The sequence below is a fragment of the Sphingobacterium sp. 18053 genome (assembly GCF_902706145.1).
In the GTDB taxonomy this organism is placed as follows: Bacteria; Bacteroidota; Bacteroidia; order Sphingobacteriales; family Sphingobacteriaceae; genus Sphingobacterium; species Sphingobacterium paramultivorum.
This window is the reverse complement of record NZ_CACSJW010000006.1, coordinates 57672-115342: the sequence shown is the minus strand read 5'-3', so window position 1 is coordinate 115342 and position 57671 is coordinate 57672. Positions and strand designations below refer to the sequence as shown.

Sequence of the window (57671 nt, the reverse complement as noted above, 5' to 3'; positions counted from 1 at the left end):
CTCAATGAAAAACTATCTTTTTGTTCCCAGTTAGCACGTATAGTAAATACTTTATTTAGATATATAACAGGTTCCGGAAAGGTTTTCTTTTCAACATCTCCAGTATCCCAGAGTCCATTATCGTTGTCGTCGCGAATTACACGTATGCTATACTTTCCTCCTGGATACTGTTTGTATACGACGGCCGGATTGTTCATGTTTATTTTGTCGACGCGATAGACTTTATCTTTTTTCTCATTGATTAACTCTACCAGATATGTTGTATTGCTATCTAGATCTGTAAAATCAAATGTCAGATCTCCATAGTTTTCACTATCGTCATAGGTCAAATCCAGCTTTTTCTCTTTATTTTGCTCGCCAAAATAGCCTGTTATGGCGCCTTCCGTAAACTCAATTTGGTACTTTTTATCTTTTCTCCAATTATATCGAATATGGTAGATATTGGTATTCGCTGTATCAACGGCAAGTTGGTAATTGGTTCGGATCAATGAGTCTTCTTTGAATTTCAACTTGGTTTTATCTATATTCTTGATCGGTGTGAATGCAGATACCTGAAGGTGTGTAATCCGATCGACTCGCCCATTATTTGGGGTAAAAATTGGCTCAATTGTCTGCTCTATTTTTACATTCCCTTTTCTAATTAGAATGGTGTCCAATGGTCTTTCATTTTCTGTCAGAACTAGCTTTAGGGAGTCTATTTTTAAATTTGGAATAAACAAAGTAGCGGAGTCCGATGTATTTGAAAAACGTACTATTTTATCTTTGTTGTTTACTTCATCATTTAGGATATTGAGTTTGGGTTTGTCCACTCGCCTATTAAAAATAAGAAGTATACTTCCATTTTTTTCAAATTTCTTCTCTTGCGTTCTAAACTTTTTTGGGGTTCCTTTGAATATCTCCAAATTGATATTGTTTAAGTCTCGCTCTAGTACGATAGAGTCTTTTAGGAAACCTATTTCTTCATCAGCGCCATTATAGATCCTATCATTGTTCTTTTCTTGAAGTGCGTAAATGCGATAGGTTCCTTCTCTTAAATTGTTTAGTTTGTAATTACCTGCAGTATCCGTTGTCGTAAATATATTCGCTTTCTTCTTGCCGAAAATAGAGTCTTGGCTAATGGGGATCAATAAGACTTTAACATCTTTTTGGACCTCTTTAGTTATAGCACTTTTTACATTACCTGATATACTGAGCGAATCTATTTTATCTCCTGTTGCGAATACGTAAGCATAATTGACCAATGCATTTCCTGCGTTATAATCGACTAGTCCTTTACCGAAATATATGCTGTAAGTAGTATTTTTTTCTAGAGAATCAGGTAAGGTAATTTCTAGATTTTTTTTCTTGACCTTGAATTCTGGGTTACTACCCATGTCGGGCGTAATACTGAATTCTTTTTGTTGATTTGCCAGTTTGATATACTCGTCGAAAGTGATTACTATTTTTTTTGCTGTAAAATTCTTCGAAAAATTCGTAGGACTTTCCAATAGTATTTTCGGGGGAATGGAATCTTTTGGCCCCCCCGTAGGCTGTTGTATGCTCGCACATTGTATAGACAAGCCAATAAGCATAATAAACATGCTTAAAATAAGTAATCTTGTTTTTAAGCTACTTTTTAGCCTTTTTGAACCACTTTTATTTTCTTTTAAAGAAGTTGTCATAAAAAATAGAATATTGTCTTAAATCGCTTATTTTAAGCTATGTGATGTTTTGTGTGTAAATATTTGTTTACCAGGTATTTAGCTCATGTGAACCATCAATACGGTGATATCAGAGGGTGAAACACCCGAGATTCTTGAAGCCTGCCCCAGTGTACGTGGTTTTACCTTTGATAGCTTTTGTCTTGCCTCAATGGACAATGACGTTAGCAAGCTGTAGTCGAAATCAGGGTTTATTTCTCTATCTTCCATCTTCTTCATGCGATTAACTATTTCCATTTCTTTATCGAAATAGCTTTCATATTTGAGATTGATCTCTGCTTGTTCGATGGTATCGTTATCAAATTGGGATACATAGTGTGCAAAGCCTTCATCTCCTTTCAGAATATCTTGGATACCGACTTGTGGTCTCGCAAGTACATTACTCAATCTTGTTTTCTGAGGAAGTGCACTCGAGCCAACTTCCGCTAACACCGTATTCATCTTTTCAACATTGGTTGAATTTTGTTTTAGATACTCTATTATTTTATTTGAGTTATCAATTTTGTCTTGTACTTTTTTGAGTCTTTCTTCTCCTACTAATCCCAATTTGTAAGCTAAGGGGGTTAGGCGAATATCAGCATTGTCCTGGCGTAAAAGTAGACGATGTTCGGCTCTTGATGTAAACATACGGTACGGTTCTTCAGTTCCTTTTGTTACCAGATCATCTACCAATACACCTATATAAGATTCGGATCTTTTTAGAATAACTTCCTTATCATCGTTGATGCGTTGATGAGCATTTATCCCGGCTAGGAAACCTTGAGCGGCGGCCTCTTCATAGCCAGTAGTCCCATTGATTTGTCCCGCAAAAAATAGATGTTTCACCAATTGGGTTTCTAGGGTAAGATCCAATTGCATTGGTGGAAAGTAGTCGTATTCTATGGCATAACCTGGTCGGTACATCTTCGCATTTTCAAAACCTGGGATTAATTGCAAAGCTTTCAATTGTACATCTTCCGGCAATGAGGTAGAGAATCCGTTGACATAGATTTCTACTGTTTTAAAACCTTCTGGCTCCACGAATATCTGATGCCTTTCACGCTCGGCGAAGCGATTGATTTTATCTTCTATTGAGGGGCAATAGCGTGGTCCCAATCCTTTGATACGTCCAGTAAACATGGGTGATTTTTCAAACCCAGTACGAAGCATTTCGTGAACTTTATCATTTGTGTAGGTAATCCAGCAACAGCGTTGTTCAGTAGGTATTTCTACATCTGTATAAGAAAACCGCCCTCTTTTTTCGTCGCCCCACTGTTCTTCCATCAATGCATAGTTGAGGCTTCTCCCATCTATACGGGGTGGTGTCCCTGTCTTCATTCTTCCTGATTCGAAGCCAAGGGAAACAAGTTGTTCGGTTAAACCTGTGGCTGCCTTCTCTCCTGTTCTGCCGCCTCCAAATTTCTTGTCGCCAATGTGAATTACACCATTTAGAAAAGTTCCATTAGTTAGTACGACAGCGTCCGATTCTATTTCTATTCCCATCGAAGTGATGACACCGCAAGCTCTTCCATTTTTAACAATAACTTCTTTTACGGTATCTTGCCACATATCTAAATTTGGAAGAGACTCTAATTGTAACCTCCATTCTTCCGCAAACCGCATTCGGTCATTTTGTGTACGTGGGCTCCACATAGCTGGACCTTTCGATAGATTAAGCATTCGAAATTGAATGGTTGATTTATCTGCTATGATACCGGTATATCCACCCATAGCATCTATTTCTCTTACAATTTGTCCTTTTGCGACTCCACCGATTGCGGGGTTGCAACTCATTTGTGCTATTACCCCCATATTCATTGTGATGAGTAAAGTGGACGAACCTAAGTTGGCTGCTGCTGCCGCCGCCTCACATCCGGCATGACCTGCACCAACTACAATTACATTATATTTTTTAAACATTTTTCTGTTCTTGTTCCACGTGAAACGTGGCGTTTTTATTTCTTTGTAAATTTACGTTTTCTTTGTGTTCCACGTGAAACCAATGGTGAAATTTTACATAAAATCAGCAAGATATAACCATCTTTCGGATTTGTCGTCTATCTGTGTTTGGATAGATTGAATTTCTTCCGCTAAGGAAGAAAGCTTTAGATGGTCTGTTTCCTGGTTTAGTTTCTCCGTTTTTAACGTTACTTGTGTTTCCAGTTTTTCTATTTCTTCTTCTAGTTTAGTATATTCCAATTGTTCCTTGTATGAGAGTTTTTTCTTTTCCTCTTTTACAATTGGCTTTACCTGTTCTTGGGTTATTCTTTTTTGTTTTTCTTTTTCTAATTTTTGGATTTCGTCTTGTTCAAGTTTAAAGTCGGCATAATTTCCATTGTATATCTGTACACTCCCCTTTCCTTCAAAAATAAAAAGCTGATCGGTTAATTTATCTAATAAATACCTGTCGTGTGATACCAATATTAGTACCCCTTTGTAGTTATCAAGAAAATCTTCCAGCACGTTTAAAGTATCAATGTCCAGATCATTGGATGGCTCATCCAGGATTAGGAAATTTGGATTCTTCATTAAAACACGCATAAGTTGAAGTCTTTTTTTCTCTCCTCCACTTAATTTGTTAACGAAACCAAATTGTTTTTCAGGAGGAAATAAAAAATGGGTTAGCAGCTGTGAAGCTGTGATTACTTCCCCATTTGCCATTTCAATATAGTCTGCTATATTTTTTACAACATCTAATACTCGATCGTTTTCGTTTACTTCCAATCCTCCCTGTTTATAATAGCCATATACTGTGGTTTCCCCTACCGATATCGATCCTGAATCAGGTTTTTCTTCTCCCGTGATTAAATTAAGAAAGGTTGATTTTCCAGTGCCATTTTTTCCAGCTAGACCAATACGATCACCTTTTTTAAATGTGTATGAAAAATTATGTATGATTTCTTTCGTTCCATAACGTTTGGCAACATGTTCTAGTTCGAGTATTTTTGAGCCCTGTCTGCTTACTTTTACACTGAGGTGTACCGAGTCATTTCCTTTAATTGCTTTAGATTTTTCTTCTAAGTCATAGTATGCTTCTATACGTGATTTGGATTTGGTGCCACGTGCCTGTGGTTGACGACGCATCCACTCCAATTCACGACGAAGTAGATTTCTGCTTTTCTCTACCATAACCGCATCAATAGTTTCGCGTTCGGATTTCTTCTCTAGAAAATAGGAATAGTTACCTTTATAGCTAAAGAGATTGCCTCTATCCAGCTCTCGAATCTCAGTACATATATTATCTAAGAAGTAGCGATCGTGCGTTACTAAAAGAACGGTTTTGCTACCTGTTGTTAATAGTTTTTCAAGCCATTCAATTGTTTCTATATCCAAGTGGTTGGTGGGTTCATCTAATATATAAATGTCCGGTTCGTCTATCAAAAGTTTGGCTAGCGCAAGGCGTTTTCGTTGGCCTCCTGATAGACTTTTAATATCTTGATGGAAATCCATAATGTTTAAACGATTAAGAATCGTCTTAATATTATGCTCATACTCCCAGGCATTCAATGAACTTATTTTTTCTGAAAGATCTTCTAATTTTTTCTGATCGATATCAGTCTCCAATAGCAGTTCCTCGTACTCTCGGATAAGACGTTGTTGATCGTTGTCTGTACTATAAATAAAATCATTGATTGATTTTAATCCTGTGAAATCAGGATCCTGTTCTAAAAAACCAATTTTTATACCTTTTTCTTTTACAACTTTTCCTGAGGTTGGTAAGATTCGCTCTGCTAAAATGGCGAGTAAGGTTGATTTACCTGTGCCATTGATTCCGACCAAGGCCACACGATCTCCCTTCTGGAGGCCGAAATGTAAATCTTTAAAAAGCCATCGATCATGGAAGGAATGGCTTACTTGTTCTGTAGCTAAAATACTCACGTTATATCACCCTAAATTATATTCAGTCAATTTACACGTCAAAACACTGCCAAGAGGTTTCTTCTTTTGGTAGCGCATATCGTGTTGATAATCAATATTTTAAATATTTATTATTGATTATCAGTTATTTATATATTGAATCAATAATCGTTTTGATTGCTGACTAATTTAATCTATCGGGTGGCATACGATCAAATGCTAGCATTTGCCATCGGGTAAAATGATAATACCCCGAGGTTAGCATGTTCATTTGGAATGCTCGCAAAAATAAAGAAATAGTTTCTTATTCGATGCGAAAAAAGCTTCGTTATTTGATTAATTGGCAATAATGATACTGCCTTGATAAAATTAATTCAATGCGTAATCAGCTATCAGATTGAAACGTGGTATTTCAACTTGAAAGCTGCCGTTGTCCAGTGTTCGGATCATATTGTAATATCCTTCCATGAATCCGAATTCGCTATTGAGATTGCAACCTGAGGTATACTGATGAGTCTGGCCAGGTTCTATAATAGGCTGTTCGCCTACTACCCCTTCTCCAGATACCTCCCTATAGTCTCCTTTTGCGTCAAAGATTTTCCAATAGCGACTTATCAATTGAACCGTGTAATCGCTGAGATTTTCTATGCTGATATGATAAGCAAACATGAAATGTTCACGGTCCGGATTCGAATACTCTGATTGATAGATCGTTTCAACCGAGATTTTTACGCCTTCTGTAATTTGTGTGATCATTTGAATGATGTTTATTGTTGCAATGAATATTTACGCTAAAATACTAATAATGAGTTTAAAAATCTAAATTATAATCATTTTAAAAGGTTAAATAATGCTAAGTTTAAAATTAGTATAGCCAAATGGACCTTAATTAGTAGGTTTGTATTATGGCAAATGGTATCTTATATTTAATTCCTGTTCCTTTGAGTGATGACGCAGCTTTCCAATCGTTTACTTCATATTTAGTGGAAACAATCAATTCATTGGACGAGTATATTGTAGAAAATGAAAAAACGGCTCGTAAGTTTTTAAAACTTGCAGGTTTAAAGATTCCGCAGAGCGAACTAAAAATTCATGATTATGGAAAACATGTGCGGGACAAGGGAAATATAAATGATTTTTTTGGAGGCTTGAAACAGGGCAAAAATGTTGGTTTAATGTCTGAGGCAGGATGTCCTGGTGTTGCTGACCCCGGAGCTTCTATTGTGGCACGGGCACATCAATTGGGTATTAAGGTCGTTCCTCTTGTTGGTCCAAGCTCTATTCTACTGGCGCTTATGGCTTCTGGATTTAGCGGACAGAAATTTGCTTTTCATGGGTATTTGCCTATCGATAAAATTGATCGTGCTAAGGAAATTAAAAATCTCGAACAACAATCAGCACGCGAACGGCAGACTCAGATTTTTATTGAAACTCCATTTAGAAATAATCAACTTTTGGCTGATCTACTAAAAATATGTAAACCTTCCAGCTTACTCAGTGTTGCGTCAAATGTAACAGCGGCCGATGAAAATATCCAAAGTTTGACGGTTGGTGAGTGGAGAAAACGAACGTATGATTATCATAAAAAGCCTACTATTTTTTTACTTTATGCATGATGTCTTTATAAGCTCCCCCCTACCCTATCTTCATTGATGATGTTTAGTTGAGAAGCTAAAAGCGGTTTTTATTCGATTGAATCATGTTTTATTAAAGTAAGTGAGTGGTCACATCTAGTTTTTTAATAAGAATTTAAACCGGCTTATCTATACATTTTCTGAACAGATTTTGTTAAGTGTCGAGGATGATTAAATGTATAACAAAATGAATAACTGCAGATTACTATTTATTATATTTTTCTTTTCATTAGTTGGATTCGGTAAAGATGTTTCTGCGCAGCCTTCTACGTATGTGATCGTCCATGGAGCTTGGGGTGGCGCTTGGCAGTTTAAAAATACTGCGGTTGAGTTAGCGAAAAAGGGAAATGTAGTTTACCGCCCTACACTAACAGGTCTGGGCGAGCGTTATCATTTAGCAGATACTTCTATTCGATTGCAAACTCATGTCAATGATGTTGTGAATACGATCCTATTTGAGGATCTTCATGATATTATACTGGTGGGACATAGTTATGGTGGTATGGTAATTACAGCTGTGGCCGATAGTCTTCCGGATAGAATACGTAAATTGGTTTACTTGGATGCTATACTTCCGGAGGATCAGCAATCGGTAATAAACTTAATGGGGAAATCTACTGCAGCAAATGGACTGTTAAAATTAGAAAAGGATGGTTATATTTTTCCTTTCTGGGTGAAGGATGTTAAGAAGCTTCCTAGAGATGTCCCCCACCCGCTAAAAACAATGACAGATAAGATTAATTTAAAAAATCCGAAACGGCTTAAGATCCCAAGTACATACATTTTGACTTATACGGATGGTACAGCAATTGAGGAGGACGATTTTTACCCGTTTTATAAGAAAGCTAAAACCATGGGTTTTAAAACAATCGAATTTGTTGGAGATCATAATCCACAAATAAAAAGGTTGAAAGAATTAGTAAATTTGTTGGAACAGGAATAATAAATAAGCAATAAATAGTTCAATGACGCAAGAGGAATTAATAAAAGAGTTAAGTAAGCCTGAAGTAATTTATACCGCTATGGGTATTGTGGCTATACGTATTATTGTATGGCTTTTATTTGCAAATACAATTCGAAAGACCTTAAAATTGGTCGCCAAAGAAAATAGATTAATGACGCCTAACCAATCCTGGTTAGCTGCCATTCCGCTAGTTAATATTTATTGGAATTTTCAGGTTGCTTCGCGTCTAAGGGATTCTTTGATCAATGAATTTTATGATCGGAAAATAGCTGTGGAAGAAAACCCTACGTTTAGGAAAGGATCGCTATATGCATGGATTTACTTGGCCACGAATATTCCTCTCCCACTTTCCATTTCCGGTGTACTGATCATTATGCATTTTGTGACCTTGGCTAATTATTGGTTTGAAATTAACGCGAATAGAAGAATTTTGGAAGAACATAATAAATTTAGAGAAAAGGAGGTAATTGTAGACCATGAAAATTAAAGAAGTCATTGATTATTTGGAGCAATTGGCTCCTTTAGATTTGCAGGAGTCTTATGATAATGCTGGGCTTATTGTGGGCGACGCCAATAGAGAGATTACAAAAGTGCTCATTTCTTTAGACTGCACAGAAGCTGTTGTAAAAGAGGCCATTGATAAAGGATGTAATTTAATTATTTCGCATCATCCTATTGTGTTCAGGGGCCTAAAAAAATTTAATGGAAAAAATTATGTGGAGCGTACGGTTATTAAAGCAATTGAACATAAAGTTGCATTATATGCCATTCATACAAATCTCGACAATGTTACCGGTGGAGTGAACACGAAAATTGCCGATAAATTGGGATTAGAAAATCAGGCTATACTGCAATCTAAAACAGATGTATTGCGAAAAATGGTCGTTTTTGTACCGAGGAGTCATGTTGAAGATGTCCGACAGGCATTGTTTGATGCGGGTGCAGGTAAAATCGGAAAACACTATGATCAATGTAGTTTTAATACGGCAGGTTATGGTAGTTTTAGACCTTTAAAAGGGGCCGATCCTACCATTGGAGAGATTGATGTTCAAGAGCGTGTAGAGGAAACACGAATTGAGGTTATCTACCTGAAATCTAGTGAAAGGAAGTTACTTTTAGCACTCTATGAAGCTCATCCCTATGAGGAAGTAGCTTATGATTTGTTTGATATCCAAAATACGGCTACCGAAATTGGTGCTGGAATGATTGGAAATTTGGCTGAACCAATGGCTGAATTGGAATTTTTAGCTTATCTTAAGGACAAACTGAGGTTGAATGTCATTCGTCATACAGCCTTATTAGATAAAAAAGTTAGTCGTGTAGCTGTATGTGGTGGCTCGGGTGGATTTTTACTCGGTGCAGCCAAACGTTCTGGTGCTGATTTTTTTGTTACAGCAGACTACAAATATCATGAATTTTTTGATGCTGAAGGTGAAATCGTGATTGCAGATACGGGACATTTTGAGAGCGAACAATTTACGCAAGAATTATTGTACGACATTATTACGAAAAAATTTCCTAACTTTGCAACCTTAACAACAGAAATAGATACAAATCCTATAAAATACTACAGTTGATGGAACAAACCGTAGAACAAAAATTGAAAGCATTATGGCTGTTACAAGCCGTACATACTAAAATAGACAAAATTCGCCAAGTTCGTGGTGAATTGCCTATGGAAGTTGCAGATCTTGAAGATGAGATTGCGGGTTTAGAAACTCGTATTGAGAAGATCAGAATAGACTTAGACGATTTAGAAGATTCTATCGTTAAGCGTAAAAACATGATTAAGGATGCTCAGGCTGCTATCAAAAAATATGAGACGCAGTTAAATGAGGTAAAGAATAATCGTGAGTATGACGCTATTTCGAAAGAAATTGAAATCCAAGGTCTTGAGATTCAGGTTTGTGAGAAACGAATCAAAGAAGCAGAATTTGAGATTCGCAACAAAACGGAAAACTACGATACTACTGTAGGAAATCTTGAGTATAGCAAAAGCGAGCTTGAGGGTAAAAAGAAAGAATTGGAAACAATTACTTCTGAAACTCAAAAGGAAGAAGATGCATTATTAGCAAAAGCCGCTGAGGCTGAGGCTAATATTGAAGAGCGTTTGGTAAAAGTATACTACCGTTTACGTAATTCGTTCAAAAACGGGCTTGCTGTAGTCTCGATTGATCGTGATAGCTGTTCAGGATGCCACAATAAAATTCCGGCACAAATGCAATCGGAAATTCGTCAACGCAAAAAAATCATTATCTGTGAACATTGCGGACGCGTTTTGGTTGATGAAGGAATCGTATTGGAAATCGAACAAGAATACGGTTTTTAATCGTTGAGAGATAAAAGATGGCCCTGCTGACAAGCAGGGCTTTTTTTTTGTCATTTTTTTTATGCAACTTTGTTGATATACTGACTAGGTCCATTTTGCAAAATCGTAATTTTGTAGGTGGTAAAATTTTAACCTTTAAATGTTTATGAATAAAACTCATTTCAAGTTAATTGCAGCCTTTTTGCTGGGAACAACTTTTCTACAAGCAAAAGCGCAAGAAACCTTATTGCTTCGAAATCCCAGTGTAAGCGCTAGTAATATCGCTTTTGTGTATGGTGGAGATATTTGGATTGCAGACAAAAATGGCGCTAATCCAAGGCGGCTTACTACAAATCCTGGCGTAGAGCAGAATCCGATGTTTTCTCCTGACGGTAAGAAAGTGGCATTTACGGGGAATTATGATGGAAATACGGATGTATACGTGATTCCAATAACAGGTGGTGAGCCTAAACGTATTACTTATCATCCCTCGTCGGATGTATTGCGCGGATGGCTCAATAATGATGAAGTATATTATACTACATCTCGTGATTTCACCTATGCTTTAAGTCCACGATTATACAGTTCCAATATTCAAATGTCAGGAATGGACAAGGCGCTCATTATGCCTGAGGCTACTCAGGGAAGCCCTTCTGCCGATGGCCGTTACTGGGCTTACATCAAGAATACTGACCCTACTGAAAGAGATCGAGTAGCCTTTAAACGTTACCGGGGTGGTGGCATGCCAACCATTTGGATTTTTGATACCAAAACAAAAGAAATCGAGGCTATTCCGAACGTTAAAAGTAATGATGTTAAACCATTATGGTTGGGAACGAAGGTTTATTTCCTATCTGACCGCGATAAAATTGTCAATATTTTTAGCTACGACACCAAAACCAAAAAGGTTGAAAAACTAACAGATTTCAAAGATTATGATGTGCGTTCCTTGAATGGGAATGGTAACGACTTGATTTTTGAATATGCTGGAGTATTGAATACACTGAATCTAAACGGAAATAAAATTACTCCTTTGCACATCACTGTGAATACAGATGTCATGTATAAAAGGCCGTATTATAAAGACATCAAGGACGATATACGTTATGCTACTCTATCGCCAACGGGCCAACGGGCACTATTAGAAGCACGGGGAGAGATCTTTACGGTACCAAAGGAAAAAGGAGAAGCTCGAAATTTATCTAATTCACCAGGTTCGCATGAACGTTTTCCAGATTGGTCTCCTAATGGCAAATGGGTTTCATATATTTCAGATAAAAATGGATCCTATCAGTTGGTACTGATGGATCAGTTCGGAAAAGATCAGCCATTATACTTTAATTTAGGGGAAACCAATTTCTATTTTGAACCCACTTGGTCGCCAGATTCAAAGAAGCTTTTTTACAATGATTCGCATCTTAATCTGTATTATATTGATATTGCTTCCAAGGCTGTTGTCAAAGTTGCCGATGACAAATTAAGTGGTCAAACCGGGCGTGTATCCAATCATTTCCAACCAAGTTGGTCTCCAGATTCAAAATGGATTTCCTTTATACGTACACTGGAAAACGGGGCACCTGCTGTGTTCATGTATAACTTAGATACAAAGAAAACTCAGCAAATTACGGATGGTATGAGCTCTGCCCGCAGTACTGCATTTTCGCAAGATGGTAAATATTTATTTTTCACGGCGAGTACAAATACAGGTTTAACAAATTCTGGTTTACATATGTCCGCTGTACAGCGTAATGTAGATTATGCAGTCTATGCTTTTATCCTGTCGAGCAAAACACCATCATTCTTTAAAAACGATAGTGATGATGAGCAAATCCGTGAAGATAAACCTGATAAAAAGGAAGAGGGAGAGAATAATAAAAAGGAACGTGTAAAAGAGAATGATAAAAAAGCTCCTAAAAAGGATAAGAAGGAAGAGTCAGTTGCAAGCAAGCCGGTTGACAAATCTATTCAGGTAGATTTCGATCGTATAGAGAATCGAATTGTTGCCCTCCCTTTGCCAGCCGGTCCTTACTGGAATTTAAATGGTCTGGTTCCAAATCAATTGACTTATCAACGTGGTGGAACAATCGGTGCATATGATTTTAAGGATCTTGAAAACAAAACCTTAGTAGAGAATGCACGTAGCTTTGTTATTAGTGCAGATGGTAAAAAGATGTTATATCAAACGGGAAATGGATTCAATATTGTAACAGCTGGGCAAAAAGTAGCCTCTCCTACTGCGGGGGAAGTCAAATTGGGTGGAATTCAGCAACTGGTGGACCCTGCGGCGGAATGGAAACAGGTGTTCAATGAAGTATGGTCGATGCAAAAAGACTATTTCTATGTAGAAAATATGCACGGTGCAGACTGGAAGGCGATGAAAGCCAAATATGAAAAATTCCTACCTTTTGTAAACCATCGTTCTGATCTTGGTTATTTATTGAACGAAATGATGGGAGAAATGGTTGTAGGACACAATTATATCTATCCTGGAGATCAACCTTCCACGCCATCAGTTTCAGTTGGTGTGTTGGGAGCAGATTATACGCTAAAGAATGGTTATTATCAGATCGCCAAATTGTTTACGCGTCTTGAATGGAATCCATCGTTCAAAGCCCCATTGGCTGAACCGGGATTAAACATAAAAGAGGGAGACTATATTGTTGCCGTGAATGGTACTGAATTGACTGAGGATAAGGATATCTATAGTTTATTTGACAATACTGTTGGTAAACAAGTTACGTTGAAGGTCAATTCAAAACCATCGCTGGTTGGCGCACGTGAAGTAATCGTTAAACCGATCTCGTTTAGCGATGAAATGAACTTGCGTAGCATGGAATGGGTCGAAAGAAACCGTAAAAAAGTAAATGAATTGAGCAATGGGCAAATAGCTTATGTGTACATGCCGAATACCGGTCCTGAGGGGTATACTTATTTCAATCGGTATTACTTCGCTCAGATGGATAAAAAGGCTCTTCTAATGGACGAAAGGAATAACGGTGGTGGCTGGGTTGCCGATTATGTGATCGACCTCTTATCTCGCGAGTTAATCGCTGGCTGGGGAATTCGTGATGGAAAAGGATTTACTACACCGGGAAATGGTATTTATGGACCAAAGGCCATGATTATTAATGAAAATGCAGGCTCAGGTGGCGATATGATGCCTTATATGTTTCGTTTTAAAGGGCTTGGCAAACTGGTCGGTCGTACGACAATGGGGATTTTGGTTGGCATAAGTGGTTATCCTCCTTTGTTGGATGGAGGCCGTATTACTTCTCCAAACTTTGGCGTATATGACCTCAAAGGAAATTGGATTATTGAAAATGAGGGTGTTGCTCCTGATGTATTTATCGAACAATTGCCTAAAGATCTTTTGGAAGGTCGAGATCCACAGCTTGAGAGAACGGTGAAGATATTGTTGGAAGAAATGAAAACATATCCGTATAAAAATCTGCAGAAACCTGCTGATCCAATTCGAGTGAATTAAGATAGTCTACATAAAAAAGGCTTTGGATTTTTCCAAAGCCTTTTTTTTGATCATATATGCTGTGTCAAATGTATTCATATTCGGGATGATCGAATACCTCTGTTGGAGTTTTTACTGTATTTGGATGATATCGCCTTTTGCCATTCGGCTAGTACAAACTAGACGGCAGAATTTGAATGAATGCGACAATTTTAATAAATCTTGCTTTTATTGCTATCTTTAACTGATATTTAATAGCTATGTTTCCTGAACAAACACCCCATCCGTTTCAATCTTTGTTACGATTGATCTTAATGGTTATCGGTTTTACCATTCTTTCGCAGATTATTGCTATTCTGATTATTGCAAGTTATTATACATACACTAGGCAGGTCTTCTCATTGGAATCCTTAATGAATGGATCGGCCAATGAGATGCGCTTTATGTTGTTAATGAGCAGCTTGGGATCTTTTGTTGTACCAGCTTATCTGATGAATACACGCGAAGGATATGGCATTACTTATTTTAAACTGAAAAAATGGCCTAACGGAATGCAATTTGGCTATATATTTTTGGCAATGCTTTCTTTTATGCCTTTGATGAGTCTGATCGGTCACTGGAATGAATCCTTACAATTGCCCGATAGTATGCAATCGTTGCAGCGTTGGATGGAGCGTAGCGAAAAGGAATCGGGTGATTTAATTAAGGGCATAATTATGGAGTCGAGTATATCCGGCTTTTTGTACAATATTGTTGTACTGGCCTTAATTCCGGCCATAGGTGAAGAATTGCTGTTTCGTGGTATTTTGCAAAAAATAATAGGAAGATGGTTGAGCAATCAGCATGTGGTTATATGGCTCGTTGCTATTATCTTCAGTGCGATACACCTGCAATTTTTTGGTTTTGTTCCCCGAATGTTATTGGGCGCTTTTTTTGGCTATCTTTATGTATGGAGCAAGAACATCATATTGCCCATCTTTGGGCACTTTGTCAACAATGCCGGAGCCACAATTGGAGCATTTTATTACGTAAGACAGGGAAAGAGTTATGATGAACTCAATGCATTTGAGTTACAATCTTGGTGGATATATCTTGTAGGCTTCATTTTTACTCTTATTTTTGTATTCTTATTTTATCGATCAACGCAAAAAGAAAACAATGGAGAACGATTGGAAAAAAATTAAAACATATACAAATGCTATTCAAGCCGAGATAGTCAAACAAATGTTGGAAGAGAATGGAATTCCCGCTGTCGCGTTGAATAAACAAGATTCTTCTTATCTGTTTGGAAAAATTGAAATTTATGTCAGCGAAGGATCTATCGAAGCAGCCGAAAGGTTAATTGAGGAATCGGAAGGGGATTTTAGTTTATGAAAACAAGAGCAATAACCGGAGTAATCTTTGTGGCTGTCATGATAGCGGCCACCCTTTTGGGAGCTTATGTTTATTCCATTTTTTTTACCTTGCTAAGTACATGGTGTCTTTATGAATTCTACGGAATAGTTTCATCCGAAGAACGTTCCCCAAATAAAGTGATTGGTATCGCCCTGGCCTTGGTACTGTTTGTTTTGGGATCCTTAATTTCGATGGATCTGCTTGCGGTAAAATTTTTAGCACTAATTATTCCGTTTATAAGTGCGACTTATATTATTTCACTTTTTCAGAAGAGAACTTTTCCTTTTAATGATATTGCCTATACTTTTTTGGGAATAGCGTATGTTACATTGCCTTTTTTCCTATTTTCCAAATTAGGGTTTATGCAAGGTACTTTTAACTATGTGATGCCTTTAGGTTTTTTGATCTTATTGTGGACAAACGATACCGGGGCATATCTCGCTGGACGAAGCTTCGGAAAACGTAAACTATTCGAACGGATCTCACCAAAGAAAACATGGGAAGGTTTTTTCGGTGGATTGATTTTGGCAATTGTTGCTGCAGTGAATCTAGAGAAGTATTTTGGTTATCTACCGCTCTGGCAATGGGTAAGTATAGCGGCAATTATCAGTATTGTGGGAACATTAGGTGACTTAGTTGAGTCGATGTTAAAGCGTAGTTTGCACGTAAAGGATTCCGGAAATATATTGCCTGGACATGGTGGTTTTTTAGATAGATTTGATGGGTTGTTATTAGCGGCACCTATGGTCTATGTTTTCTTAATTTTAATCAATTGATTGTATTATGAGTCACATTCAAAAATCTACATTTGATTTTTTAACGGAATTGAAAGCCAATAATTCTCGGGAATGGTTTGCCGATAACAGAGCTAAATATGAAGCTGCATTGGCTGATGTGAGAAGTTTTTTGACAGATTTAATTGCCGCTTTGAGCGAGTTTGACCCTAAAATCAATACTTCCATACAGGCAAGTAAATGTTTGTTTCGTATTTACCGTGATACACGCTTTTCAAATGATAAGACACCTTATAAAAGTTGGTTTGGGGCAGGAATTTCAGTTGATGGAAGAAAGTTGCAGGGACCAGAGTACTATATTCATATTGGAGCAGAAAATTCATTTATTGCCTGTGGATATTGGCGTCCAGAAAAGCAACATTTAGAGGCAATAAGACAAGAAATTGATTACAGCGGTAATAAATTGGATGAAATTTTAAAAAAAACTGTATTGACAGGCGGTAATATTGCACTTTTCAAAGAAGATTTACTGAAGCGTGCGCCTGCTGGCTATAGTGAGGATAATCCTTTTATTGACTTTATCAAATTGAAAAGTTTTGTGTTGGATAGATCTTTAACTATAAAGGAGTTATCTGCAAAAAATGCACTAGATAATATCGTGGCTTCCTATAAAAGTATGCTTCCTTTTAAAGAGTTTTTACAAGAAGCCATCGATACGGAATAATTATTCGGGTAAGCTGATTTTGCCCATGCAGACAGCGGGCGAATCTTTAATTTGCGCTACATTGGATTTGTTACCTACCAAAGTCTCATTTGCTAATAGAGCAAAGAGGACGGCCTCTTTTGCATCTGGATTGATACCTAATGTTGCGAAACTTTCAACGTTACTGGTAGGTAAGCTCCTTTTGATGTAATCAAACAGCAATGGATTGTGTAGCCCACCGCCACTTATGTATACCGCCACATCAGATAGTCCTTCTGACTGCTTCCGAATGCCGTTGACCATCGCATGAGCCGCAAAGCGATTGAGGGTTGCCATAACATTCTCATGTGGAATATGAGTTGTTTTCGAACGATCTTGTGCCCTTTCGAGATAAGCGAGATTAAATAGTTCTGGCCCGGTGGTTTTTGGAAAGGGCAGTGTTAGAAATTCTTCTGTTAATAATTGATTCAATAGCGCATCATTTACCTGTCCCTTTTTGGCCATATAGGCATCTCTATCCATCTCCTGATTAAAATTAGCCTTCATGTATTGGTTCATCATTGTATTGCCTGGACCGAGATCTGTTGCATAGGCTTTCAATTTTGTTTGATGGCTTGGGATAAATGTGAAATTAGAAATACCGCCAATATTCAGTAAGAATCGATTCTCTGTCGCATGCGAGAAAAGTAGATAGTCGCCATACGCCGCCAAAGGTGCCCCTTCTCCTCCCGCAGCAACATGTTTCTGTCTAAAGTCAGACAGGGTTATGATGCCGGTATTTACGGCAATATGATCTCCATCGCCGATCTGTAAGGTACTATTGGGCCAGTTGCGGTCTTTGGTCAATGATTGGGGTGCATGGTATACGGTTTGCCCATGGCTGGCTATACAATCAATCTCGCTGCTTGGTATATTCCATTGTTGTAATGCTGTATTGATTAATTTGGCATGTGTGACTCCAATATAAGCATTGAGTCCGGAAAATAACTGTTGGTCGATATTTCGTTTTGCAAAGACTTCACGGACTCGTGCTCTGAAATCATCCTCATAATCCATTGTAGCAAAATTCTCTAGCTGTATTTTTGTTGTTTTACCTGCATTTTCTATGCGGCATACTGCAATATCAAGACCATCCAAAGAAGTTCCGGACATCAGGCCAATAATACGACGTTCTTTCTTTTGTGAAATTTGGTAAAGTCTTTCGATTTGAGGATTCATAGCTTAAAAATAAACACAAAAATGTTATGATGAATATCATTTTTGACAATTAAAGATATTTTGTAACTTCACGGCATTAAAAATCAAAAAATTAAATACAATGAATTTTCCAGCAGAATTGAAATACACCAAAGATCACGAATGGATTCGTGTTGAAGGTGATGAAGCAGTTGTAGGGATTACCGATTTCGCTCAACGTGAATTGGGTGACATCGTTTTTGTTGACATAAACACTGTAGGTGAGGAAGTTGCCGCTAATGAAGTTTTCGGTACAATTGAAGCTGTAAAAACAGTTTCTGATCTATTTTTACCTGTATCAGCTACGATTTTATCGGTTAATGAAGCTATTGATGCATCTCCTGAATTGGTCAATTCTGATCCTTATGGTGAAGGTTGGATTGTTCGTATTAAATTGAACAACGCTGCTGATGTAGATGCTTTGTTATCTGCTGATCAGTACAAAGAAGAGATCAACGCATAAATTTGATATATAAGAAATAAAATAGGGGCCCTTTGGCCCCTATTTTATTTCTCGTTCCAGTCGTTTATTGACTTTTTAATGTGGTCGTTATTTTTGCTTCAGGCATATCCACGGCACTTGTCATTTCTGTTATCTTGGTAAGGCAGGTCTTTTTATCCAAGACATAAAAACCCTGTACGTTGCCTACCTGATTTGCATCCGGGCCGAACATTTTTCCTTCAACATTTACTTTGTAGCCTAACTCATTTGCTTCTATTAAAGTCATTTTGCTTTCCACCGAAATGCCGGAATCATCTGATTCCGTTTTGGATGTCCATGAATCACCTATTTTAATTGGCTGTTCAGGTAATACTGTACTTATATTTTCGAACATACTTTTATCAAACGGGATGTTAATACCCTCAGGTAACTTGATATCAGAAGATTTGCCAAGTTGATCAACATTAAAGCTAATGCTATTTTCTAGCAATTTGCCTAAGGTAGCATGCATCTGTTTGGAAAACTCATTGGCCTCGGGGTCTTTCGAGTCGTAGGACATGTCCATTCCCGCCATATTCATTTTCATGTTTATTCCGGTATATCTAAGGTCAAACGCGAAGATATTGTCTTTTTTCGTTGTATTGGTGATATCAAAGCCCATATTAAGGTCTGTAACCATTTTTTGGCCAGCAGCGTCAATATCCATTGTCATCACAAGGTTTTGCGATATTTTTTTTCCTGAATCGGGATTTACACGTAGTGTGTATTTCTTTTGTGCGGAAGCAGATATCACTAGAAATGCAAATACGGCCATCAAAGAGGCAATTCTTAATTTTTTCATATATGGAATTTTAATTTTTTTAATAAGCAACAATCGGTCAGCTTAAATATAAAAAAAATCCCTTTTACAACGTAAAAGGGATTTTAATTTTTTTAAGAATGTAATTCGTATTACTTCTTGATATAAGATACTTCTTTCACAGCCTTAACAACTTTCTCAACGCTAGGTAAAGCAGCTTCGATCAATGTTGGAGCATAAGGAAGAGGTACATCTGCACAATTTACGCGGATAACAGGGGCATCTAAATAATCAAATGCATTACGTTGTACATTGAATGCTAAATCCGTAGAAATAGACGCCAATGGCCATGCTTCTTCCACGATTACCAAACGGTTTGTTTTCTTAACAGACGCGATGATTGTAGGGTAATCGATAGGACGTACCGAACGCAAGTCAATTAATTCAACGCTGATACCTTCTTTTTTCAATTCTTCAACTGCAGGAATGACAACGCGAGGAAGCATTTTACCAAAAGATACAACAGTTACATCTGTACCTTCTTGGATAATATTAGCTTTTCCGATTTCCAAGTAATATTCTTCTTCAGGAACTTGTCCTTTATCACCATACATTACCTCAGATTCCATGAAGATAACAGGATCTGGATCGATAATAGCTGATTTCAACAAACCTTTAGCTTCATATGGGTTAGAAGGAACCACAACTTTTAAACCTGGTGTATTTGCAAACCAGTTTTCGAAGTTTTGAGAGTGTTGTGCTGCAAGCTGACCAGCATTTCCAGTTGGACCACGGAAGACCATTGGAATAGAGAACTGTCCACCACTCATCGAGTGGATTTTAGCTGCCGCATTGATTACTTGATCAATAGCAACAAGTGAAAAGTTGAATGTCATGAACTCAACAATCGGTTTTAAACCATTCATTGCAGCTCCAACTGCGATACCTGCAAAACCAAGTTCAGCAATAGGTGTATCAATGATACGTTTTGCACCGAATTCATCAAGCATACCCTGACTCACTTTGTAAGCTCCGTTATACTCAGCAACTTCTTCTCCTAATAAAAATATTTTGTCGTCTTTACGCATTTCTTCGTTCATTGCTTCACGAAGTGCTTCTCTGAATTGTATTTCTCTCATCAGTTGTAAAATAGTGTCAATTTTTAGATTACAAATCTACTATTTAAAATTGATATTTTGAAGATTTGAACCCGCTAATTCTATAGTTTTATGTCATTTTTTAATAAGTAAATGACTTTTGTATTAAATTTTTGAATATAAGTTGTTCAGATATTCCAATGTCTTTATAAGTGCCTTATTACTATTCATTATCGCTAACGGAATGTTCCACGTGGCACGGTTCCTTCTTTCCACGTAATTTGAAATACCACGAATCTCAATCACGGGAATTGTCATTTTATCGGCGGCATAGAAAACAGCAGCTCCTTCCATACTTTCAACAAGGCTATTAGGATGCAGTTTTTTAATTTTTTCGATACTTTCTGTTCTACCATGGACTTTGTTTACGGTAATTCCTTCCCCCTGTTTTAGAAAAGGAAGCCTAAGCTCCTTGTCATTCAGTAAACATGAGTTAAATGTAGACCTTCCATAGCCCAATTGATCTATTGGAATAAAATTATGACCGTCTTCCGCGCCTAGTTCAACAAATGATTCCGAAACGACTTGAATAACCGAGCCTATTTCAATCGTACGATCCAAACATCCTCCTATCCCGACATTAATGAGGAGATCATAATTTTTTTCGTGTAGCATTCTTCCCAGCTCAAAGGCTGTGGCGACCATGCCTACACCAGTTACTAAGGTATCGCATTGATCGTAATTTGATACCACTTCCAGAAAAGGCTGTAATTCAAATGAAGTAGCCGCAATAATTAATATTTGCATGACAAGCTCGTTTTTGATTGAAAATTACACATTATCTTGCAAGTAGAACTCTTTTTAGTATAAAAACATCGTTCTTGCAATGCGTCCTGCTTAGAAACGCGAGCTTGATGTCAATAAGGCCAACTGCTTTTTTGCTACGACCTTCTCTTTTATAATGCTGTACGAACTGTATAGTTTTCGCCCTGATGCTATTGTAAACAATACTAATAGATTAATATAACATCTTAAATTAGTTTAGATTTTATATATTTTTAGTTTAGGTTTTAGTTAGGCTTACTTTAGGTAAAACCTATATAAAACCTAAACTAAACCTAACTAAAACCTAAGTAAAACCTAACTAAAGATAAAAGAAAATTGGCCTTAAAAAATCAGCATTCGTTGTAGTTCTTTTAAACTGGGAGTATTTACACTCCGCTACAAAATTTTATATCAAATCATTCTTGAAAGCGGGTTGTAAGTAAGGATAAAGTGCTTAGATTTTTGCCTGTTTGTTCAACAAAAGAGAAAGCACTTCATTATATTACTATATTCTGACGGCATTCCTTAAATTGAGATGCTTTAATTGCACTTAAAGCCTTATCTTTGTATTATTATGATATTTATAACTCGTCGTGAACGTTTCTGTGCTGCGCACAAGCTCTATCGTGAAGACTGGAGTAAGGAGCAGAATGAACAGGTATTTGGTCTTTGCTCCAATCCAAATTGGCATGGACATAATTATGATCTTTATGTAACAGTGAAAGGAAAAGTCAATCCCGAGACTGGTTTTTTGATCGATTTAAAGATCATGAAAGAAATAATCAATCGTAGTATCATTGACAAAGTCGATCACCGTAATTTCAATTTAGATGTTGATTTTATGAAAGGAGTCATGGCTTCTACGGAGAATATCGCAATCGAAATATTTAAGATCTTAAAACCGCTGTTTGATGAACAGGGTGTGATCTTGCATAGTGTCCGTTTGCATGAAACAGAAAATAATTACGTCGAATATTTTGGCGATTAATCTTTAATACATTTAAATAGTAGAAACTATGAGTCAACACTCATTTGACAACGAAGAGTTGGATGGATATATTAAGATCGACAAATACAATACTGAAAAGGTAGATCGCATCGCTGCTCATTATACAGATATATTAGAATGTCTGGGGGAAGATCCAAAACGCGAAGGTTTAGTGAAAACACCAGAACGTGTTGCAAAGGCATTGCAATTTTTGACACATGGCTATGATATCGATGCTGCGGAGGTATTACGTGGTGCTATGTTTGAGGAAGACTACAGTCAAATGGTCGTCGTTAAGGATATTGAAGTATATTCTCTTTGTGAGCACCATATGTTACCTTTCTTTGGCAAAGCCCATATCGCGTATATTCCAAATGGCCATATTGTAGGTTTAAGCAAGATACCACGTGTCGTTGATATTTTTGCGCGTCGTCTGCAGGTTCAGGAACGTCTCACCAATGAGATCAGAGATTGTATTCAAGAAACTTTGGGCGCTCGTGGAGTAGCTGTGGTTATGGAATGCAAACACATGTGTATGGCGATGCGTGGTGTTCAGAAACAGAATTCTGTAACGACTACCTCTGCATTTACGGGAGCATTCCAAAATGATGTCACAAGATCCGAATTTCTACGCTTGATCACTGCTGATCTTGCTTAGTATATTTGTTGTTTAATAATAAAAAATGCCCCTCTAAAAGATCGTCTTTTAGGGGGGCATTTTTTTGATGAAATTTGGAAACAAAATAGAAAATCAAAAAATGGCAATATGGCTTTTTTATGCATCTGACGCGATTCTCGAAAAAAGCTCTTTACAAAAGGATAATTGTATTTTACTGGTATTCAGGTTTTTGTAAAAAAAAGTTTTTATCATAAAAATGTTTTTTGGTACCTTTGTGGTTATGGAAATTGTTGCCGACGATTTAGAGTCCTATTTGGAACATACTACAGACGAAGAAAATTCGTTACTGAAAAGGGTAAATCGGGAGACATATTTGAAGGAAACAATGCCCCATATGTTATCTGGACACTACCAGGGAAGAGTTCTTTCTTTATTGAGTAAATTGGTTGCTCCGAAACGTATCTTGGAGATAGGAACGTTTACGGGATATGCAACATTATGTCTCGCAGAGGGGCTGCAGGAAGATGGGATATTACATACTATCGATATCAATGCAGAGCAACAAGAACGCGTCCAGAGGTATTTTGATGAATCGGCATTTGCTGATAAAATCAGCTATCATATTGGAGATGCAGCGGTAATACTACCTACATTAGATGAAACATTTGATTTGGTATTTATCGACGCGGACAAAAAGAGAAATTTATATTATTTCGAAACGATAATAAATCAAGTTCCGTCTGGGGGACTTATTTTGATTGACAATGTCTTATGGAAAGGTAAGGTGTTAGATTCAAAACCAGACAACCAAACAAAGCAGATCATTGATTTGAATGCACGTTTAGCTCAGGACAAGCGCGTAGAAAAGGTAATATTACCGATTCGAGACGGACTTTTTGCCTTACGCAAGAAGTAATTTGTGAACTAAAACATTCTTCATGAATTTAAAACAATTAAAAAGCTTTGTACTGTTACTAGCTTTGGGAACTTTTGGATTAACAAAAGTTTCGGCTCAAAGTAATGCGGCATATGTCGATAAGTACAGTCCAATAGCAAAAGAAATGATGGAGGAACACGGTGTTCCAGCATCGGTTATCTTAGCCATCGCTATGCATGAAAGCGGAAATGGTGGTAGCAGGGTAGCAAAAAATTTGAATAACCATTTTGGTGTCAAAGGAAAAAACAACAGTACCGTTATTCGGTCAGCTTACAAAGGTTATCGGTCTGTAATGGACTCGTATGATGATTTTGTAGGAATAGTAAAAAGAAAAAAGACTACTCAGAGTCTTTTTGAAAAACATCCTGGTGAAAAATACGAAGCTTGGGTAAAAGCGATTGCTCGTTCGGGTTACTCCACGAGTAAAGGTTGGACAGCAAAAGTACTCGCTACTATTAAACAATATCACTTAGATATGTTTGATAATGATGCTAAGCAAAATAGATTCTCGTCAACAAAAAAATAAGCGCGACATTATTGCATGAAGAAGTTTTTTTATGGCATGTTTGTATTCATGATGTTGATTACATCATGTTCAAGCCGGAGAGGCACAATATCCTCTTCTAAATCTGGCTCCAATTCAAAAACTTCTTCATCCTCTTCTGTGGGGCGACCGACCATGGCTGGCAACGACTATATTGCTCATTACAAAGATGTGGCCGTTGCAGAAATGAATAAATATGGTATCCCTGCGAGCATTAAGCTTGCTCAGGCTTTACTGGAATCCGGTAATGGTAATAGCTATTTAGCACGTGAGGCTAATAATCATTTCGGTATTAAATGCGGTGGAGTTTGGAAAGGAAAATCCGTGACTCGTCCTGATGATAATATTAATGATTGCTTTCGTGTTTATGAAAATCCCGAACAATCTTTTCGGGATCACTCAGAGTTTCTGTTACGACCGCGATATGCGGCACTCTTTAAGTTGGATAAGAATGACTATAAAGGTTGGGCTAAAGGCTTGAAAGCAGCAGGGTACGCCACAAATCCACGTTATCCTGAATTGTTGATCGAAATGATCGAAAGATACCATCTTGATCAATATGATCGCGTTGAATCACGGCGTGAAAAAGTTGTACGAGAAGAGACCGTACAGGTTGAGATCGTACAAAATGTACAAGAAACACCTCCTACCGTAGTAAAAACAGAAGAAATCAAGAGCCCTGTCGCTATGCGTATTCATGAAGTTAAAGCTCAGGATACGTTATATTCGCTCAGTAAGCTGTACAATGTATCCGTTGATCAGATCAAATCCCTAAACGGTCTTACCGATGATGCGTTATCTTTAGGCCAATTATTGGTTATATCTAAATAGTTACGCTTTAAAAGATGTTAAATATTTCGCTTTTGTACAGCGATATAGTAGTTTTACGAAAGTGATACTATTGCGATATATTTTTCTACTTATTGCCCTTGTGGGCTTTACTTCTCCACTTTTTTGCCAAGATAAAAAAGTAGAGGGTATCGTTTTTGATAAAAATACCAAACAACGTATTGGAAATGTAAAGCTGGCCAACTTACGTACTGGAGAGGTCAATTATAATACTATCAAAGGAGAATTTGTCTTTAATGCACAGCTAGGAGATCATATTGTTGCGCTATGTAAAGGCTATTTTTCGGATACTCTTCAGGTGGATAACCGTGGATTGTTGCTGTTTCATTTGGTACGTGAATCGTTTTATATTGATGAGGTTCAGGTTTTTGCACGCAAGACCCCAGAAGAAATTCTGAAAAAAGCAAAAGAGGATTATGAGAAAGCATATCGTCTTGCGGGTTATGGTGACGTATTTTCTGTTGGCCCAAATGGTGCTGGATTAAGCATTAATTCAATCTATAGTTTATTTAGCAAGGAGGCTAAAAGAGCACGTCGACTAACTAAAACCATTGAAAACGATTATAAGGAAAATGTGATCGATTACAAATTTACGAAAGAGCTTATTAGTAAGATTACAGGATTAAATAGCGAAGAAGCTGAACGATTTAGAAGGATATTTAGACCCTCCTATTTCTTTATTCTCTCAGCGAGTGATTATGAACTGGTGAATTATATCAAAGATTGTTATTCACGGTATCAATTGAACCCTTCGCAATATTTTATTGAGCCTTTTCCAACAATTAATTATAAATTAGTACCGTAAACAAAAAATAGACGTTTTCAGAATGAAGTTATTCAATTTTGTCGGCATGGCTATGCTTTGCCTTTCTATTACCAGCTTAAAAGCACAGGATCTGAAAGATCTTCGAGCAAAACCAGATACCGTAATTTCTGTACAGAAAGAGCAACCATTAAATATTAAAACGATTCGTCCTATAGTTCCAAAATTAAACTTAGAGGTAGACTATTGGAAACATTGGACAAAATTCGGGATCAATTTAAACCAGGCGTCATTTAATGATAATTGGAAAGGTGGTGGTGTTGGTTCTATTGCTGTAGGATTGAATGCTAATCATAAATCGGATTATACGAAGGACAATTTCAATTTTGTAACCGAAGTTGATTTACGTTATGGAAAGATAAAGAATACGAATAATATTGCGAAGAAGAATAATGACCGTATATTTTGGGATAATAAGCTTTCTTATAAATTGTCTGCCAATTGGGCATTGTTTACGTCGGTGACATTTGAGTCGCAATTTGATGCGGGTTATAAGTATAAAACGGTTAACGGCAGAGATACAATAGACTATATTGAGAATGCTTTTATGGCACCAGCTTATCTGACAGAATCTTTCGGTCTTGAGTATAAGCCTAGTAACGAATTTTCCTTGCGTTTTGGTACGGGTACTGCACGTCAAACTTTTATCTTGGATGAGCGTGTTAAGCCACGTTCTGGAGAAGGTTTCTTTGAGAAATATGGATATTATAGAGATCCTAACAATCCAAGTGCGGGTACTGGTGAACGATTTGGTGTAAAGGAAGACCGCTCTTTTGCCAATGCACTGGCTTTTCAGCTAACGGGTAACCTAGACAAAAACTTCACAGATAAACTGAATGTAAAGGCTCGTTATAACCTTTTTGCTGACTACGAGAAACTTTCCAACCCTACGCACCGTTTGGATGTAACTGTAACGGCAAAAGTTACGAGAGTCATCAATGTGAACTTAAATGGTATCATGATCTATGATCCAGATGTCATTTCAAGAGTACAATTAAGCCAGTCGTTGGCGATGGGTATAGTCTATAGTTTACCAAAATAATGTTTAGGCCTGTGTCAATAGGGATATTGCTTTGTTCATTGCTGTCTTTGGCAAGCTGCAAGTCGAAGATACAGCCGGTGGTTGCAAAACCGCTAGTTGCGTCATTTGCTTCTGCATTGGTTGTGGAAGAAAAGGTCGAAGCTAAGCCAGATACCAATTTATTGACACCGGAGGAAAGAAAGGTTGTTTTTTTACAGAAGTCTGGAAACCATCCTTATTGGCGCCAAGAGGAAGCCATACATTATGATGTTCGTAAACCTAACTATGTCATTATTCATCATACAGCACAAGATAGTATTGGGCAGACAATCAAAACCTTTCAGATTCCAAGAACTAAAGTGAGTTCACATTATGTCATTGGCCGGAATGGCGAGATTATACAAATGTTGAACGATTATGTTCGGTCTTGGCATGCGGGGGTGGCAAAATGGGGTTCTATTGTCGACATGAACTCCTGTTCTATTGGTATAGAGTTGGATAACAATGGTAGGGAACCTTTTCCTGAGGCACAAATTAATTCATTGATGACAGTGCTTGATACCTTGAAATCGCGTTATTTAATCCCAACAAATAATTTTATTGGCCATGCCGATATTGCACCATCACGCAAGAATGATCCAAGCGTTTTTTTCCCGTGGAAAAAGCTTGCAGAACGAGGTTTTGGAATATGGTATGATGAAGGTCAGCTTGTGGCCCCTCCTGACAGCTTTAATGCGATAGATGCGCTTAAAATTATTGGTTATGACACCTCCAATCTAAAAGCCGCTATCGTTGCCTTTAAACGAAAGTTTGTCGTTCGGGATACAACCCCCGAATTGACCATATATGATAAGAGTGTATTGTACAATATCTATAAAAAATACTGAGCCTGATCAATCAGGCTTTTTTATTTTATTCAAGATCCCTTTTGTCCTTTATAGGACGAAGCACTTTCATCTCCGGTTGTAGGATATAGGCGATTAGCATGACAGCTAGGCAGCCAATAAGATTTAGCCAGAGAAAAGGAATCTTATTCATCGACCATACTGCTATTACTATAATTTCGGAAAGAATGGCTGCAAAAAAAACAGCTTTGCCTTGGATTTTCTTCATGTAGAAGGCGACGATAAAAATTCCTAGGATAGTACCATAGAATAGTGAACCCAAGATATTGACCGCTTCGAGGAGATTACCCAATCTGTTCGCATACAAAGCAACAATAACAGTAAATGTACCCCAGATCAACGTAAATAAACGCGACCACAAAAGGTCTTGTTTTTCAGATGAGTTAGGATTAATAAATCTTTTGTAGATATCAATGGTCGTTGTTGAGGCCAATGAGTTAATAGCACTTGCCGTAGACCCCATGGATGCGAGAAAAATGACCGCTATGAGTAGCCCAATTAGGCCCTTTGGAAAGACGCTTGTCACAAAAGAAAGAAAGACATAATTATTGTCATTCGTTTCCGCTATTGGGTTGTTCTTTTTGATTAAGTCCAAAGTCCCTTCTTTTACCGCTTGCATTTTTGCATTAAGTTGACCGAGTGAGGATCGATAATCAGCAATTCTTTTTTCATCGTCGTGATCCAATGCTGTATTAAGCTGCTGAACAACAGATTCACGTGTTTTAAATAGCTCGCTATGCTTTTGCTCGAGAATCTGGTAGTCAGGAGCATATTTGCTTTCTTTGAGCTTCTTGATCTCGACTTGATTGAAAAAAATGGGCGGCTGATGGAATTGATAATAGGCAAATACCAGAACTCCAATCAACAGGATAGCAAATTGCATGGGGATTTTCAATAGACCATTCATAATTAATCCCATGCGACTTTCTTTGATCGAAGCCCCTGTCAAATAACGACCTACTTGACTTTGGTCGGTCCCGAAGTAGGAAAGCTGTAGGAAAAAACCACCGATTAGTCCTGTCCAAAGTGTATAGTTATTATTGAGGTCAAAAGTAAAATCCAATGCATTGGTTTTTCCTGATTTTCCTGCAATATGAAGTGCTTTCGATAATCCAATAGACTCTGGCAGCAGATGGATAACTAATATACCTGCTACGAGTAATGATCCAAAGATAATGCTCATTTGAAGCAACTGTGTATGAGACACAGCTTTGGTTCCTCCATAGGTCGTATAGATAACAACAAAACTTCCTATGGCCAATGTGGTCCATGTTAGATCAATATGAAGGATGGTCGATATAATTAAAGCCGGTGCAAAGATGGTAATACCCGTTGATATCCCTCGCTGTATCAAAAAAAGAATGGCGGTGAGCCCTCTGGTTTTGACATCAAACCGTTTTTCTAGAAATTCGTAGGCTGTAAATACTTTTAGCTTATGAAAAATAGGAACAAATGTAATGCAGAGCACAATCATGGCCAACGGAAGACCAAAGTAGAATTGGACAAAACTCATTCCTGAGGAATAAGCTAAGCCGGGGGCAGATAAGAAAGTAATGGCGCTCGCTTGCGTCGCCATTACCGATAATCCGACGTGATACCAGGGTAAAGAACGATTACCTAGAAGATATCCATCAATATTTTTTATACCTCTACTCTTATAAACGCCATATATGACAATAACTAAGAGTGTCAGAAATAACACGATCCAATCTGCTGTACTCATGAATAGTGGTTCGTGAAAATGTACAGAAAAAGGATGAATACGAATAGCCAGATAACGACCAACCAGTAGAAACGCTTCCAGCTATTCATCTTTCTTATCTATCTGAAGGCTTTTGAGGATAGATAACACTATTAAAAATAGCAGCGATAATCAATCCGACAATAGCACCACCGAAGATGCTTAGAAATGTCTCGTTTGCAGTGAATCCAATTAATGCACCAAATACTACAGCAACTAAAAGAATGATTCCTTTTGCTTTGCCAGCATCAATTGTTGTGCAGCTGTTGTCAATCTGATTTTCCATTATTATATTATTTTGATTTTGATAACAAATTTACGAATAATCTGTAAGCTCCGGGAATTCCGGCAGGCAATTGTCTGAAAAAAGACAAAGATGTATAAACAAATTTACCTTTTCCATATTGAGCAATGAGTAATGAGCCATTATGTAACGGTTCGCCGGGATCTTGCATCGTGATCGGAGTGCGGTACTTTTTATCAATATCTTCCGCAAAGTAGAGCCCTCGCTCCTGTACCCAATGTTCGAAGTCAGCTTCGCTGATTTTGTTCGGGTAATTGAAAATCGGATCATTTTTATCGAAGTGTACTGTTGCAAGTTCGTCTGTTACACGGCTTCTGCCGATGCTAAAAGGAAAAGGACCAAAGTTTTTTGAGATCAGTCCATTGTTTACATTGTATTGTTCTAGGACTGTTCCGCCCATGTTGACATACGCAAATAGTCTGTTTTGGAGCTGCGCAATTTGCTTGTTGACGTTGAATATTCGTACACCCAAGATTACAGCATCGTAGCTAGAGAGATCTGCTTTTAATGCCTGTTCGTTACTTAATACATCAACTTTAATACCAATGGCCGCCAGCGACTCCGGAATTAGATCCCCTGCCCCATGGATGTATGCCACTTTTTTTACCGCGTTGATCAGGTTGACATTGCTCATTTTTATAGCAACATCTGGAAAATAAACAATATTAGGTATATGATTGTAATCGATGGATTTTATCTCTTTTAAGTGCTCTTTGTTTGCTAAGAGGAACCCCAGGGTATCAATGGAAGATTTTGAAGCATCTGATGGTTTTATGCTGATCTCTTTGGAAATTGTACGTTCGCCTTTGTCAAAAGATAGGTCAAAAGATGCCGGTGAAACTTCCCAGCCTTTAGGTACATTAGGTCTGACGTTAAACGTGGTTGTGTTTGCTTGTCCGTTTTTCTGAAAAGTCAGATTCACTTTGACAGTGTGGGCATTTTGTGTAAGTGCCAAAGGGCTGGAACATTTTGCCGTCAACTCTGGGACGATCACAATGGGGTCGTAGATTTCGCCACGAACAGGATCGGTATATTTATATTTTATGGGTTGACTGAGTGTGATATTTTCACCATTGATCCGGAGTTGAAATGATACCTCTGGAGCGTAGGGATTTTCTGGATAGCCGGTCAGGTTAAAATCACTGACATTAAATTTACCTTTTCCATGTGGTTCAATCAACCAGTAGGGTTGTGTCGTCCTGTCGGCATGTATAAGAACAGAGTCTCTTTGTAACTTGTTTATTTTTAGTGTTTCATGAATGCTGTTTCCATTTATTTGGGTCAGATCAACAGTTACATTTGGACGCCGAACAATAATGGAATGTTCCACTTTGATCTGATCATTCAAGGCATAAGATGGATTTTTAGCGATACTTTCGACCCAAATTCCACCACAGGCAAGAATTAGTTTTTCAACCTCTTTTTTCTTTTCAGTTTTCCAGTATTCATCATCAATTTGATCCAGTGCTTTGTACAGTTGGATCAATTCAGCAATGATCAATTCGGGCTTATCAATTTGATATGTTTGATTGATGTGATCAATCAAGGACTGAACTTTACTGCCGTTTTGAATTCTTTTCCATGAGGTGTCAACACCATCCAAGAGTGTATTTTTTGCAGGGACACCGTCTACATATTCAAAGTATTCGATTGATGAGCCGCGTTGGCTTGCCGAACCAAAGCCTTGGCTTTTGTGTGATGAACGGCTGTGTGCGGCAATTTCCCCATAAGAGGCTCCTAGAAGAGAATTGTAATCCCCGATATCTATTTTTAACTGATCTTCACGTGTATTGTTTTGACCTCCGAAATTAGCTGTATTCCAAAGCAAGCGTTTAGCTTTCCAGGGGCGTACAAATTGAAGTTGCTCTGGAAATTGATTCGGATCAGCAGCAGCTTTAAAGGCTTCATGTGCTAGAATGGCGGAAGCTTGATGATGACCATGTCCACCCCTTGGATCGGGAGGAAAACGTGTGATGATGACATCGGGCCTAAATTTGCGGATAATCCATACGGCTTCGCTAAGAACACGCTGTTTATCCCAGAATTCGAAAGTTTCTTCTGGAGTCTTTGAGAATCCAAAATCATATGCTGAGGAAAAAAATTGTTCGCCCTTATCGATTTTTCGAGCAGCCAGTAATTCCTGCGTTCGAATTAATCCAAGTTCAATACCTTGTTCTGTTCCGATGAGGTTTTGTCCGCCGTCACCTCGAGTTAGGGATAAATAACCTGTTTTATATTTTTCTTCCTGAGCTAGCCAAGCGATTAGCCGGGTGTTTTCATCATCGGGGTGTGCTGCAAAATAGAGTACCGACCCCAGTACGTTCAGTTTTTCTAGATTAAGTTTAATTTCAGCAGCGTTCCACTGTGGATTCTGTGCTTTAACGATTGAAGTTGACAAGATACCAGCCAAAATAATGATAACAGAGAGAAAAGGTCTTCGCATGTTTAAAGATAAAGATTTTGGTGAACAACGGATTGTTGGAGATTGTAATTTTATTGAAAGTCTTTAAGTAGTCCGTTTGTGACGTTGGTTTATTGCTTTGACTTATGGATATCATGCTGAATAAACTTAGGTCAATAAGAAAAATTTAGTTTTAGCGACGAAGTAAGGGGATCGATCGCTGAAAGGTAAAATATAGGCATAAATAAAAAACGGAAATCCCAATCAAGTTGGAATTTCCGTTTAACAATTAAAATATTTTTTCCTGAAACGAATTTTTAGAGAATAGTTATTTTGTCGCTTCGCTCCAAGTGGCAACCTTTAACATAGTAAATATATGTAGAAAATATTTAGTTCTGTCAGATTACTTTAATTAGTTTTCCACATTGCTAAATTTTGTCAACATTTTAGCTTTTGGAAAACTTATAATATATAGGCGCCATACATTTAAGATGCTGCAATACAACGATATTTAGGATAAGATAGATTCTCTGCTACCTTCAAAAAAATCTGGATTGGTCTAAATCTAATTGCATATTTGTTTGAAAAATTTCAATTGATGTTAGTTTCTATGCTTCAAATGCTCAAAAATGACAGGAACAACCTTTAAAGAAAGTTTCACAAGAATGCTTTTTTGGGCAAAGACTATTTATCAATCGCACCTAGAACACGCTTCATAAACATATTTAACGCGTCTTTTTTTGAGTTGCCTTCTTTAATCAATTTATCAACCTCTACAGCTCCGTATAGGTTTGAAATCAATTCACCAAGAACGTCAAGTTCTTCATCTTTCAAAGGAGCCTCGGTTAATGCTTCCAGTGTCTCGATTGTTTCCAAGACATAATCTACATCATTCTGCTCGATGAACTCTGTCAAATGCTTAATTACTGGTAGTTTCATTGAATAATTCTACTAATGCGTCTAACTTATTTGTTTGTACCTGATTGACTAATTTACCTTTTTTAAAAGCGGCAAAAGTGGGTAGGTTATTGACATTTGCTAGTTTGCGGGATTCAGGGAACTTTTCTGCATCAGCAATAACAAAAGGTACACTATCATTTTCGCCAGCCAATTTTTTGAATTTTGGTTTCATGATTTTGCAGTTACCACACCAGGTGGCGGAGTACTGAACCATAACAATATCGTTATTGTTTACAATTTCTTGTAAATTATCGTTTTCTAATTCTTGTAACATGATTTTATTATTAAGGTGATTGTTGGAGAAATCAACAGGAGCTGGGAAAAGCTCCTGCTGATAAGACGCTGTGGTCTTGTATTGTTAGTGTTTAGCTAAATAATCAGCTACACCTTTTCTATCTGCGTTCATGGCATCTTTACCTTCTTCCCAGTTTGCAGGACACACTTCGCCAAATTTCTGTACGTGAGCGTAAGCGTCGATCAAGCGTAAGTATTCTTTAACGTTACGGCCCAAAGGCATGTCGTTTACTGATTCATGGAATACACGGCCAGTTTCATCGATCAAGTAAGTTGCTCTATAAGTAACTGCAGAACCTTGTGCCAATGTTCCGTATTCAGGGTGTTCAACTTCTTGAACATCTAAGATTCCCAATATACTTGATAAGTTGCGGTTAGTGTCTGCCAAAAGAGGATATTCAACACCTTCAATTCCACCATTATCTTTTGCTGTGTTTAACCATGCAAAGTGTACTTCATTTGTATCGCAAGAAGCGCCGATTAAGACTGTATTGCGTTTTTCAAACTCAGCAGCTGCTTCTTGGAAAGCGTGTAATTCAGTAGGACATACGAATGTGAAATCTTTTGGATACCAAAACAAAAGCACTTTTTTACCTTCTTTAACTGCTTTTTCAAAAATGTTGATTTGTAAATTGTCGCCTAAATAATCAATTGCATCTACTGTAATGCTTGGAAAACTTTTACCTGTGAAACTCATAATATATCTTTCTTTTTTTTGTTGATACAAAGATACAGCAACTCGATGCAAAAAGCGAATTGATTTTACCAATACACTATCGTCAAAATCTATTATGACTAGATTATAACAATAAGTTTTTATTATAATAATGATAACTTGATCTGGCGAAGAACAGACCATTTGAATGTTTCTTGAAAATAAATGAATTAATACTGGGGTAGTTACAAATTTATGCCCTAAAATAATTGCAGTTTTGCAAATCAAAAGCTACTTTTGCGACGTTCAATTCTAGAACAACACAATGCTGGAGGGGTTCCAGAGCGGTCAAATGGGACGGACTGTAAATCCGTTGCTTCGGCTTCGAAGGTTCGAATCCTTCTCCCTCCACCATTTTTCATTTTCTAAATCCAGTTTATCTTACAGGTTCTAAATTTGCGTTTGATCTAGACTATTTCATAGTAGATGAAACCGATTTAATATTGATTTTGGCTATTGTGGATGTTAATCGCTTAGTAAAACTAGTCTATATAGGGGCTACCTCTCTTTTTTAAAAAAAATATAACAGGATTTTAGACTAGCTATTGACTTATATATAAAATAAACCTAAGTTTGGCTTCTGAAAAGGCCCCGTAGTTCAACGGATAGAATAGATGTTTCCTAAACATTTGATAGCAGTTCGATTCTGCTCGGGGCTACAATCTTCGAAAAAGATCGCCGAAATCTGTAAGACTTCGGCGATTTTCATTTCTTCCCATACAAGATCCCATACAATTTATCGATTTCCTCCACAAGAAGCTTTATAGTCTCGAAATTTTTAGGATTCCTTTCAATGTACAAGGATTGCAAGAATTTTTCACAAAATACTATTTAACAACAAACATTGCTTCTAACATTTCTTTCACTTTTGGAAACAGGTCTTGATATACTTCTCTATTTTCTTTTGGAATATCTTCAATTGAAGTTGACATTATATATAAAATCGATTCGTTTATATTTAGGGCGTCACAAATCTTATTTAATGTTTGTTGTGTTGGTCTTTTTTTTCCTAACTCAATTTGCGATAGAGACGTTTGCGTAATACCTGCTTTTGATGATAATTCTATTTGATTATAATTAGCAGCTTGTCTAAGTTGTTTTATAGTATTTCCAATATTCATTTTATGTATCCTTAAACAATTTATATAGTATAATGGATATATCGGCTATTCTTTTACCAATTTCCCATTTATCTATTTTTTTTAATCCTTTTGGAGTAACAATTAAATCTTCATCTTTGGAAGATTCAACTAATTGTCTTAATAGTAATAATTCCTTTTTGATATCTTTGGGAACCCTCCTTTTAGAAAGAAGATGATTTAAAGTGTCTAATATAATTTGTTTCATTATTTGCTAATTTATTTATTACTGATTTAGCTGTATTGGAGAGCATTTTTACAGAAAATAAATTAGTATATTCATCATCATCATTGTTGAAGAAAAGTATTTTTGAAACAAATAGTTGTATCGTTAATCTGAAATCAAAATAATAGCCATTAATCTTGAAATTTTGTACTCTGTCTATTAATCTATATAAGATTCGAAGTTTTTTACCTATAGATTTTTTTATATTTTTCTTGCTTTTAAAGGAACAAAAATCATGAAGTATTTTGTCTTCATAAAATGAGTAATAGACTGAATCTTTTAATTCAAAAAGAAGCTTATAAGAATTGGAGAAATCTACTATTTCATAGGCGTTCTCCAATATGGTAATCTCATTATTTAATAGAATCCAATTTTTAGCGACTTCGTTAGCAACCATAAATTTATTTTTATATTACTCAAAGTTACTAAAAATATTTTATTTAACAAATTATAGTTATTAGTAGACGTAACTTAGGCAGTGTAGAGATCCTCCAAATTGAGATAAATTATCACAATTCACAGTTTCTGTTTTAAAACCTAATTTGGTGTATAACTCTACGTTTACTCTATTGTAATAATCAGTCTCTTTTTTTGTTGGTAAAGAATATTGTGGTAATATCACCGTATCATTTAGAATAATATTATTGATGTAAATGCCCCTCGATACCGAATAACAGCCACTTCTTTTCTTTTTTCTGCATTGGCATTTAATACTTTGATCAATAGGCCTGTCATGTATCCTCATTGTTTCTAAACCAACATCGTTTGCTATACTTAGTATCCCATCCAAATAGATGTTGTCATCTTTCAAAAAGGGCATATTGGGATAGAGACTGACTGCCAATCTTCTGTCGTTGACAAATGAAGCAAACCCATCAATATGACCTATTGCATCTTCCTTTTGACGAGGTATCACTATCGACTTTATTCCTAAATAATCTTCTATCATATGTTCTATATAGAATTTGGAAAATGAGGGATTGTCCTCTATTATTTTAGAGGTCATAAACCCATATCGATCGTTGTTTATTAGATTACCACCGTCCCATATCAATGGAATGTCTATCATTTCCTTACCGATAAAAGACCTTATGATTTCTTTTGAGAGCTGATTGATTTTCTTAAAGTATTTCCACCTAAATCGATAATCACAATACATTGGAAAATAAATAGGCTTTACCAATTTGTTGTTGTTGATAAAGCCTATACAGTCCCGAAGCCAGATTTCGTCCCAGTCCTTTATAATAATTGATTCAATAGCTCTCTCATTTCCTATTCTGTCTAACAATATATTAAGATCGTGTAGAGAAGATGAAATCAATTGGATATTGATGTTCTTGGGTATCTTTTTAATTAGTTCTTCAATTACGATTGTAGTCTTATTGAAATTGTTTTTAAATGACCTTGGGTAAGCTAAAATAATGTTCTCTACCTTTCTAAATTCGCAATTCATACTATAGTTTTATTCTAATTTGCAAACGTAAAAAAGGTTTTTGCGAAATCAAAACCTTAATCTTTTATACTTTTCTTGATCTGGTTAGTACCTCTGAATAGTGCTTTCCCTTTTGTATTTTGGATTTCATTTTGTTTTTTTGTTGATAATGTTTCGATTTCTATATCAGGAAAGCATTTTCCTCCTGTTGCGAGAGTGAAGATCTTTTTCCATGTATTTATACTATAGTCTTCATCTATCACTTTTGCTGTTTTAAGGGTTATAATACAATTAGATTCGTCAATTTTTGTAATAACTAATGCACATTCAATATTATCATCTATCCATTTGCCGGAGTATGTAATTTTTAATACTGTTCCATATAATTCTTCCTTATCAAACCTCGTCGCTTTATTTGAAAATTTTGCAATCCAATCTTCCCCATCTAACCATTTTATTGAAAAGGTCTTAGATTTTTCATCAATAATCACACGACCTTGTCTACGTTCCTCATAAAATTTATAATATGCTTTGTATTCATTTTGCCTCACCAATACAGGTCTGTCATATTTTGCCAATTGATAACCAACGAAGGATAATTGATTTCTGTTTTGAGCAACTACTGTGTTAAAAAATATGTTTATCAATAGAAAATAAAAAAATATATTAAATCTTTTCATCTGTTTTTTATTTAAAAATAACGCATATATGCGTTTATTCAAAATATAAATATACCCCAATTTGCTTATGTGATAGGCATCAAGAATTTAGAACTTAATAAGGCCTTCGGTGAACACCTTAGAAAACTCCGAACAGGTAAGAAATTATCTCAAGAAGAGCTTGCTAATTATGCTAATGTTCCTATATCTCAAATAGGCAGAATAGAAAGAGGAGAAGGTAATCCTACACTCAGCACACTCTTTAGTCTTTCAAAGGCGCTAAAGGTGGATCTCAAAGATCTTATCGACTTTAATCGCTCTATATAAAAATTGCACCACACTTTTTTAGGTGCTGTATATCGAAGAATTTTTTACGAACGCAAGATTTACCAATCCGCAAAGAATTCTACCGTATATCGCCCCTATTAAAGCTATATTTCTCATAGCTCCTTTTTTGCAATTATAAAAACTAGGGTCGCCGAAACAACCCTACATATTCATAAACATTAATTTATAACAAACGTTCTCACATAGTGGGAAGCGGAATCATGTACCAGTATCTTATTTTCTGTCAATAAATCACTATAGCCATTTTCTGTCAGAGTTTTTCGGAGTGCCTGATGGAATTGATCAATCAGTTTATTTTCTATTTCTTCAATATCATTATCTCCATCAAGTATATCACATATTTCTGATGAATTATAAATATCAATACTTTTCAATATTTCATACATTGAATCATCCAATCTTTGCATGCTTGTTAATGGAATACTATCAATTAATCTTATTGTCTTCATTTTTTTTGTTATTTGCTCTTTTGAATTTTTTTGGCTTTACTTTCATGATATATTACCCGTTTCATCATTACTGACGAGTGATGAAATCGTGCAGATTTTTGATTTAGTTTTTCAATAAGAAATCTATTTTGTTTAAAATTTTATCTCTAACTACATTATGGAAGTTATCTTCCGACTTATCGATTAGGTTATACACCTCTTTACAATCGTCCATATATTTGGAAAAATGATGTCGGGACAAATGTTTTGCAAGGTCTTTTTTTTGACTTTTATTGCAATAGGCATATACCTTATTCAGCTCATCAATCGTTAAATTACGTTCTGTTATGGGGATTCTTTTGATGTTATTATAACAATCCATCATATAATTACCCAGTAACTTCCAATTACATACACCCATTAAATTTTCGAGATTAATCTCTTCTTTGGCATCCATGCCTAAAACAGACCTGAGCTTTCTAATCTGTCCGTATACGACTTCCATCCTCATCAGATTAATGCCAGCTAATTTGGACACTCCTGATTTGCTATAAAACTTCAGCTGATAATCTGACATAAAGACTTTTCTCGTTAACGGCTTGCCTATTACTCCTCCCCACGCATCTATTGTCTCAAAGAGATTTATCGAATTATGTACCTGAAACGATTCATAGCGTTCCATTATCTCCATTGGTTTATATCCTCCAACATCTATATTTACGCCTGTCTCAAGCTTAGTCGATACCTTAAAATCTTTTATATCTCTCTTAAAGTAAAGTTCAGAAAACAGGTAACATACAGAATCAAAATTTGACCGACAGAAATCATTATGGTTACCATCTATTCTAATATCGGCATACGCCCTGTTGTAGAAACGATGAAGGCTGTTCTTTATCTTCAACTGCTTGCTATTTGGATAATACTCAATCTTAAGGTTTTCGAAGTATACAACCATTTTCTCTGCTTCCTTTGGCATTTCGACATCTATCAAATCCAAAAACTTTTTAAAGTCTTGCATAGTTAAACTATGCAGGACTAATACTATATAATCAATCATATTATGTGCCTTTCTTAATTGAATTCAATACTTCATTTTTGGAAAAGAGTAGCTTTCTTCCGCATTTAGAATATGGGATAGTTTTATCTTTTATACGTTTTGTAAGAGTAGTTTGTGATATCTTTAGCAGATCACAAACTGCTAAACTGCAAAGTATCTCATCTTTTTCTTGGTCAGATTTAATAAACTCTCTTTTTGCTTCTTGGAGCTTTTGGTTAAACTTTTGAAAAAAGACCTCAACTAAATTTTCAATTGATACAGATATCTCAAGCGTAACTTCTTGGGTGTCGCATTTAGTTATATTTATTTTTGACATTTCTATTTAATATTTGTAATTATAAATTAATAATATATTTAAAAATTTTTTATATATCTAATTTTTCCAGTAGTTGTGCCCTTTGAAAGCTGGGCTGTATTTTGTTGTATCTAGCAAACGAGGATATACTTTTGTGATTACTCAGTGAACGAATCAGCTCCGAGTCCATCCCTTGATTAAATAAATAAGAGATAAATGATTTACGACCAATATGCGTAGTAAGGACCTCGTAAAGCTTACGAGGAAATTCTCTTCGATCAGAGCCATAGTATTTGACTTTAATTACATCTCTATTTAATCCAGATTGCTTTCCTAAATCTTTAAGATGACCATTCATTTTTTGATTAGATATAAATGGAAGAAGCTTGTCACTTTCGTTATATCGATATTTTTCAATAATTTCTAATGCAGATGGGTGTAGAGGGACACTTACAGGAGTCTTGGTTTTAATTGAAACATATTCTAATGTATCACCAACAAGGTTATTCTTTTTTAGATTAGCCGCATCAGAGTATCTCAATGCAGTGAAGCATAGAAATAAGAAACAGTCTCTCACTCGCTCAAGATATTTGTTGTTAGACAGATCTAAACATTTGATGGCTAGTATCTCATCTTTCTTTAAAGCAACTATTTCAGGTTCTTTAGCTGAAAAAGAAAAAGTTTTATAGATCATATTTTTATTGTACGATCTTTGGCTACAATAATTGAGAAATTGTTTTAACGTTTGAGTGTATTTGGCAATTGTTACATTTGAATGATTCATTTTGTTCATTAGAAACACTATATATTTTTGATAGAATTCTGTATCAATGAAATCGAAATCAATTGCTATTTTATTTGTTGTAGAGAATTTTTTTAGAATATCAAGAGATGTGTTGTGTTTTTTGAGAGTGTTATTAGCACACTTTAATCTCACGTGATTTATGTACTCCGTGTAGTATTCCCAAAATGTCTTTTGATTACTTGTATTTATTTTGTTGAGATTATTTCGCATATAGGCGACCGATACATTTATCCCGTTAAGCTGAGCATCTAAATAAATTTTTTCAAGTTCAGCTATATGGTTTTGAATAATAGCGTTTTGTTCAATACTATTTATTGCAGAGGGTTTGATTCGGTGATTTTTATTATCCCAATTCTTTCTTTCAATCGAAATCCCTGTTTGAACCCAAATTCGTTTCCCATTAAAAGTGAAATCAATTAAAATTGGGACATTTTTTTCTCTGAGCAAACCTGTCTTAGGATCTTTTCTTTGCTCTAATTTTGCTGTAGCTTTTGCCATTTTTTTTCTATTTTTTAAAATTGTTTTTTTATATAATTAATATATAATTATTTATATATCAAGTGTTTACAATTTTAAAAAGGATGTATGAAAGATCAATGAAAAAAGTTGAGAAAGTCGTTATTAAATAACAGGTTGATATATATTCCTATAGTTATTTTATAAATTAAATTTCGGATACTGAATTGGAAAACAAAAATGGCCTTCTATAATATAGAAAGCCACTTATAATATATAATTTTATAAATTTACTTATTGTTGATTTTCTTCCATAGATTATTTAAAATAATTAAATCGTTATCTGAAGAGATCTTGGCAGGTTGTGGACGTATTGCACATGAATATTTCCTATTAACTTTGAAGTAGTTTACTTCATCACTTATCTTATGTAAGATACCTTGAAATATTCTGGATCCAACCGTTAGATTTATAGGGCATAGATTATTGTTTGTTAGTTCTAATGAAAGACATCCACAGTATCCAGGTTGAGCGATGGTCGATAATGTTAATCCTAATCGTGAATATGAGCTGCGCATATTAAGACTTAATAAGATGTCTTTTGGTAGTTTTACGTATTCAAGACTAGATGCTAAAACTGTTTGATGAGGATATAAAGTAATAGTTTCTCCCAACTGTCTTCTCGTTTCAGAAAAAAAAGATTTTAAATCTTGAGATTTTCCAAATTCTTCGTTAAGTGATGTTGTTATTAATGGATTTCTGCCTAATGATGAAACAAGAAAATTGGTTCCTAGTCGGAAGTCAATACTTACTTCACCTATTTGTGATTCTTCAAGTAATGGTCTAATTACAAGATCTTGTTTTTTAATAAGGGCATCAATTTCTTTGTGGGAGAGTATCGTTGACATTATTTATTTTCCTTCCAATTTTTATTTATAAAATAATTTCCAATTGATTTTTCAACAAGATTATTTATTATGTTGTAATAATTACTTTGGGTAATGTCTTGGAAACTATCACCATTTGTTGCAATGAATTTTTCTTTGGAATTTAGCCATGTTCTCCACCCATAATCGAAGATACCATGTAGTTCATCTTTGCACGAAGCTTCAAATGGAATTAAATGATAAAAATCGTCTGACTCTATGGTTTTATATCTAATTCTTAATATTTGACCTGAAAGCTGGCTAATTGAATTGATTAAGAGTTCTATTACCCTATTTGTTTTGCCAGATAGAAAGGTCTCTACCATTTCCATTCTTAATTTCGTATCAGGATGTGTATATGATTCCGAATTGCCATACTGGAAAGAAATATAATTTATATAAATATTTGAATTTATTCCAATATATTGAGAAGCAAATATGTCGCAAAAATATTCAGCCAAATGGTTAATAAAGCAGTTCATTATTCTATCCAAATTTTCCGTTGGAGTATCAACATCAACTTTTAAAATATCTGGGATTATTGAGGGGAAGTAATAATGTAAATCTGAGTGATTAAATCCAAATTCACCATCATTTATAATTAAACTAACAGTATTTCTCACCACACTCAGCTGATTATCTATAAAATGGCCCAGCTCATGGTATAAAGGAACTGTGCAGAAATAATCTTTGGATAAAGTAAATGGCAGATTTATTTTAACTAATTTTTTCTCAAAAGATATCCCAAATTTAAACTGTAGATCTTTATAAAATAGCTCTGTAAAAGATTCTAGGGAATAACTAAATGAATACAATTCCTTTTTTAGGCCAGTCACAATAATATAGTCATCTGGGTTAATCCAATCTTCCATAGCGTCCTTTAAGCACAAAACCATTTCATAAGGTATCGTATTTAAGGTGTTATCTTTCAAGAGTGTGATACTACTTAAAATAAACTCTAAATAGGTCTTATAAATTGATAGCTGGTTAGGATCTGTTAAACCATTAAAATCTGTTTCTTTAAGATGATCGAATAGATTTATTAAATTTTTATGGTAATCTTGTTTGTGGCTGTCTGAGTAAGTGTCTTCCCTACTATTTGATAGTAACTGTCCAACTTCTTCCAATTGAAGTTGTAAAACTTTAATTAATAGATCCATTAAAAGGATAATGCAAATTTTTCTTGTTCTTTATGTGCTAAAATTTGTTCTAGTTTATCTAGATCCTGATTTGATACATTTTCAAGATTTAATTCTTGAAGCCAAGGTTTCGCTATTCTTGAAATAAGAATTTTTAACCTTCTAGATTCTGGATCAGTTTCGAATAATTGTTTATTCCCGGAAGCTAAATCTTTGGAATCTTTTAATATACTTTTTACATACTCTAAATAAGATGAATCCATTTTTGCATTAGCAATGAAATACTTAATGAATCCTAAATCCTCATTTTGGTTGTTTACAGCGAATAACATATATCTCAGATTAAGAATAAAATTTCTGTTAAAAGTGATTATTTTATACTCTCTTTTATAGAAAAAGTTATCAACAGATGTTGGTAACTTTTGTTTTGTTGGTTCTTGTGCTAATTTTCACGAAAATATAAATAAAATTTTTAGAATAAAAAAAAATTGAAATTATGTGTTAAATAAAAGTTTTGGATTTCATAAATAAACGAATATCGGCTTAGCGTAATTTTAACTAATTTTTGCATACAAAATTTCATACAAATTCTCCTTTTATCAATAAGTAATAAACTAATATGCATTTGGAAATCTCAAAAATTTTATGCTTTAATAAAGTTTTTGCATTTCCAATTTTATAATAAATAATCCTGTTTTTATTATTAACATGTGAATTCTGCTCGGGGCTACTGAGAAAAGCGATGGATTTCCATCGCTTTTTTTGTTTAGTGCCTAATAGTTTTTCTTTTCTTATCAAAATAAATACGTAATAGAATTGTAAATTTTTAATAGAATGTTTATTTTCGGATCATTATTTACACATACAGCAATTTTACTTTTGGCCTGTAATTCTGTAACATACATTGAATGGGAAAATTTTTATTGTACCAATTTAGAAAGGTATATGCAGCTAATCCTGCTTTTTTTGTTTGCTTTGCCATTTGGATGGCCTTAATGACAGCTATAGTTGTATTTATTCCGAAGGGAGATTCATTCCATTTTGTGAATACACGTCATGCATTTTGGGCCGATATTCTTTTTACAATACAGACCTATTTTGGAGATGGTCTTTTTGTTATAGGTGTATTTATTGCTTACTCCTGTACACAGCAGTGGAATTTTGCTCGAGCTATCCTCGGGACTTATATCTTTTCAGGGCTGATCTGTTGTGTACTGAAAAACCTTTTCGATGCCGATAGACCGGCAACGGTATTTCATGGAGACCCAACATTCCATGTTGTTTCTTGGTTGCGTGTAGCGCACTTTAACTCCTTTCCTTCTGGACATACAACTTCGGCCTTTGCAATGGCGGCTACGTTAGCCATTATCTCAAAAAATAGGGCTTTTGGGATAATTTTATTTGTTCTCGCTGTATTAACGGGTTACTCTCGGGTGTATTTGGGCCAGCATTTTGTGGAAGATGTATGGTTTGGCTCCATCTTAGGGACAGGTACGGCTTGTTTTTATCTATTGGCAATGCCTTATGTTTTAAGAAGTAAACGTATGTCATTTAGCCTGAGATTTCTTCAGGTCAAAATCTAAAGTGCAAATTCGGTAAACATGTGCTTTGATAGATTAGGCCGGGCGTGTTTCTTTAAATAAAGATAATCGTCCAACCATCATAAACATCAATAGGCCGAAACAGGCAAAAACACCGTAAGAATAGCGTAGGCTAAAAGCTTCAGCAATATATCCAATTAAAGGCGGTCCCATTAAAAAACCCAGGTAACTGATGCTTGAAACCATGGCTAAGGCTACTCCAGATGGTACATTTTTGTTCTGCCCAGCAATGCTGTAAATGGAAGGGACGTTGCAGGCCACGCCTATACCTACTAACATAAAAGCGAGGGTGCAGATGATAAATTCAGGAAAAATAACCGATGTCATCATTCCGACGAACATCAGCAGACCACTGTATTGCAGGGTTCTTTTTCTACCTAATTTGCGAATGACAGCATCACCAACAAAGCGCCCAGTGGCCATCATAATCATAAAAGAAGCGTAGCCAACGACAACAAATTTTTCGGGAGCTTGAACGATCTCCTTGAAATAAACGCCACTCCAGTCAAACATTGCCCCCTCTGTTGCCATGCTGAAAAAGCCGATAATGCCGAGTTGAAGTAGGCCACCTTCCGGTTTAGAGAAAAAACTACGCTTTTCCTTTTGAGGAGATTTGCCCGGAACCAAATACTTTTGGTTGATTAGTGTATTCGCTGCGACAATGACTAATATGATTAAAAAATGGTAAAAGGTGTTCAGACCCAAATTCATCGTTAACAAGCCGACTAGTGCACCTGTGAAGCCAGCGATGCTCCAGGCTCCATGAAAAGAAGTCATTATTGATTTTTTGAAAATCTGCTCAGTTGCAACGCCTTGCGTGTTAACGGAAATATTACACATATTGCCGGTGACACCAAACAGAAATAATATGCCTCCCAACTGCCAGGCATTCTGTGCAAAGGGGATGGAGCACAGGACCAAGGTATAAGCGATAGGTACAATACGCAAAACACTTGCACTGCCATATTTTGTGACCAGCTTTCCTGAGAGAGCCATTGTTGCAAGCTGCCCAACAGGAAGCATTAATAAAATTGTACCCAATTGCCCCTCACTTAAATGGAGATAAGCTTTAATAACGGGAATTCGACTTGCCCAAGATGCAAACGCGATCCCTTGGCAAAAAAAGAAAAGTGATACCGCGATTCTTATGCGATTTCGTTTGTTATAAAGATCTTCTTCTGAGTGAGTTAACGTTGCGTCCATAGTTTCTGATTTGAGGGTGCAAAGTTAAGGATAAGTATCCCATTAAAAAATATAATGATTCAAAAAATACTTCAACTTTTAGGTTGCAATAGGAATACAGAAATATGCCTATATTTAAATTGCTCATCGGCTTGTTGATAATTATACGCGATTAATTCGATAATTATCTTCTGTTTCAATCTTTTCAGTAAGAAAATAATACGATGTCCTTTTTGAATTTGGCTAAATCATATTTATTCAATATGATATGTTTTGCATAACCATTCCTTGTATAAGAACCGGAAAGACACACATTTGTTTCAGTCTATTTTCAAGCATGGTTCAATTTAAAAAGATATTAGATGTGGAAGTCAAAAATAGGCCGAGTGGGAGCTTCTACTTCTTTAGAAAATAAACACCTATGAATAAGGGGAAAAGGTCTACGATAAAATGCTGAAATAGTGAAGAAATAAAAATATAAAATTCTTCATTATTTCATATTGGTTTGTTCAATACCTATTCTACCTTTGTATTGGCAAACAATTATTAGCCTCCTAGATAAAATGATAAAAAAACTAATCTTAAGCACAGTACTAGCTTATGCTGGAACTACCTGTGTTATTGCGCAGCAACCCACATTTTTGTCCCATCCGACGTTGAGTCCCGATGGTAAGGAAATGGTTTTTAGTTACGAAGGTGACCTTTGGAAAGTAGGGAGCCAGGGTGGTGTTGCAGTTCGGCTGACAGGAATGGAAGGAAATGAGATCAATCCACGAATTTCCCCTGATGGAAAATGGCTAGCGTTTTCGGCCAATCAAAATGGTAACATGGACGTCTATGTGATGCCTTTGGCTGGTGGAGATATACGACAGCTTACATCGCACGATGCTTCGGATGAAGTAGACAGCTGGAGCTGGGATAGTAAGACGCTTTATTTTACGTCATCGCGTTACAATAGAATGAGTGCTTATCAAGTCGCTTTGGATGGTGGAACGGCAACTAGGTTGTTTCCCCATGTCTTTAACTATATCAGTAATGTGGTGCCAACACCTTTAGGAGAATTATTATTCAATGACAGCTGGGAAGGCTATAGCTCGGCCAATCGCAAGCGATATAAGGGAGCTTTCAATCCGGATATAAAGTCCTATAATCCCAAAACAAAAGCTTTTCAACAGTATACAGATTATATAGGTAAGGATTTTTGGCCGACAGTGGACCAGAAAGGAAACATATTCTATGTGTCCGACGAAAGCAATGGTGAATACAATCTTTATCAAATAGCTGGAAAAGCGAAAACCCAATTGACATCTTTCCCAGAGTCTATCAAGCGTCCGTTTGTCGCGGCAGATGGTAGTAAGATCGCATTTGAAAAAGGCTACCAGCTTTATATTTACGATGTCAATGCAAAGAAAACCATACAGCCCAACATCGCGCTTAACCGCAATCAGGTTCTGGGAAAGCTGAAAGAGTTTAACATTTCAGGTAGCATCAGTAATTTTGACGTTTCAACGGACGGGAAAAAGATGGCATTTGTATCCCGTGGGGAATTGTTCGTTTCGGATATCGAAGGAAAGTTTGTTCGTCAGATGCCAAGTCAAGGGGAGCGCATCATGGAAGTTAAATGGCTTAAAGACAGTAAAACATTGCTCTATAGTCAAACGTATCAAGGGTATCAGAACTGGTTTTCACGCACAGCAGACGGTAAAGGAGAGGTAAAACAATTGACACAAGATCTGCGTAACAATCGGGATATTACATTCAATGCAGATAAAACAAAAGCGGTATATCTCAGCGGACGTGATGAAGTTCGTCTATTGGATTTGACAAGTTTGAAGAGCCAAACAGTAGTTAGAGATGAAATCTGGGCATTTCAAAATTCTTCGCCCTCATTTTCTCCCGATGGAAATTATCTTTTATTCACGGCTATACGCAATTTTGAACAGGATATTTTTGTGTATAACCTGAAAAATGAGCAAACGACAAATTTGACAAATACAGGTGTTACAGAAGCAGCACCATATTGGTCTCCTGATGGTAAATACATTTATTTTGCGAGTAATAGGACTAAGCCTTCTTATCCTACTGGTATGCAAAACTCAAGCATTTTCCGAATGGCATTGACCAACTTTGACCAACCTTATCGTAGCGCAAAGTTTGATGAATTATTTGTAACAGCTGAAAAGAAAGATACGACAGTAAATAAAACTGGTGCAACTAAGAAGGAAGATGCTACTAAGGATAAGAAGAAAAATGATGCCGACAAGGTAAAGTCAACCGCAACAACAGCAGCCGAAGCCAAGAAAGCTGTTTTGGTCCAATTGGATTTAGAAGGATTGCGTGACCGAATTGAGCAAGTCAGTCCAGCATTTGGAACACAATCTGATCCTTTGGTGATACAAAAGGGCGATAAATCCTATTTGTTCTATGCTTCCAATCATGAAGGAAAATATAGTACATATCGTACCGTATATGAGTTATTTACACCAGCCAAAACCGAGAAAGTCACAGATGGAGGCATGGGGCAATTTGTAGAGTCTGCAGGCAAGTACTTTGTGTTGAGTCGAGGAACAATTCAGAAATATAATCTTGATTTGAATAAGCTTGATGCGGTCACAATGAGTTTTAAATTCAATCGGGATCTTGAGAAAGAGTTCAATCAGATGTTTTATGAGACATGGGCCAATCTGGAGGAGAATTTCTACGATAGCAATTTCCATGGTGTAGATTGGACCGCTGTTAAAAAGAAATATGAGAAATATCTTCCAGGCATCAACGATAGGACAGATTTGCGCATCCTCTTAAATGATATGTTGGGCGAACTCAATTCGTCACATTTGGGGTTCAGTTCTATGGGACAGGAAGAACGTAAGCCGTTTGGTTTTGTAACGAATGAAATCGGTGTGATCTATGATACAAGCAACCCTTATAAGATTAGCTATATCGTTCCGAATGGCCCCGCAGCAAAGAAAGAGGCCGATATTCATGCTGGTGATATCCTCATGGCGATTAATGGAACAAAATTGAATACGCAGGCAGATCGCGATAGTTATTTTACTTTGCCTTCACTGGAAGAAGAAATCCAATTGACCTTGAATCGTAATGGTAAGGAAATTCAAACAAACATTCGTCCGGTATCAAGCGCCGTGTTTAGAGACCTACTCTACGACCAATGGATTAGAGATAACCGAAGTCGAGTTGATCAGTTGAGTAGCAATAAGATAGCGTATTCACATATGAAAAACATGTCGGATACTGAATTACAAAGGTTCTTGATCGACATGGCTGAACAGGAGAATAACAAACAAGGGATTATTTTAGATTTACGGTATAATACAGGCGGAAATGTGCACGATGAAGTTTTACGATTCCTGTCACAACGCCCTTACTTACAATGGCAATACCGAGGCGGTAAACGTGCGCCACAAAGTAATTTTGCGCCATCTGCCAAGCCTATTGTTTTATTGATTAATGAGCAATCGCTGAGCGATGCTGAAATGACGGCTGCGGGCTTTAAAGCCCTTAAATTGGGGAAAATCATTGGTAATGAAACCTATCGCTGGATTATTTTTACTTCTGCTAAAGGCTTAGTCGACGGATCAAACTATCGACTTCCGTCTTGGGGATGTTATACCCTTGATGGTCAGGATCTCGAGCAAACCGGAGTTGCCCCCGATATTCTTGTAAAAAATACAGTACAAGATCGGATGGAAAATAAAGATCCGCAGTTGGAAAGAGCGATAAAAGAAATTCTTGACAATATAAAATAGGGAAGTAACTGTTAGAATTACCTACTGTAAATAGGCTGTCCAAATTTTTTTGGACAGCCTATTTTTTTAACGTCTCATGTTTTTATGAATACGACCTTCTGATTTTTGCTATTTATCGCCCTTCAGCGTATAATTTGCCTCATTCGGTTAATTTACTTCATTTGGTCCCACCCTTTGCTCAGTGGAAGTTAATAGACGATTTTAAGCAGTTTTATTTTTTTAAGTGCCTGTTTATCAGTGTTTAGTTGTTTTGTACGCTGTTTCATTATGAAATTGGCGATTTTTCTGCATCCCTTCTCAAAATATAAAGCAATATGGAAAAGATTATATTACAGGTAAAAGAATCTTGCTCTGCAGATTGGGGTAAGATGACGCCACAAGAACAAGGCCGTTTCTGTGGTCAATGTGAGAAGATGGTTGTTGATTTTTCACAGATGAATGATCAGGAAATTGTGGATCAAATAAAAAAAGCCAGTAGGGGGTTATGTGGTCGATTTTATGAAGATCAGTTGATGCGCGAATTGGATGCCACTATTTCTTTTTCTAAAAACCCTATTTGGCAAGGAAGGTGGACAGGGATTGCTGCGGGCCTCCTATTGGTTGGATCCTTGAGTTTTCATACTGCTCAAGCACAAAACAAACTGACTGGAGAAGTTGTCGTTGTCCAAACAAAAACGAAAAATGATCAGATAAAGAAGCAAGGTCGGGGCAACTCATCAACAAATGATAATTCAGCGTTAAAAGGAAGCCATGATAGTACTAAGGTAAGCATAAAAGGTAAAGTTGTTTGTGCTGGAAACGATGTAAGCATGGTGGGCACAGAAGTATCCTTAGGAAATTATCGTACGAAAGTGGATGAAAATGGAAATTTTCAACTTTGGGTACCGCAATCTTTGTTTCGAGTAGATCAAGAGCTCCGTGCACAGATGCTTGGCTATAAAACTGTTGTGATTCCATTCAAAAAAGGGAGTAAAATGCAACTGGATAAACCAATAGAAATGGAAGTTAAGCCAATGATTATGGGAAAGATCGCTGTGGTGGGGACGCAAGGCAATATTGGGCGAAAGAATAAATAGTTTAATTGTCTTATTTTGGTCTGTTTTTTATCGGGCAGCTGCCAAAAATCTCGCTTGAATGTCATAAAAGTCAAAAAAATATGCTTTTCCACTTGACTTTTTCTACGGTGAACCTTACATTTGGATTATCGAATGACTTCGTAGCTCAGTTGGTAGAGCAACAGACTCTTAATCTGTGGGTCCTGAGTTCGAGCCTCAGCGGGGTCACTTTCTAAAAAAGCCGTTTTTACTTGCGTAAATCGGCTTTTTTGCGTTCCTTAGGGCGGTTTTGGAACTTCCTCCCTACCCGTTTTGAAATCCTTCAAAACGGTGTGTTTTGCATAGTTTTTTGTTGAACTTCACGTAAAACCGTCACAAATACGTCACAAAGGTTTTCGTGGTAATGAAAAGATTATGGCAACCGTAAGCGCAAAGGTTTATGAACACCACAAAAAAGCAGATGGAACTTACAATGTAAAAATTAGGGTCTATCACAAAGAGGAGAAAAAATTTATAGATACTCCTCACTTTCTTTCACTAAAGCAGCTTGCTAAGGTGAAAGGAAAAAAAGAATTTAATATCAAAGATCCTTTTGTCCTAGACATAGTTGATAAGAAACTAAAGGAGTATCGGAAGACAATTAGCGAGCTGGAAGATAAGCTGGATTTTTTTACAGCAGAATCGTTAAGGGATTACCTCAAAAACAAAGATGAAGAAATTGACTTCATCAAGTTTTGTGGCAATTATATCCAAGAGGAAAAAGACGACGGAAGGGATGGCTCTGCTGCTAATCACCGTGCAGTGCGTAATCATTTAATTGATTTCTTTAAAAGGGAAAGCGTTTCAATCAATGAAATTCATTACAATATGCTAGTTCAATTCGAACGCTATTTAAAGTCAAAACGAACAATAACAAGAATAAATCAGTTAGGCAAACCTGTTACGACAATTTCAAAGCCAGTCTCTGAAACAAGTCTATACAATTATATGCGTGATCTTCGCACATTATTCAACGCCGCTTTAGACAATTACAATAACGAAGATCTGGGCATTATATTAATAAAACATTATCCATTCAAAAAATATAAAGTAGGCTCAGCTCCTCTTACTGAAAATAGAAATAATAATCTTGAAGAAGTTATTAGAATTCGTGATTGTGAAGTACTTCCCAACAGCAGAGCAGAACTTGCTAGAGATTTATATATGTTATCTTTCTATCTATGTGGTATGAATGCTGTCGATCTATTTAAAATCACCGAGTATGATTTAAGGAATGGAAGAGTAGATTACAATCGATCAAAAACCAAAGGAAAGCGAAAAGATAAAGCATTTATTAGTATTAAGATTATAGATGAGGCAAAACCTTTGTTAGAGAAATATCTTGGTAATCTATCTCAGCGATACGCAAGCAGGACGACTTTTAACTCTGCACTAAAGCACGGTATGAAGAAGCTAAGGGAGCTTTTCGGGGTAGATGGTGTTACGTTATATTGTGCGCGTCATACCTTTGCCAATACTGCTCGGAATGATTGTAGAATGAGCAAAGATGATGTTGCCTTAGCACTCAATCATGTAGAAAATGGGAATCGGGTAACGGATATTTATATAGCTAAAGATTGGAGGATCATTGATGATGTTCAGCACAAAGTGATGCAATTTTTGAGAAAATCAGAACCTAAAATATTGGCGTTGATTAAGAAGAAAGAAATAGCGAAAAAAATGCAGCCTAAGAAATAAGTATCCAAGACGGACACGTCATGGATACATTTCTTGACAAAATATTATGATACCGTAGAGATCGTTTTGTTGTTTATTTGAAGTTGTTTCCTACTGTTCTAAAGAAATTAAAAAACTAAAAGGTTATGAAAAATGTAGTATTATTTTTTATCACCTGTATAATAGCAACCATAGGTTTTTTTGCCGCTCTCAGCATGAAAACACCATGGATTGGATTTGGCGTAGCATTTTCTGTTTGGCTCTTGTTTATTTGGATTACAACCGAGCCTCAAAGATAAATTTAGTGGATCGACGGCCCTCCTTTGTTAAATTCTAGCGAAAGTGTCTATTTCAATAAGTTTTTTGAAAAATCAAGACAGGATTTCGACATCGCAAACAAATAGATTTTAATAGTGGTAGTAATGGCAGAGCCTTAAGTAATAAAAACGATTTTTTTTAAACAGGAAAGATAGATTTAAATGTAATCTATCGCTCTGTTTCTGTTGTTGGGATCAGTATAATGATTATAATCTTCTCTTCCCCACCCTCCAATCCACAAATTATCGATAAGTGTAGCAAAAGACGCTTTTTCACTTAGTTCCTTATGAATCTCTGATAATCTTACATATTCCTGTCTCTCAATATCTTGAAGTTTGGTTTTAAGTGCTTTCAATATGTTTGCAAAATTGCTCATAACTGGGTTAACTTGTAATGATGGAATTAATAGCTTTTGTTCACAATATACAAATACAATGTACGTCATCAAACTTTATATTCACCTAAAAAAGCATTTTAATTAATCATATTTTTACGAGGCAGACCAATTTCATCTTGCTGTGGATAAGGAGCTCTGAATGTCATACTGACATCTTCCTTTATGCGCGCTGCTGTGCTTCAAACTTCATTTCTCGTCGTGCGATTACCTTGGGTCGGATGGACTAAAATCGACAATTACATTTTACGTTTCATTTTAAAACTACCTTTCAACTTTTTACTTTTGGGATCACAACCGATTTCATAGACTGTAGCCTCTATACTTCCAGAGATAAAGCCGCCCATATTACCATATTTCTCTATGACAAGCTTACCTTTCCCATATTTAACATTACTTTCATTACATCTATAGTAATTCCCCTGATAAATTACTTGTGTACTCCCTGATAAAAAGGCCACAATACTGTATTTATCGCTTTCGTTAGGGGGGCCGATTTCGTATTCTCCAGGCTTTGAAGCATTCAGATCTATATTAATACCGCCCGTTAGTCCGGTTCCTATTAACATGGTCTTATTACCGAGCAATCCAGCGTCGAATGATAGGGCTATGTGTTTGGCTCCGCCCAATTCCCATGTAAAAAATTCCTGGGCCTGAAGACTAATCTCTGTTTGTACAATAACAAGGCCCGAGGTACCGGGTCTATCGGGATGCGTCTTGCTAATCATATTTTTGATTTGGCCTCCAACTGCAATGATTTTTGGTTCGGGAATACTGGCGGGAGCTTTATAGACCGCTTTGACTAAAGTTTGATATGGCCCTGTATTTTCGATTCCCTTCACCTCTCCCGGACCATTTACAAACCAGCTTACATTATTAATTTTTTCAGCCTCTCCTGTTTTCAGTTGTCCATCTGGAAATGTCTCGGTAAAAAAAAGCAATATCGCTGCTTCCTCATTAGCCTCTAGGAGCTTCTTATTCGAAACCACAGTAAATATGCGCTCTATGTACCAGTCGCTGAAATGACGGGTATTGGTCCAAAGCGTGTTGGTTGCTTTATCTATATTAGTTAAAACTGACCGATAGAAGAAGCCTTCCTGATTTTGAGAAGTTAAGTAGAGGAAATCTTCATTCGTACCGAGTAGGTCCTCCTCGGTATATTTCATCTCGATTTTGATGTCTTTTTGAAAAGTCACGTGCTCCGGGCTTAAGCGGTAAGCGGGACCAGTAGCTGTTTCCAGCGTTTTGGTGATCGGTTGAATTACGAACTGGGTATTACTATTTACTGCTCCGGGGGGGATTTCAAGCGATATTTTGCCGTCAGGTGAGGTAATGCTTCCTCCCGATGGTCCGATGATTTTGGTGACAGCATTACCTATGGGCATTCCATGGTCACCCTTTAATGGTTTGGCCTTTTCCTTTTGTGGGCTGGGATCTTTCTTGCAGGAGGTCGTGATCAAGAAAAACGAAAATAAAATTGCTATAGTTTTTAGAGGTCTCATTGCTTTTTGTTTTTTAGTTATTTTCCTTAGTCTACACCTTAATATTGTTTGATCGTTGTTGTAGGCATATTTCATGGAAACATTGTCACTACAAAAATAAATCGGTGTGCTACTAAATTCAAACATTAAAGACAAATGGGGTGGTTTTGTCGATAGACGTATTTTAAAGTGGGCCATTTTTCAACTATATATAACTGATTGGTCAGGTGATGTATTGTTGGCCAGAGAAGAATTGATAAATAAAAGAGCCAGGATCTATGGGAGACCCTGGTCTTGCTTAAATAAACGATGGAGATATCCTCACGACATGTCCTCACATATGAAAATATGAAACTTAATTATTACTAACTGTTCGCTAATATCAGGTCAATAAACTTTGGCTCGTAGACTATTCGATAGACGCGACAATCTTGTCGACCAATTACAAGAAAAATTAGTTAAACGGAAATTTTGGGGTATAATATGAGTTAATAACCGGTATATGATAATTGTCGATGAATACTTGCTCTCTGTCGATTACAGGTAGTGAATCTCTTTGTATGTGGTTATAATTGCATCAAAAACTATTTTAAACTATGAAAACTAAAAATGTAATTGCAGCAATTTGTTTGACAATGGCCTTAATGGGCTGTAAAAAAGAAAAAGGTTCAATACAAACTAATGATGATGAGACACTCGTATTAGAAACTGGTTCTAAAGCAACTTGGAGGGGCTATTTGGAAACCGGATATTTTAATCAGGGTACCATCGGACTGAAAGGTGAAGAACTTACAATCGAAGGGGATAAGATTACAGGGGGGGAAATACAGATCTCTGTAGGGTCTATCCTAGTAACCAATGAAGGTATGCCTGAGGAGAATAAAAATGAGCTCAGAGAACATTTGCAGACCGTCGACTTTTTTAATTTGGCGAAATATCCATTTGTAACCTATAAAATCGATGCGGCGGAGAAAACAGGTAAAATTGATGCCGAAGGAAATAACTATCTGATCAAAGGAAGCTTAAATCTTATAGGGAAATCTCTTCCATTAGATATCCCTGCGAAAATCAATATTACCGAAACAGATGTAAAAGTCATTTCAAAGTTTAAGTTCGACCGGACGAAATGGGGAATGGCATTTGCATCGCAACCCAATCTTCCTGCCAAGGACAAGATTAAAAATGATATCGAAGTAGAACTGGAACTAAAAGCTATACGCTTTTAACGATCGCATATAAGAGGTAGATGCTCAGTTATTTATTTCTATTCAGTACAGGCCGATTTCCTTGTCGGCTCAATTTTACCACTAATATATTAACCCTAATGAAAGGAAAAATTATCTATTGTTGCCTTTGGTCTTGCACAACTTTGTTTGTTATGCAGGCCAAAGGACAGGTTGCTGCACTGTCTGGGCAGGTAACCTCACTGACAAGTGGAAAGCCGATAACTGGAGTAACAGTTTCATTGCTTGGATCTCCCAGTGTTTCCAAGACCGATGATCATGGTCGATTTACAATCCAAGCATCCGCAGGTAGTACGCTTCGTTTTACATCTGTTGGCTTCCTGCCGCAGGATGTTGTATTAAAGGGATCTCAGCTCCTGAATATCAAACTGGAGGAAAAGGGACATGAATTGGAAGAGGTCGTTGTGGTCGCCTATGGGAAATCTGCAAAATCGGAAATAACGGGATCGGTTGCAACTTTGAGTGCAGCTTATCTGCAGAAACGTACGGTTTCAAATGTGACCAACGTTCTGGCGGGTATGGCTCCCGGTATCTCTGTCAGCTCGGGCAATGGCCAACCGGGGAGCGGCGCATCAATACGCTTACGTGGTATAGGTTCGATCAGCGCTTCCAGCGAGCCGCTGCTTGTTGTAGATGGTGCTGCATTTGACGGGGCGATAGGCGATATCAATGTCGACGATATTGAGAGCGTATCTGTACTAAAAGATGCGACTTCTGCAGCATTATATGGATCCAGAGCCGGAAATGGTGTTATTATCGTTACGACTAAAAAAGGTAAAGGTGCGCTAAAGCTTGATGTGGGTATTAAGCAAGGCTTTACCCAACGAGGGATTAAGGAATATGACCGGGTCGACATCTACGACTACTATCCGGTCGTTTTTCAGGCCATCAAAAACTCCAAGATGTTTCCAAACTCTGGAACGGGACTTTCCGAGCAGGATGCCTCACAATATGCTTTGGACAATATAGTTAAAAGTTTGGTATATAATCCATTTAATGTTCCCGACAATCAGATTTTGGATAGCAATGGGAAGATGAATCCAACAGCGGGATTGAAATACGATGATTTTGATTGGTATAAAGCGATGCAGCGTACCGGAAAAAGAAAGGAAGCAAATATCAATCTTTCCGGTAGTGCTGAACAGACCAGCTATTATACTTCGCTGGGATATTTGAATGAGGAAGGCTATATGTTGAATTCTGATTTTCAGCGGTTCAGCGCGCGTATCAATATTGACTCAAAGGTTAAAAGTTGGCTTAAGGCCGGTGTAAATATATATGGCACAGGCTCCACGGGCAAATTGGCTCTTGATGCAGGAAGCAGTTCGGGCAATGCAAATGCCATTGCAAATCCATTTAATTTTATACGGGGTATGGGAGCAATTTATCCTGTGCATGCTTTTGACAAGGTTACTGCTGAGCCTGTTATTGATCCCGTAACGGGCCGCCAGTATTACGATTATGGTTTACATCCCGGCGCGATCAACAGGCCCCAGGGTGCTAGCCCAGGCAGGCACGTCATCTACGAAACCATTTTAAACCATCGGGATAACACCCGGGTTCTGCTGGGCGGACGGGGCTATATGGATATTAGCTTCCTCAAATATTTTACTTTTACTCCATCAGTAAGTATCGACCTTTCCAATCGTAATTTTGACTATACATATAATAATACAGTAGGAGATGGTCTTTCCTACGCTGGCCTGAGCTCAGTAACGAATTCCATCGTAAAATCCTATACGTTTAACCAAATACTTACTTACAG

At 36.6% G+C, this 57671-nt stretch carries 55 protein-coding genes and 3 tRNA genes (2 of these 58 cut by a window edge); 30 read left to right on the top strand and 28 right to left on the bottom strand.

Annotation, left to right across the window (positions count from 1 at the left end; translation table 11 throughout):
* The 4 genes from GVK91_RS15640 to apaG all read right to left on the bottom strand — a co-directional run.
* Window positions 1-1661, bottom strand: partial view of an Ig-like domain-containing protein gene (locus GVK91_RS15640; RefSeq protein ID WP_153847930.1) — the 5' portion only. Its footprint begins 40 nt before the window's first position; only the first 1661 of its 1701 coding nucleotides appear in the window; it begins with the start codon at window positions 1659-1661; its stop codon lies off the left edge, out of view.
* 78 nt (window positions 1662-1739) lie between these two features.
* Window positions 1740-3599: a tRNA uridine-5-carboxymethylaminomethyl(34) synthesis enzyme MnmG gene (mnmG, locus tag GVK91_RS15635; protein WP_159729985.1), complete on the bottom strand. Its 1860-nt coding sequence runs from the start codon at window positions 3597-3599 to the stop codon at window positions 1740-1742.
* Between the two features lie 93 nt (window positions 3600-3692).
* On the bottom strand, window positions 3693-5558 hold the full coding sequence (locus tag GVK91_RS15630) for an ABC-F family ATP-binding cassette domain-containing protein (protein WP_153847932.1): 1866 nt from the start codon (window positions 5556-5558) through the stop codon (window positions 3693-3695).
* 348 nt (window positions 5559-5906) lie between these two features.
* Entirely contained in the window at window positions 5907-6293 is a 387-nt protein-coding gene (gene apaG / locus GVK91_RS15625; RefSeq protein WP_046673176.1) for a Co2+/Mg2+ efflux protein ApaG, read from the bottom strand.
* A 149-nt stretch (window positions 6294-6442) separates the two neighbouring features.
* Here apaG and GVK91_RS15620 point away from each other — a divergent pair, with 149 nt between their 5' ends.
* The 10 genes from GVK91_RS15620 (at window position 6443) to GVK91_RS15575 (ending at window position 16759) form a co-directional block, all read left to right on the top strand.
* On the top strand, window positions 6443-7153 hold the full coding sequence (locus tag GVK91_RS15620) for an SAM-dependent methyltransferase (protein WP_159729983.1): 711 nt from the start codon (window positions 6443-6445) through the stop codon (window positions 7151-7153).
* Window positions 7154-7358: 205 nt separating this feature from the next.
* Window positions 7359-8114, top strand: coding sequence for an alpha/beta hydrolase (locus tag GVK91_RS15615; protein WP_159729981.1), 756 nt, complete (start codon window positions 7359-7361; stop codon window positions 8112-8114).
* Between the two features lie 22 nt (window positions 8115-8136).
* Complete coding sequence (locus tag GVK91_RS15610) at window positions 8137-8622, top strand: hypothetical protein (protein ID WP_153847935.1); 486 nt, start codon at window positions 8137-8139, stop codon at window positions 8620-8622.
* Complete coding sequence (locus tag GVK91_RS15605) at window positions 8612-9712, top strand: Nif3-like dinuclear metal center hexameric protein (protein WP_153847936.1); 1101 nt, start codon at window positions 8612-8614, stop codon at window positions 9710-9712. Before GVK91_RS15610 ends, GVK91_RS15605 begins: the two co-directional genes overlap by 11 nt.
* Window positions 9712-10464 (top strand): zinc ribbon domain-containing protein, encoded by a 753-nt coding sequence (locus GVK91_RS15600; protein ID WP_153847937.1) that lies wholly within the window; start codon window positions 9712-9714, stop codon window positions 10462-10464. The genes GVK91_RS15605 and GVK91_RS15600 overlap by 1 nt, the downstream gene beginning before the upstream one ends.
* A gap of 145 nt (window positions 10465-10609) precedes the next feature.
* Window positions 10610-13927, top strand: coding sequence for a S41 family peptidase (locus GVK91_RS15595; RefSeq protein WP_235032938.1), 3318 nt, complete (start codon window positions 10610-10612; stop codon window positions 13925-13927).
* Window positions 13928-14166: 239 nt separating this feature from the next.
* Window positions 14167-15090 (top strand): CPBP family intramembrane glutamic endopeptidase, encoded by a 924-nt coding sequence (locus tag GVK91_RS15590; RefSeq protein ID WP_153847939.1) that lies wholly within the window; start codon window positions 14167-14169, stop codon window positions 15088-15090.
* Complete coding sequence (locus tag GVK91_RS15585) at window positions 15065-15280, top strand: DUF2007 domain-containing protein (protein ID WP_153847940.1); 216 nt, start codon at window positions 15065-15067, stop codon at window positions 15278-15280. Before GVK91_RS15590 ends, GVK91_RS15585 begins: the two co-directional genes overlap by 26 nt.
* Window positions 15277-16077 carry a phosphatidate cytidylyltransferase gene (locus GVK91_RS15580; RefSeq protein ID WP_159729977.1) on the top strand — a complete coding sequence of 267 codons (801 nt, stop codon included), beginning with the start codon at window positions 15277-15279 and terminating at the stop codon, window positions 16075-16077. Before GVK91_RS15585 ends, GVK91_RS15580 begins: the two co-directional genes overlap by 4 nt.
* A 7-nt stretch (window positions 16078-16084) precedes the next feature.
* Window positions 16085-16759, top strand: a complete 675-nt coding sequence (locus GVK91_RS15575) for a DUF2461 domain-containing protein (RefSeq protein WP_159729975.1) — start codon at window positions 16085-16087, stop codon at window positions 16757-16759.
* Here the strand turns inward: GVK91_RS15575 and GVK91_RS15570 are convergent, their stop codons facing one another.
* Entirely contained in the window at window positions 16760-17956 is a 1197-nt protein-coding gene (locus tag GVK91_RS15570) for an anhydro-N-acetylmuramic acid kinase (RefSeq protein WP_153847943.1), read from the bottom strand.
* A gap of 100 nt (window positions 17957-18056) precedes the next feature.
* Here GVK91_RS15570 and gcvH point away from each other — a divergent pair, with 100 nt between their 5' ends.
* Entirely contained in the window at window positions 18057-18437 is a 381-nt protein-coding gene (gene gcvH / locus GVK91_RS15565; RefSeq protein WP_046673188.1) for a glycine cleavage system protein GcvH, read from the top strand.
* A 64-nt stretch (window positions 18438-18501) separates the two neighbouring features.
* On the opposite strand, the gene GVK91_RS15560 is transcribed toward gcvH, so the two are convergent.
* The 3 genes from GVK91_RS15560 to mqnB form a co-directional block, all read right to left on the bottom strand.
* Window positions 18502-19257, bottom strand: coding sequence for a DUF6263 family protein (locus tag GVK91_RS15560; RefSeq protein ID WP_159729973.1), 756 nt, complete (start codon window positions 19255-19257; stop codon window positions 18502-18504).
* Between the two features lie 110 nt (window positions 19258-19367).
* Complete coding sequence (locus GVK91_RS15555) at window positions 19368-20354, bottom strand: pyruvate dehydrogenase complex E1 component subunit beta (protein WP_046673190.1); 987 nt, start codon at window positions 20352-20354, stop codon at window positions 19368-19370.
* A gap of 123 nt (window positions 20355-20477) precedes the next feature.
* Window positions 20478-21119, bottom strand: a complete 642-nt coding sequence (gene mqnB, locus GVK91_RS15550) for a futalosine hydrolase (RefSeq protein ID WP_159729971.1) — start codon at window positions 21117-21119, stop codon at window positions 20478-20480.
* Between the two features lie 592 nt (window positions 21120-21711).
* On the opposite strand from mqnB, the gene GVK91_RS15545 reads away from it, so the two are divergent.
* From GVK91_RS15545 to GVK91_RS15510, 8 genes are all read left to right on the top strand, one after another.
* Window positions 21712-22125, top strand: a complete 414-nt coding sequence (locus GVK91_RS15545) for a 6-carboxytetrahydropterin synthase (RefSeq protein WP_159729969.1) — start codon at window positions 21712-21714, stop codon at window positions 22123-22125.
* 28 nt (window positions 22126-22153) lie between these two features.
* Complete coding sequence (gene folE / locus GVK91_RS15540) at window positions 22154-22783, top strand: GTP cyclohydrolase I FolE (RefSeq protein WP_046673193.1); 630 nt, start codon at window positions 22154-22156, stop codon at window positions 22781-22783.
* 241 nt (window positions 22784-23024) lie between these two features.
* A complete protein-coding gene (locus GVK91_RS15535) occupies window positions 23025-23660 on the top strand; it encodes an O-methyltransferase (RefSeq protein ID WP_153847979.1) in 636 nt (211 codons plus the stop codon).
* Between the two features lie 22 nt (window positions 23661-23682).
* Window positions 23683-24207: a glucosaminidase domain-containing protein gene (locus GVK91_RS15530; protein ID WP_159729967.1), complete on the top strand. Its 525-nt coding sequence runs from the start codon at window positions 23683-23685 to the stop codon at window positions 24205-24207.
* A gap of 15 nt (window positions 24208-24222) precedes the next feature.
* Window positions 24223-25056 carry a glucosaminidase domain-containing protein gene (locus GVK91_RS15525; RefSeq protein ID WP_159729965.1) on the top strand — a complete coding sequence of 278 codons (834 nt, stop codon included), beginning with the start codon at window positions 24223-24225 and terminating at the stop codon, window positions 25054-25056.
* A 61-nt stretch (window positions 25057-25117) separates the two neighbouring features.
* Window positions 25118-25879 (top strand): hypothetical protein, encoded by a 762-nt coding sequence (locus GVK91_RS15520; protein WP_159729963.1) that lies wholly within the window; start codon window positions 25118-25120, stop codon window positions 25877-25879.
* A gap of 22 nt (window positions 25880-25901) precedes the next feature.
* Window positions 25902-26939 (top strand): DUF3078 domain-containing protein, encoded by a 1038-nt coding sequence (locus GVK91_RS15515; RefSeq protein WP_159729960.1) that lies wholly within the window; start codon window positions 25902-25904, stop codon window positions 26937-26939.
* Window positions 26940-26950: 11 nt separating this feature from the next.
* Window positions 26951-27805: an N-acetylmuramoyl-L-alanine amidase gene (locus GVK91_RS15510; protein ID WP_228280102.1), complete on the top strand. Its 855-nt coding sequence runs from the start codon at window positions 26951-26953 to the stop codon at window positions 27803-27805.
* A gap of 25 nt (window positions 27806-27830) precedes the next feature.
* Here the strand turns inward: GVK91_RS15510 and GVK91_RS15505 are convergent, their stop codons facing one another.
* The 6 genes from GVK91_RS15505 to GVK91_RS15480 form a co-directional block, all read right to left on the bottom strand.
* Window positions 27831-29546: a sodium:solute symporter gene (locus GVK91_RS15505; RefSeq protein ID WP_159729956.1), complete on the bottom strand. Its 1716-nt coding sequence runs from the start codon at window positions 29544-29546 to the stop codon at window positions 27831-27833.
* A 94-nt stretch (window positions 29547-29640) separates the two neighbouring features.
* A complete protein-coding gene (locus GVK91_RS15500) occupies window positions 29641-29850 on the bottom strand; it encodes a hypothetical protein (protein ID WP_070562731.1) in 210 nt (69 codons plus the stop codon).
* 7 nt (window positions 29851-29857) lie between these two features.
* Complete coding sequence (locus GVK91_RS15495; protein ID WP_159729954.1) at window positions 29858-32311, bottom strand: PIG-L family deacetylase; 2454 nt, start codon at window positions 32309-32311, stop codon at window positions 29858-29860.
* A 642-nt stretch (window positions 32312-32953) separates the two neighbouring features.
* Window positions 32954-33208, bottom strand: a complete 255-nt coding sequence (locus tag GVK91_RS15490) for a hypothetical protein (RefSeq protein WP_046673203.1) — start codon at window positions 33206-33208, stop codon at window positions 32954-32956.
* Window positions 33189-33503 (bottom strand): co-chaperone YbbN, encoded by a 315-nt coding sequence (locus GVK91_RS15485; RefSeq protein WP_159729952.1) that lies wholly within the window; start codon window positions 33501-33503, stop codon window positions 33189-33191. The genes GVK91_RS15490 and GVK91_RS15485 overlap by 20 nt, the downstream gene beginning before the upstream one ends.
* A gap of 84 nt (window positions 33504-33587) precedes the next feature.
* Window positions 33588-34466, bottom strand: a complete 879-nt coding sequence (locus GVK91_RS15480) for a peroxiredoxin (RefSeq protein WP_228280103.1) — start codon at window positions 34464-34466, stop codon at window positions 33588-33590.
* 42 nt (window positions 34467-34508) lie between these two features.
* Here GVK91_RS15480 and GVK91_RS15475 point away from each other — a divergent pair.
* Together GVK91_RS15475 and GVK91_RS15470 are read left to right on the top strand one after the other, a co-directional pair.
* A tRNA-Tyr gene (locus GVK91_RS15475) sits at window positions 34509-34592 on the top strand.
* Window positions 34593-34825: 233 nt separating this feature from the next.
* Window positions 34826-34897 (top strand) — tRNA-Arg (locus GVK91_RS15470).
* Between the two features lie 168 nt (window positions 34898-35065).
* Here the strand turns inward: GVK91_RS15470 and GVK91_RS15465 are convergent.
* The 4 genes from GVK91_RS15465 to GVK91_RS15450 form a co-directional block, all read right to left on the bottom strand.
* Window positions 35066-35359 (bottom strand): helix-turn-helix domain-containing protein, encoded by a 294-nt coding sequence (locus GVK91_RS15465; protein ID WP_159729950.1) that lies wholly within the window; start codon window positions 35357-35359, stop codon window positions 35066-35068.
* A 1-nt stretch (window position 35360) separates the two neighbouring features.
* On the bottom strand, window positions 35361-35585 hold the full coding sequence (locus GVK91_RS15460; protein WP_159729948.1) for a hypothetical protein: 225 nt from the start codon (window positions 35583-35585) through the stop codon (window positions 35361-35363).
* 475 nt (window positions 35586-36060) lie between these two features.
* A complete protein-coding gene (locus tag GVK91_RS15455) occupies window positions 36061-37056 on the bottom strand; it encodes an agmatine deiminase family protein (protein WP_159729946.1) in 996 nt (331 codons plus the stop codon).
* A 56-nt stretch (window positions 37057-37112) separates the two neighbouring features.
* Window positions 37113-37715, bottom strand: coding sequence for a hypothetical protein (locus GVK91_RS15450; protein WP_159729944.1), 603 nt, complete (start codon window positions 37713-37715; stop codon window positions 37113-37115).
* Window positions 37716-37784: 69 nt separating this feature from the next.
* On the opposite strand from GVK91_RS15450, the gene GVK91_RS15445 reads away from it, so the two are divergent.
* Entirely contained in the window at window positions 37785-38021 is a 237-nt protein-coding gene (locus tag GVK91_RS15445; protein WP_159729942.1) for a helix-turn-helix domain-containing protein, read from the top strand.
* A 179-nt stretch (window positions 38022-38200) separates the two neighbouring features.
* Here the strand turns inward: GVK91_RS15445 and GVK91_RS15440 are convergent, their stop codons facing one another.
* The 7 genes from GVK91_RS15440 to GVK91_RS15410 form a co-directional block, all read right to left on the bottom strand.
* The gene (locus GVK91_RS15440) at window positions 38201-38491 is read right to left on the bottom strand and encodes a hypothetical protein (RefSeq protein ID WP_159729940.1); all 291 of its coding nucleotides are present in this window, start codon (window positions 38489-38491) and stop codon (window positions 38201-38203) included.
* Window positions 38492-38594: 103 nt separating this feature from the next.
* The gene (locus GVK91_RS15435) at window positions 38595-39488 is read right to left on the bottom strand and encodes a hypothetical protein (RefSeq protein WP_159729938.1); all 894 of its coding nucleotides are present in this window, start codon (window positions 39486-39488) and stop codon (window positions 38595-38597) included.
* Between the two features lie 40 nt (window positions 39489-39528).
* Window positions 39529-39843 carry a helix-turn-helix domain-containing protein gene (locus GVK91_RS15430; protein WP_159729936.1) on the bottom strand — a complete coding sequence of 105 codons (315 nt, stop codon included), beginning with the start codon at window positions 39841-39843 and terminating at the stop codon, window positions 39529-39531.
* Between the two features lie 49 nt (window positions 39844-39892).
* Window positions 39893-41125: a site-specific integrase gene (locus GVK91_RS15425; protein ID WP_159729934.1), complete on the bottom strand. Its 1233-nt coding sequence runs from the start codon at window positions 41123-41125 to the stop codon at window positions 39893-39895.
* A 248-nt stretch (window positions 41126-41373) separates the two neighbouring features.
* A complete protein-coding gene (gene dcd / locus GVK91_RS15420; RefSeq protein ID WP_159729932.1) occupies window positions 41374-41991 on the bottom strand; it encodes a dCTP deaminase in 618 nt (205 codons plus the stop codon).
* Window positions 41991-43169 carry a hypothetical protein gene (locus GVK91_RS15415; RefSeq protein ID WP_159729930.1) on the bottom strand — a complete coding sequence of 393 codons (1179 nt, stop codon included), beginning with the start codon at window positions 43167-43169 and terminating at the stop codon, window positions 41991-41993. Before GVK91_RS15415 ends, dcd begins: the two co-directional genes overlap by 1 nt.
* A complete protein-coding gene (locus GVK91_RS15410) occupies window positions 43169-43480 on the bottom strand; it encodes a hypothetical protein (RefSeq protein ID WP_159729928.1) in 312 nt (103 codons plus the stop codon). The genes GVK91_RS15415 and GVK91_RS15410 overlap by 1 nt, the downstream gene beginning before the upstream one ends.
* A gap of 576 nt (window positions 43481-44056) precedes the next feature.
* Between GVK91_RS15410 and GVK91_RS15405 the strand changes: the two genes are divergently transcribed.
* On the top strand, window positions 44057-44731 hold the full coding sequence (locus GVK91_RS15405) for a phosphatase PAP2 family protein (RefSeq protein WP_153847952.1): 675 nt from the start codon (window positions 44057-44059) through the stop codon (window positions 44729-44731).
* Between the two features lie 33 nt (window positions 44732-44764).
* On the opposite strand, the gene GVK91_RS15400 is transcribed toward GVK91_RS15405, so the two are convergent.
* Window positions 44765-45952 (bottom strand): MFS transporter, encoded by a 1188-nt coding sequence (locus GVK91_RS15400; protein WP_153847953.1) that lies wholly within the window; start codon window positions 45950-45952, stop codon window positions 44765-44767.
* Between the two features lie 542 nt (window positions 45953-46494).
* On the opposite strand from GVK91_RS15400, the gene GVK91_RS15395 reads away from it, so the two are divergent.
* The 5 genes from GVK91_RS15395 (at window position 46495) to GVK91_RS15375 (ending at window position 52768) form a co-directional block, all read left to right on the top strand.
* The gene (locus tag GVK91_RS15395) at window positions 46495-49698 is read left to right on the top strand and encodes a S41 family peptidase (protein WP_159729926.1); all 3204 of its coding nucleotides are present in this window, start codon (window positions 46495-46497) and stop codon (window positions 49696-49698) included.
* A gap of 314 nt (window positions 49699-50012) precedes the next feature.
* Window positions 50013-50774 carry a hypothetical protein gene (locus tag GVK91_RS15390; protein WP_159729924.1) on the top strand — a complete coding sequence of 254 codons (762 nt, stop codon included), beginning with the start codon at window positions 50013-50015 and terminating at the stop codon, window positions 50772-50774.
* Between the two features lie 134 nt (window positions 50775-50908).
* Window positions 50909-50981: transfer RNA gene (locus GVK91_RS15385), tRNA-Lys, on the top strand.
* A 186-nt stretch (window positions 50982-51167) separates the two neighbouring features.
* A complete protein-coding gene (locus GVK91_RS15380) occupies window positions 51168-52490 on the top strand; it encodes a site-specific integrase (RefSeq protein WP_159729923.1) in 1323 nt (440 codons plus the stop codon).
* Window positions 52491-52615: 125 nt separating this feature from the next.
* Entirely contained in the window at window positions 52616-52768 is a 153-nt protein-coding gene (locus tag GVK91_RS15375; protein WP_159729922.1) for a hypothetical protein, read from the top strand.
* A gap of 176 nt (window positions 52769-52944) precedes the next feature.
* Here GVK91_RS15375 and GVK91_RS15370 read toward each other — a convergent pair whose 3' ends face one another.
* Complete coding sequence (locus GVK91_RS15370; protein ID WP_159729921.1) at window positions 52945-53163, bottom strand: hypothetical protein; 219 nt, start codon at window positions 53161-53163, stop codon at window positions 52945-52947.
* A 257-nt stretch (window positions 53164-53420) separates the two neighbouring features.
* On the bottom strand, window positions 53421-54683 hold the full coding sequence (locus GVK91_RS15365) for a hypothetical protein (protein WP_159729920.1): 1263 nt from the start codon (window positions 54681-54683) through the stop codon (window positions 53421-53423).
* A 575-nt stretch (window positions 54684-55258) separates the two neighbouring features.
* Here GVK91_RS15365 and GVK91_RS15360 point away from each other — a divergent pair.
* Both GVK91_RS15360 and GVK91_RS15355 read left to right on the top strand, forming a co-directional pair.
* Window positions 55259-55888, top strand: coding sequence for a YceI family protein (locus tag GVK91_RS15360; protein ID WP_159729919.1), 630 nt, complete (start codon window positions 55259-55261; stop codon window positions 55886-55888).
* A 98-nt stretch (window positions 55889-55986) separates the two neighbouring features.
* Window positions 55987-57671, top strand: the 5' portion of a protein-coding gene (locus GVK91_RS15355; protein WP_159729918.1) for a SusC/RagA family TonB-linked outer membrane protein. The gene runs 1504 nt beyond the window's last position; only the first 1685 of its 3189 coding nucleotides appear in the window; its start codon is at window positions 55987-55989; its stop codon lies off the right edge, out of view.

Coding starts and splice junctions, on each gene's coding strand:
- mnmG (WP_159729985.1), bottom strand. CDS start 3,599: ATGTTTAAAAAATATAATGTAATTGTAGTTGGTGCAGGTCATGCCGGA.
- GVK91_RS15515 (WP_159729960.1), top strand. CDS start 25,902: ATGAAGTTATTCAATTTTGTCGGCATGGCTATGCTTTGCCTTTCTATT.
- GVK91_RS15390 (WP_159729924.1), top strand. CDS start 50,013: ATGGAAAAGATTATATTACAGGTAAAAGAATCTTGCTCTGCAGATTGG.
- GVK91_RS15575 (WP_159729975.1), top strand. CDS start 16,085: ATGAGTCACATTCAAAAATCTACATTTGATTTTTTAACGGAATTGAAA.
- GVK91_RS15435 (WP_159729938.1), bottom strand. CDS start 39,488: ATGCAAGACTTTAAAAAGTTTTTGGATTTGATAGATGTCGAAATGCCA.
- GVK91_RS15525 (WP_159729965.1), top strand. CDS start 24,223: ATGAAGAAGTTTTTTTATGGCATGTTTGTATTCATGATGTTGATTACA.
- GVK91_RS15415 (WP_159729930.1), bottom strand. CDS start 43,169: ATGGATCTATTAATTAAAGTTTTACAACTTCAATTGGAAGAAGTTGGA.
- GVK91_RS15460 (WP_159729948.1), bottom strand. CDS start 35,585: ATGAAACAAATTATATTAGACACTTTAAATCATCTTCTTTCTAAAAGG.
- GVK91_RS15530 (WP_159729967.1), top strand. CDS start 23,683: ATGAATTTAAAACAATTAAAAAGCTTTGTACTGTTACTAGCTTTGGGA.
- GVK91_RS15595 (WP_235032938.1), top strand. CDS start 10,610: ATGAATAAAACTCATTTCAAGTTAATTGCAGCCTTTTTGCTGGGAACA.
- GVK91_RS15495 (WP_159729954.1), bottom strand. CDS start 32,311: ATGCGAAGACCTTTTCTCTCTGTTATCATTATTTTGGCTGGTATCTTG.
- GVK91_RS15405 (WP_153847952.1), top strand. CDS start 44,057: ATGGGAAAATTTTTATTGTACCAATTTAGAAAGGTATATGCAGCTAAT.
- GVK91_RS15450 (WP_159729944.1), bottom strand. CDS start 37,715: ATGAAAAGATTTAATATATTTTTTTATTTTCTATTGATAAACATATTT.
- gcvH (WP_046673188.1), top strand. CDS start 18,057: ATGAATTTTCCAGCAGAATTGAAATACACCAAAGATCACGAATGGATT.
- GVK91_RS15615 (WP_159729981.1), top strand. CDS start 7,359: ATGAATAACTGCAGATTACTATTTATTATATTTTTCTTTTCATTAGTT.
- GVK91_RS15620 (WP_159729983.1), top strand. CDS start 6,443: ATGGCAAATGGTATCTTATATTTAATTCCTGTTCCTTTGAGTGATGAC.
- GVK91_RS15545 (WP_159729969.1), top strand. CDS start 21,712: ATGATATTTATAACTCGTCGTGAACGTTTCTGTGCTGCGCACAAGCTC.
- GVK91_RS15600 (WP_153847937.1), top strand. CDS start 9,712: ATGGAACAAACCGTAGAACAAAAATTGAAAGCATTATGGCTGTTACAA.
- GVK91_RS15580 (WP_159729977.1), top strand. CDS start 15,277: ATGAAAACAAGAGCAATAACCGGAGTAATCTTTGTGGCTGTCATGATA.
- GVK91_RS15590 (WP_153847939.1), top strand. CDS start 14,167: ATGTTTCCTGAACAAACACCCCATCCGTTTCAATCTTTGTTACGATTG.
- GVK91_RS15455 (WP_159729946.1), bottom strand. CDS start 37,056: ATGAATTGCGAATTTAGAAAGGTAGAGAACATTATTTTAGCTTACCCA.
- GVK91_RS15395 (WP_159729926.1), top strand. CDS start 46,495: ATGATAAAAAAACTAATCTTAAGCACAGTACTAGCTTATGCTGGAACT.
- mqnB (WP_159729971.1), bottom strand. CDS start 21,119: ATGCAAATATTAATTATTGCGGCTACTTCATTTGAATTACAGCCTTTT.
- GVK91_RS15500 (WP_070562731.1), bottom strand. CDS start 29,850: ATGGAAAATCAGATTGACAACAGCTGCACAACAATTGATGCTGGCAAA.
- GVK91_RS15605 (WP_153847936.1), top strand. CDS start 8,612: ATGAAAATTAAAGAAGTCATTGATTATTTGGAGCAATTGGCTCCTTTA.
- dcd (WP_159729932.1), bottom strand. CDS start 41,991: ATGTCAACGATACTCTCCCACAAAGAAATTGATGCCCTTATTAAAAAA.
- GVK91_RS15505 (WP_159729956.1), bottom strand. CDS start 29,546: ATGAGTACAGCAGATTGGATCGTGTTATTTCTGACACTCTTAGTTATT.
- GVK91_RS15375 (WP_159729922.1), top strand. CDS start 52,616: ATGAAAAATGTAGTATTATTTTTTATCACCTGTATAATAGCAACCATA.
- GVK91_RS15560 (WP_159729973.1), bottom strand. CDS start 19,257: ATGAAAAAATTAAGAATTGCCTCTTTGATGGCCGTATTTGCATTTCTA.
- GVK91_RS15400 (WP_153847953.1), bottom strand. CDS start 45,952: ATGGACGCAACGTTAACTCACTCAGAAGAAGATCTTTATAACAAACGA.
- GVK91_RS15425 (WP_159729934.1), bottom strand. CDS start 41,125: ATGGCAAAAGCTACAGCAAAATTAGAGCAAAGAAAAGATCCTAAGACA.
- GVK91_RS15490 (WP_046673203.1), bottom strand. CDS start 33,208: ATGAAACTACCAGTAATTAAGCATTTGACAGAGTTCATCGAGCAGAAT.
- GVK91_RS15440 (WP_159729940.1), bottom strand. CDS start 38,491: ATGAAGACAATAAGATTAATTGATAGTATTCCATTAACAAGCATGCAA.
- GVK91_RS15610 (WP_153847935.1), top strand. CDS start 8,137: ATGACGCAAGAGGAATTAATAAAAGAGTTAAGTAAGCCTGAAGTAATT.
- GVK91_RS15365 (WP_159729920.1), bottom strand. CDS start 54,683: ATGAGACCTCTAAAAACTATAGCAATTTTATTTTCGTTTTTCTTGATC.
- GVK91_RS15380 (WP_159729923.1), top strand. CDS start 51,168: ATGGCAACCGTAAGCGCAAAGGTTTATGAACACCACAAAAAAGCAGAT.
- GVK91_RS15430 (WP_159729936.1), bottom strand. CDS start 39,843: ATGTCAAAAATAAATATAACTAAATGCGACACCCAAGAAGTTACGCTT.
- folE (WP_046673193.1), top strand. CDS start 22,154: ATGAGTCAACACTCATTTGACAACGAAGAGTTGGATGGATATATTAAG.
- GVK91_RS15535 (WP_153847979.1), top strand. CDS start 23,025: ATGGAAATTGTTGCCGACGATTTAGAGTCCTATTTGGAACATACTACA.
- GVK91_RS15465 (WP_159729950.1), bottom strand. CDS start 35,359: ATGAATATTGGAAATACTATAAAACAACTTAGACAAGCTGCTAATTAT.
- GVK91_RS15585 (WP_153847940.1), top strand. CDS start 15,065: ATGGAGAACGATTGGAAAAAAATTAAAACATATACAAATGCTATTCAA.
- apaG (WP_046673176.1), bottom strand. CDS start 6,293: ATGATCACACAAATTACAGAAGGCGTAAAAATCTCGGTTGAAACGATC.
- GVK91_RS15360 (WP_159729919.1), top strand. CDS start 55,259: ATGAAAACTAAAAATGTAATTGCAGCAATTTGTTTGACAATGGCCTTA.
- GVK91_RS15570 (WP_153847943.1), bottom strand. CDS start 17,956: ATGAATCCTCAAATCGAAAGACTTTACCAAATTTCACAAAAGAAAGAA.
- GVK91_RS15555 (WP_046673190.1), bottom strand. CDS start 20,354: ATGAGAGAAATACAATTCAGAGAAGCACTTCGTGAAGCAATGAACGAA.
- GVK91_RS15370 (WP_159729921.1), bottom strand. CDS start 53,163: ATGAGCAATTTTGCAAACATATTGAAAGCACTTAAAACCAAACTTCAA.
- GVK91_RS15410 (WP_159729928.1), bottom strand. CDS start 43,480: ATGTTATTCGCTGTAAACAACCAAAATGAGGATTTAGGATTCATTAAG.
- GVK91_RS15485 (WP_159729952.1), bottom strand. CDS start 33,503: ATGTTACAAGAATTAGAAAACGATAATTTACAAGAAATTGTAAACAAT.